Source organism: Gilliamella sp. wkB72, from assembly GCF_001693745.1.
Taxonomy (GTDB): domain Bacteria; phylum Pseudomonadota; class Gammaproteobacteria; order Enterobacterales; family Orbaceae; genus Gilliamella; species Gilliamella apicola_E.
In genome coordinates this window covers 115,343-173,013 of the sequence record NZ_LZEI01000011.1, presented here as the reverse complement: position 1 = coordinate 173,013, position 57,671 = coordinate 115,343, and the positions used below count along the sequence as shown (strand labels likewise).

The 57,671-nt window shown below is 36.6% G+C and carries 49 protein-coding genes and 1 riboswitch (2 of these 50 running past the window's edge); of the genes, 36 read left to right on the top strand and 13 right to left on the bottom strand.

From position 1 onward, the window contains the following. The 5 genes from prfA to A9G07_RS06635 form a co-directional block, all read left to right on the top strand. Window positions 1-303 carry the 3' end of a peptide chain release factor 1 gene (gene prfA / locus A9G07_RS06655; protein ID WP_065561918.1) on the top strand. 783 nt of this gene lie to the left of the window's left edge, so 303 of the gene's 1,086 nt are visible here — the last part of the coding sequence; the start codon falls outside the window, past its left edge; the stop codon is at window positions 301-303. Then, window positions 300-1,136 carry a peptide chain release factor N(5)-glutamine methyltransferase gene (gene prmC, locus A9G07_RS06650; protein WP_065561917.1) on the top strand — a complete coding sequence of 279 codons (837 nt, stop codon included), beginning with the start codon at window positions 300-302 and terminating at the stop codon, window positions 1,134-1,136. Before prfA ends, prmC begins: the two co-directional genes overlap by 4 nt. A gap of 17 nt (window positions 1,137-1,153) precedes the next feature. After that, window positions 1,154-2,008, top strand: coding sequence for a 3-deoxy-8-phosphooctulonate synthase (gene kdsA, locus A9G07_RS06645; protein ID WP_065561962.1), 855 nt, complete (start codon window positions 1,154-1,156; stop codon window positions 2,006-2,008). Between the two features lie 398 nt (window positions 2,009-2,406). After that, entirely contained in the window at window positions 2,407-3,822 is a 1,416-nt protein-coding gene (locus A9G07_RS06640) for an OprD family outer membrane porin (protein WP_065734548.1), read from the top strand. A 9-nt stretch (window positions 3,823-3,831) separates the two neighbouring features. Then, window positions 3,832-6,486, top strand: coding sequence for a beta-N-acetylhexosaminidase (locus A9G07_RS06635; protein ID WP_065734547.1), 2,655 nt, complete (start codon window positions 3,832-3,834; stop codon window positions 6,484-6,486). Window positions 6,487-6,563: 77 nt separating this feature from the next. Here the strand turns inward: A9G07_RS06635 and rraB are convergent, their stop codons facing one another. After that, window positions 6,564-6,950, bottom strand: coding sequence for a ribonuclease E inhibitor RraB (rraB, locus tag A9G07_RS06630; RefSeq protein WP_065734546.1), 387 nt, complete (start codon window positions 6,948-6,950; stop codon window positions 6,564-6,566). A 28-nt stretch (window positions 6,951-6,978) separates the two neighbouring features. On the opposite strand from rraB, the gene rnm reads away from it, so the two are divergent. The 4 genes from rnm to rluB all read left to right on the top strand — a co-directional run bounded on the left by rnm (window position 6,979) and on the right by rluB (window position 10,176). After that, on the top strand, window positions 6,979-7,851 hold the full coding sequence (gene rnm, locus A9G07_RS06625; RefSeq protein ID WP_218060026.1) for an RNase RNM: 873 nt from the start codon (window positions 6,979-6,981) through the stop codon (window positions 7,849-7,851). Window positions 7,852-7,917: 66 nt separating this feature from the next. Beyond that, window positions 7,918-8,538 carry an L-threonylcarbamoyladenylate synthase gene (locus tag A9G07_RS06620; RefSeq protein WP_065561914.1) on the top strand — a complete coding sequence of 207 codons (621 nt, stop codon included), beginning with the start codon at window positions 7,918-7,920 and terminating at the stop codon, window positions 8,536-8,538. A 30-nt stretch (window positions 8,539-8,568) separates the two neighbouring features. Beyond that, window positions 8,569-9,273: a DUF3592 domain-containing protein gene (locus tag A9G07_RS06615; RefSeq protein WP_081303366.1), complete on the top strand. Its 705-nt coding sequence runs from the start codon at window positions 8,569-8,571 to the stop codon at window positions 9,271-9,273. 42 nt (window positions 9,274-9,315) lie between these two features. Continuing rightward, on the top strand, window positions 9,316-10,176 hold the full coding sequence (gene rluB, locus A9G07_RS06610) for a 23S rRNA pseudouridine(2605) synthase RluB (RefSeq protein WP_065734545.1): 861 nt from the start codon (window positions 9,316-9,318) through the stop codon (window positions 10,174-10,176). A 295-nt stretch (window positions 10,177-10,471) separates the two neighbouring features. Here rluB and A9G07_RS06605 read toward each other — a convergent pair whose 3' ends face one another. Next, the gene (locus tag A9G07_RS06605; RefSeq protein ID WP_065734544.1) at window positions 10,472-11,488 is read right to left on the bottom strand and encodes an amidohydrolase family protein; all 1,017 of its coding nucleotides are present in this window, start codon (window positions 11,486-11,488) and stop codon (window positions 10,472-10,474) included. A gap of 1,289 nt (window positions 11,489-12,777) precedes the next feature. Between A9G07_RS06605 and A9G07_RS06600 the strand changes: the two genes are divergently transcribed. Then, window positions 12,778-14,124, top strand: a complete 1,347-nt coding sequence (locus tag A9G07_RS06600) for a hypothetical protein (RefSeq protein ID WP_065734543.1) — start codon at window positions 12,778-12,780, stop codon at window positions 14,122-14,124. Window positions 14,125-14,918: 794 nt separating this feature from the next. After that, a complete protein-coding gene (locus A9G07_RS06595) occupies window positions 14,919-16,286 on the top strand; it encodes a hypothetical protein (protein WP_141677485.1) in 1,368 nt (455 codons plus the stop codon). 402 nt (window positions 16,287-16,688) lie between these two features. Here the strand turns inward: A9G07_RS06595 and argS are convergent, their stop codons facing one another. Then, complete coding sequence (argS, locus tag A9G07_RS06590) at window positions 16,689-18,422, bottom strand: arginine--tRNA ligase (RefSeq protein WP_065734541.1); 1,734 nt, start codon at window positions 18,420-18,422, stop codon at window positions 16,689-16,691. A 518-nt stretch (window positions 18,423-18,940) separates the two neighbouring features. Then, window positions 18,941-19,049, top strand: a riboswitch (TPP riboswitch). Between the two features lie 40 nt (window positions 19,050-19,089). On the opposite strand from argS, the gene thiB reads away from it, so the two are divergent. The 6 genes from thiB (at window position 19,090) to dinB (ending at window position 27,682) form a co-directional block, all read left to right on the top strand. Continuing rightward, on the top strand, window positions 19,090-20,088 hold the full coding sequence (thiB, locus tag A9G07_RS06585; protein WP_065734540.1) for a thiamine ABC transporter substrate binding subunit: 999 nt from the start codon (window positions 19,090-19,092) through the stop codon (window positions 20,086-20,088). A gap of 13 nt (window positions 20,089-20,101) precedes the next feature. Beyond that, the gene (gene thiP / locus A9G07_RS06580; protein WP_065734539.1) at window positions 20,102-21,682 is read left to right on the top strand and encodes a thiamine/thiamine pyrophosphate ABC transporter permease; all 1,581 of its coding nucleotides are present in this window, start codon (window positions 20,102-20,104) and stop codon (window positions 21,680-21,682) included. Next, a complete protein-coding gene (thiQ, locus tag A9G07_RS06575) occupies window positions 21,660-22,361 on the top strand; it encodes a thiamine ABC transporter ATP-binding protein ThiQ (protein ID WP_065734538.1) in 702 nt (233 codons plus the stop codon). Before thiP ends, thiQ begins: the two co-directional genes overlap by 23 nt. A gap of 733 nt (window positions 22,362-23,094) precedes the next feature. Next, window positions 23,095-24,429, top strand: coding sequence for a hypothetical protein (locus A9G07_RS06570; protein ID WP_141677484.1), 1,335 nt, complete (start codon window positions 23,095-23,097; stop codon window positions 24,427-24,429). A 429-nt stretch (window positions 24,430-24,858) separates the two neighbouring features. Then, the gene (gene cptA, locus A9G07_RS06565; RefSeq protein ID WP_218060025.1) at window positions 24,859-26,553 is read left to right on the top strand and encodes a phosphoethanolamine transferase CptA; all 1,695 of its coding nucleotides are present in this window, start codon (window positions 24,859-24,861) and stop codon (window positions 26,551-26,553) included. 73 nt (window positions 26,554-26,626) lie between these two features. Next, window positions 26,627-27,682, top strand: coding sequence for a DNA polymerase IV (gene dinB, locus A9G07_RS06560; protein ID WP_065734535.1), 1,056 nt, complete (start codon window positions 26,627-26,629; stop codon window positions 27,680-27,682). Between the two features lie 81 nt (window positions 27,683-27,763). Here the strand turns inward: dinB and A9G07_RS06555 are convergent, their stop codons facing one another. Further along, a complete protein-coding gene (locus A9G07_RS06555) occupies window positions 27,764-29,200 on the bottom strand; it encodes a 6-phospho-beta-glucosidase (protein WP_065734534.1) in 1,437 nt (478 codons plus the stop codon). Window positions 29,201-29,213: 13 nt separating this feature from the next. Then, on the bottom strand, window positions 29,214-31,085 hold the full coding sequence (locus tag A9G07_RS06550) for a beta-glucoside-specific PTS transporter subunit IIABC (protein WP_065734533.1): 1,872 nt from the start codon (window positions 31,083-31,085) through the stop codon (window positions 29,214-29,216). Window positions 31,086-31,258: 173 nt separating this feature from the next. Here A9G07_RS06550 and A9G07_RS06545 point away from each other — a divergent pair, with 173 nt between their 5' ends. After that, window positions 31,259-31,963, top strand: coding sequence for a GntR family transcriptional regulator (locus A9G07_RS06545; protein ID WP_065734532.1), 705 nt, complete (start codon window positions 31,259-31,261; stop codon window positions 31,961-31,963). Window positions 31,964-32,032: 69 nt separating this feature from the next. Here A9G07_RS06545 and A9G07_RS06540 read toward each other — a convergent pair whose 3' ends face one another. From A9G07_RS06540 to rph, 3 genes are all read right to left on the bottom strand, one after another. Continuing rightward, a complete protein-coding gene (locus tag A9G07_RS06540) occupies window positions 32,033-33,145 on the bottom strand; it encodes an SIMPL domain-containing protein (RefSeq protein WP_065734531.1) in 1,113 nt (370 codons plus the stop codon). Between the two features lie 146 nt (window positions 33,146-33,291). Then, window positions 33,292-33,939 (bottom strand): orotate phosphoribosyltransferase, encoded by a 648-nt coding sequence (pyrE, locus tag A9G07_RS06535; RefSeq protein ID WP_065561745.1) that lies wholly within the window; start codon window positions 33,937-33,939, stop codon window positions 33,292-33,294. A 13-nt stretch (window positions 33,940-33,952) separates the two neighbouring features. After that, window positions 33,953-34,669 (bottom strand): ribonuclease PH, encoded by a 717-nt coding sequence (gene rph, locus A9G07_RS06530; protein WP_065561744.1) that lies wholly within the window; start codon window positions 34,667-34,669, stop codon window positions 33,953-33,955. Window positions 34,670-34,819: 150 nt separating this feature from the next. Here rph and A9G07_RS06525 point away from each other — a divergent pair, with 150 nt between their 5' ends. Both A9G07_RS06525 and A9G07_RS06520 read left to right on the top strand, forming a co-directional pair. Next, window positions 34,820-35,686 carry a YicC/YloC family endoribonuclease gene (locus A9G07_RS06525; protein WP_065734530.1) on the top strand — a complete coding sequence of 289 codons (867 nt, stop codon included), beginning with the start codon at window positions 34,820-34,822 and terminating at the stop codon, window positions 35,684-35,686. Window positions 35,687-36,077: 391 nt separating this feature from the next. Beyond that, window positions 36,078-36,971, top strand: coding sequence for a hypothetical protein (locus A9G07_RS06520; protein ID WP_065734529.1), 894 nt, complete (start codon window positions 36,078-36,080; stop codon window positions 36,969-36,971). A 55-nt stretch (window positions 36,972-37,026) separates the two neighbouring features. Here the strand turns inward: A9G07_RS06520 and A9G07_RS06515 are convergent, their stop codons facing one another. Then, window positions 37,027-38,415, bottom strand: coding sequence for an MATE family efflux transporter (locus tag A9G07_RS06515; RefSeq protein WP_065734528.1), 1,389 nt, complete (start codon window positions 38,413-38,415; stop codon window positions 37,027-37,029). 178 nt (window positions 38,416-38,593) lie between these two features. Here A9G07_RS06515 and yejK point away from each other — a divergent pair, with 178 nt between their 5' ends. From yejK to A9G07_RS06495, 4 genes are read left to right on the top strand one after another with little or no spacing between them, the layout of a single operon-like run. Next, window positions 38,594-39,592 carry a nucleoid-associated protein YejK gene (gene yejK / locus A9G07_RS06510; protein WP_065734527.1) on the top strand — a complete coding sequence of 333 codons (999 nt, stop codon included), beginning with the start codon at window positions 38,594-38,596 and terminating at the stop codon, window positions 39,590-39,592. 9 nt (window positions 39,593-39,601) lie between these two features. Further along, entirely contained in the window at window positions 39,602-40,444 is an 843-nt protein-coding gene (gene nfo, locus A9G07_RS06505; protein ID WP_065561737.1) for a deoxyribonuclease IV, read from the top strand. Next, window positions 40,441-41,445 carry a hypothetical protein gene (locus tag A9G07_RS06500; RefSeq protein WP_065734526.1) on the top strand — a complete coding sequence of 335 codons (1,005 nt, stop codon included), beginning with the start codon at window positions 40,441-40,443 and terminating at the stop codon, window positions 41,443-41,445. Before nfo ends, A9G07_RS06500 begins: the two co-directional genes overlap by 4 nt. Window positions 41,446-41,491: 46 nt before the next feature. Next, a complete protein-coding gene (locus A9G07_RS06495) occupies window positions 41,492-42,049 on the top strand; it encodes a hypothetical protein (RefSeq protein WP_065734525.1) in 558 nt (185 codons plus the stop codon). 26 nt (window positions 42,050-42,075) lie between these two features. Here A9G07_RS06495 and yccS read toward each other — a convergent pair whose 3' ends face one another. Then, window positions 42,076-44,166 carry a YccS family putative transporter gene (gene yccS, locus A9G07_RS06490; protein ID WP_218060024.1) on the bottom strand — a complete coding sequence of 697 codons (2,091 nt, stop codon included), beginning with the start codon at window positions 44,164-44,166 and terminating at the stop codon, window positions 42,076-42,078. 335 nt (window positions 44,167-44,501) lie between these two features. On the opposite strand from yccS, the gene A9G07_RS06485 reads away from it, so the two are divergent. From A9G07_RS06485 to hisM, 3 genes are read left to right on the top strand one after another with little or no spacing between them, the layout of a single operon-like run. Continuing rightward, complete coding sequence (locus A9G07_RS06485; RefSeq protein ID WP_065561733.1) at window positions 44,502-45,290, top strand: lysine/arginine/ornithine ABC transporter substrate-binding protein; 789 nt, start codon at window positions 44,502-44,504, stop codon at window positions 45,288-45,290. A gap of 5 nt (window positions 45,291-45,295) precedes the next feature. Beyond that, complete coding sequence (locus A9G07_RS06480; RefSeq protein WP_065734523.1) at window positions 45,296-45,979, top strand: ABC transporter permease; 684 nt, start codon at window positions 45,296-45,298, stop codon at window positions 45,977-45,979. A 12-nt stretch (window positions 45,980-45,991) separates the two neighbouring features. Further along, entirely contained in the window at window positions 45,992-46,711 is a 720-nt protein-coding gene (gene hisM / locus A9G07_RS06475) for a histidine ABC transporter permease HisM (RefSeq protein ID WP_065734522.1), read from the top strand. Window positions 46,712-46,790: 79 nt separating this feature from the next. Here the strand turns inward: hisM and A9G07_RS06470 are convergent, their stop codons facing one another. Together A9G07_RS06470 and lexA are read right to left on the bottom strand one after the other, a co-directional pair. Further along, entirely contained in the window at window positions 46,791-47,171 is a 381-nt protein-coding gene (locus A9G07_RS06470; protein ID WP_065734521.1) for a hypothetical protein, read from the bottom strand. A 51-nt stretch (window positions 47,172-47,222) separates the two neighbouring features. Beyond that, window positions 47,223-47,849 (bottom strand): transcriptional repressor LexA, encoded by a 627-nt coding sequence (lexA, locus tag A9G07_RS06465; RefSeq protein WP_065734520.1) that lies wholly within the window; start codon window positions 47,847-47,849, stop codon window positions 47,223-47,225. A gap of 323 nt (window positions 47,850-48,172) precedes the next feature. Between lexA and coaE the strand changes: the two genes are divergently transcribed. The 6 genes from coaE to A9G07_RS06435 all read left to right on the top strand — a co-directional run bounded on the left by coaE (window position 48,173) and on the right by A9G07_RS06435 (window position 53,939). Continuing rightward, window positions 48,173-48,787, top strand: coding sequence for a dephospho-CoA kinase (gene coaE, locus A9G07_RS06460; RefSeq protein ID WP_065734519.1), 615 nt, complete (start codon window positions 48,173-48,175; stop codon window positions 48,785-48,787). Beyond that, entirely contained in the window at window positions 48,780-49,517 is a 738-nt protein-coding gene (gene zapD, locus A9G07_RS06455; RefSeq protein WP_065734518.1) for a cell division protein ZapD, read from the top strand. Before coaE ends, zapD begins: the two co-directional genes overlap by 8 nt. A 25-nt stretch (window positions 49,518-49,542) precedes the next feature. Beyond that, complete coding sequence (yacG, locus tag A9G07_RS06450; protein WP_065734517.1) at window positions 49,543-49,755, top strand: DNA gyrase inhibitor YacG; 213 nt, start codon at window positions 49,543-49,545, stop codon at window positions 49,753-49,755. Beyond that, window positions 49,755-50,774, top strand: coding sequence for a tRNA (adenosine(37)-N6)-threonylcarbamoyltransferase complex transferase subunit TsaD (gene tsaD, locus A9G07_RS06445; protein WP_065734516.1), 1,020 nt, complete (start codon window positions 49,755-49,757; stop codon window positions 50,772-50,774). The genes yacG and tsaD overlap by 1 nt, the downstream gene beginning before the upstream one ends. Window positions 50,775-50,805: 31 nt before the next feature. Further along, entirely contained in the window at window positions 50,806-52,563 is a 1,758-nt protein-coding gene (gene ycaO / locus A9G07_RS06440; RefSeq protein ID WP_065734515.1) for a 30S ribosomal protein S12 methylthiotransferase accessory factor YcaO, read from the top strand. 422 nt (window positions 52,564-52,985) lie between these two features. Beyond that, window positions 52,986-53,939 carry a carbohydrate kinase family protein gene (locus A9G07_RS06435; protein WP_081303365.1) on the top strand — a complete coding sequence of 318 codons (954 nt, stop codon included), beginning with the start codon at window positions 52,986-52,988 and terminating at the stop codon, window positions 53,937-53,939. A gap of 203 nt (window positions 53,940-54,142) precedes the next feature. On the opposite strand, the gene A9G07_RS06430 is transcribed toward A9G07_RS06435, so the two are convergent. Beyond that, window positions 54,143-54,973: a shikimate 5-dehydrogenase gene (locus A9G07_RS06430; RefSeq protein ID WP_065561722.1), complete on the bottom strand. Its 831-nt coding sequence runs from the start codon at window positions 54,971-54,973 to the stop codon at window positions 54,143-54,145. Window positions 54,974-55,024: 51 nt separating this feature from the next. Between A9G07_RS06430 and A9G07_RS11890 the strand changes: the two genes are divergently transcribed. From A9G07_RS11890 to feoB, 3 genes are all read left to right on the top strand, one after another. Then, window positions 55,025-55,420, top strand: coding sequence for a nitrous oxide-stimulated promoter family protein (locus A9G07_RS11890; protein WP_218060023.1), 396 nt, complete (start codon window positions 55,025-55,027; stop codon window positions 55,418-55,420). Between the two features lie 148 nt (window positions 55,421-55,568). Beyond that, entirely contained in the window at window positions 55,569-55,847 is a 279-nt protein-coding gene (locus A9G07_RS06425; RefSeq protein ID WP_218060022.1) for a FeoA family protein, read from the top strand. Then, window positions 55,844-57,671: the 5' portion of a Fe(2+) transporter permease subunit FeoB gene (feoB, locus tag A9G07_RS06420; protein ID WP_065734512.1), read on the top strand. The gene runs 473 nt beyond the window's last position; the window shows 1,828 of its 2,301 coding nt (coding positions 1-1,828); its start codon is at window positions 55,844-55,846; its stop codon lies beyond the right edge, outside the window. Before A9G07_RS06425 ends, feoB begins: the two co-directional genes overlap by 4 nt.

The window sequence follows — 57,671 nt, the reverse complement described above, 5'->3', positions numbered from 1 at the left end:
TCACAACATAAAAACAAAGCGAAAGCGATGTCTGTATTAGTTGCACGTATTCAAGATGCCGAAGCGCGCAAACGTCAACAAGAAGAAGCATCAACCAGACGTAACTTATTAGGTTCGGGTGATCGTTCAGACCGTATCCGAACATATAACTATCCTCAAGGACGGGTTACTGACCACCGTATAAATCTTACCATTTATCGCTTAGATGAAGTGATGGAAGGTAAATTAGATATGCTAATTGAACCAATAGTACAAGAGTACCAAGCAGATCAGCTTGCAGCGTTATCGGAACAGGATGAATGACCTATTTAGAATGGCTTAAATTTGCGTCGCAAACCTTAACTGAAAGCGAAAGCCCAAAACGTGATGCAGAAATTTTATTGAGTTTTGTAACTCATAGAACACGCACTTTTTTAATGGCTTTTAGTGAAACATCATTAACTGACGATGAAGTCATTGCTTTAGATGCTTATTTAAAAAGACGTCAAGAAGGTGAGCCGATTGCCTACATAACAGGTGAAAAAGAATTTTGGTCATTAAAATTTAATGTCTCCAACTCGACATTAATCCCTCGCCCCGATACTGAAAAGCTTGTCGAACTTGGTTTAGAATATTTACCAAAAGTTCCTTGTGAAGTTCTGGATTTAGGGACAGGAACCGGAGCGATTGCAATCGCCATGGCAACTGAACGTCCTGATTGTTTATTTACCGCAATCGAAAAAAACAAAGATGCGTTAATATTAGCTCAAAAAAATGCCAAGCAAATCGATGTTAATAATGTTTACTTTTTACTGGGTGATTGGTATAAGCCGATAAAAAATCGTAAATTTTCTATGATTACCAGTAATCCCCCTTATATTGATCCAACCGATGTTCATCTATCGCAAGGCGACGTTCGTTATGAGCCTCGTAGCGCATTGGTTTCTGAAGATGATGGACTTGCTGATATTAAAGTCATAGTACAAGGCGCAACTAAACATTTAAATCAGTATGGTTGGCTGCTAATCGAGCATGGTTGGAAACAGGGGTTAGCGGTGCAAACTATTTTTAAACAACACGGATTTCAATTAGTCGAAACCTTCACCGATTACAGTGGCAATGACAGAGTCACACTTGGTCGTTGGTTTAAACCTTAACTAGGAATGAGTTTATGATTAAACAAAAAAAAGTAAAAGTAGGTAATATCACGGTAGCTAATGATTTACCGTTTGTATTATTTGGTGGTATGAATGTGCTTGAATCACGCGATTTAGCTATGAAAATTTGTGAACACTATGTGACAGTAACCGATAAACTGAATATTCCTTATATTTTCAAAGCCTCTTTTGATAAAGCTAATCGCTCATCAGTTCACTCTTATCGAGGACCTGGGTTAGAAGAGGGGATGAAAATCTTCCAAGAATTAAAACAGCAATTTGGTATAAAAATTATCACTGACGTTCATACCGAAGAGCAGTGCCAACCCGTTGCCGATGTCGTTGACGTTATTCAATTACCCGCTTTTTTGGCAAGACAAACAGACCTAGTTGTTGCAATGGCGAAAACTGGTGCTGTAATCAATGTCAAAAAACCACAATTTGTTAGCCCAGGACAAATGGGCAATATTGTCGAAAAATTTGAAGAAGCGGGTAATGACCAAGTTATCCTTTGTGATCGTGGTAGCTGCTTTGGTTATGACAACCTTGTTGTTGATATGCTTGGCTTTAACGTAATGAAAAAAGTTAGCAAAGGTTCGCCAGTGATTTTTGATGTCACTCATGCGCTACAATGTCGTGATCCAATGGGGGCTGCGTCAGGTGGTCGTCGTGGTCAAGTTACTGAATTAGCTCGTTCAGGTATGGCGGTAGGTATTGCTGGATTATTTTTAGAATCACATCCTGATCCAAGTCATGCAAAATGTGATGGTCCATCAGCATTACCGTTAGCAAAACTTGAACCATTCCTAAAACAGATGAAAGCCATTGATGAATTAGTAAAAAGTTTTGAAGAACTAGATACTGAAAACTAATTTAGCTATCAATCCCTAAGAGAAATGTTATACATTTCTCTTTTTTTACCTACTCCATCAAAATTATTCATTTTTTTGCTAATTCTGACCATCATTTCATGACTTAAAAGCCAGCAAAAATAGAGCTTAATTAATTTATTTCGTAAAAAAAGAACCAAAAATCATGCAAAAATAAGCTAAATTTACAACTTTTTGGTGATTTAGATCACGAATTTAGATGAATTAATTTGCGAACTAAAATATGTTTATGCATTATAAAAATGCATATTTGTCCAATCTCCACCTAAATATGTTTCGTAGTTTAGAAAGCAATTCAAAGTAATAACGAATTTAGTTTGGCTTATAGCATCCGATTAAAGCAATTTAGCGGTCAGTTATATAAATATGGGAATGAAATTATGAGTCTGGATAATGCACTTGGTTTACCCTATCGTTTTAATCTTTTTACTAAACTTTTTTTATCGATAACCATTTTAACTAGCATATGCCCCGCACAAGCTCAGTATGTTAGTGAATTTATTGATGATGCATCATTAACCGGTAACGTATTTTTTTGGAATCGTGATCGAGAAAGAAAAAATATTGAAGAACATAAATATGAAAAAAACCTCAGGCACTCATCATTCAACACAAATTTAGATTTTAGATCAGGCTATATTGCTGATCACCTTGGTATTGAACTGGGCGGATATGGTGCATGGGAAGTCAGTAACGGTGGCAATGGTCATCCTAATGAAATTGGTTTTAGTGGCGCACGCACCCGCTGGGGTGAGGATTGGAAAAAAGATGTCAGTGGTGTGAGCTTTTATAAAGCACAGGTCAATTTTAGGCAAGATGAATTATTTTGGCTAAAAGCCGGTTTTATTCAGCCATCTGGTCAAACACTATTAGCCCCTCACTGGAGTTTATTACCGGGTACTTATCGAGGTTTTGAATTAGGCACAACGCTCGATTTTGATCAAGCTGGTGCCTTATCGATGTCTTATATGTGGACAGATAAATATAAAGCGCCATGGTACAAACGCCTTTATGAATTTAAACAATGGGGAAAAGGGAAGAAGATTGATTATCTACACTCAGCCGGTTTGAAATATGACTTCAAAAATGATTTAGTGTTAGAAACCGCCTTTGGTCAAGCCAAAAATTACATGAATCAATATTTTGGTAAAGCATCTTATAAAACAGACATGTTTGATAATCCGTTAACCATGAGTTATCAATTTTATGGCGCCAAAGACCAGTCTCATAAAGGGGATAAGGTCTATGACGGCTTAGCATGGTTACAAGCGGCAACATTAGCTTACCAAGTTGGACCAGTTGGTCTACGCCTTGAAGGGGTAGCAATTAAGGCTGAAGGTAAACAAGGCTTCTTTTTACAACGTATGACGCCAGATTATGCTTCATCTAATGGACGACTAGATGTTTGGTGGAACTCACGATCGGACTTTAATGCTAATGGTGAAAAAGCCCTATTTGCTGAAGTGACTTACGACTTAGGGAATCTATCAACGTATCTAACAGGCTGGAGAACGGGCGCATCTTATGCTTTTGGTTGGGATGCAAAACCAAATTCAATAGCAAAAAATCAAAAGAATCGCTTAGTTGAATCAGCTTACAATTTTGATTTAGGCTACACTATTCAAGACACTTGGGCTAAGGACACCTCTTTCCAATTACATTACACCAAATATAATAACCATGAAAATCATATCAACAGTTGGGGTGGTGGATATGGCAACATTTTCCAAGATGAACGAGATATCAAGTTTATTGTCACAATACCTTTCACTGTGTTTCAAGCAAAGCAAAAATAGGGAAATATTATGAAAAAATCTAAAATATTGTTTACTTCAATCGTTTCTCTGCTAAGTTTTGGAGTAGCTTCTTCGGCTTACGCCTCTCAGAAAATTGTTGATGAAATAAGTTCAAAGCTTAGTGTCAAATATACTATTGTTGATAATCAAGCGGGTGAACATGGTGTTGATTGTGCAATTTTAGGTGCTGATTGGGCATCTTGTTTCAAAGCCACAATCTCGTTAAACAATGATGGCGAAGCTATCAACGACAAAGATTGGGCAATCTATTTTAGTAGTATCAGAATGATATTGGCGGTTGACAATGATCAATTCAAAATCACTCATCTTACCGGTGATCTTCATAAAATAGAGCCAACTGAAAAATTTACCGGATTTCCGGCTAAAGCTAGCATAGATATACCTATTATCGGTGAGTATTGGCAGTTAAGCGAATCGGATGTTATCCCTCGCTGGTATGTAACATCGACCGACGCCACACCTAAAGTGATCAGTAATACTGAATTGGATGATTTTGTTTCCCTAACTGGTGAACAGTGGAAACGCACGCCCGATGATCATAATATTTTAATGACGACGGTTAATCGATTTGAACGTAATGCCGATATTAAGCCACTTGATAAAAAGGCCATGCGTGGGCAAATTATTCCAACGCCGGTGAAACTTACCCTTGCTGAAAAAGATATACAGCTTGGTAAAAATGGCATTCATCTTCAATTAAAAGGACTTAATGACGCCAGCTTAGCCGTACTCAATCAACAATTTAACAATTTAAATATCCCATTAACGGATAAAGGTTATAAGATTGTAGCAAATATTGATGCGGCCAAATTTAAAAATGGCGTATCAGGTGCTTATCAACTGAATATTGGCGATAAGCAAGCGACTATAACTGCCTTTGATGAACGGGGGATTTTTTATGGTGTAGAATCGATCTTATCGTTGATTCCCGTTAACGAAAACCCAACCATTGCTATGCTAAAAGTCGAAGATTACCCACGCTTTGACTATCGTGGCATTATGTTAGACACCGGACGTAACTTTAAAACAAAGCAAGCGGTATTAAGATTACTCGATCAAATGGCGAGTTATAAATTAAACAAATTCCATTTTCACCTTAGTGATGATGAAGGATGGCGAATTGAGATCCCAGGTCTTCCGGAATTGACCGAGGTCGGTAGCAAGCGTTGTCATGATCTGAGCGAAAACAAATGTCTATTACCGCAATTAGGATCAGGGCCTAATAGTGATAATTTAGGTAGTGGCTACTTTAGTCGTGATGATTACATTGAAATTGTCAAATATGCTAAAGATCGCTTTATTGAGGTGATCCCTGAAATTGATATGCCAGCACATGCCAGAGCGGCAATTGTGTCTATGGAAGCACGTTATCAACGCCTAATGCAAGAAGGTAAACAAGCAGAAGCTAATGAGTTTCGTTTAGTTGATCCAAGTGATGATTCAAATACCACAACGGTACAATTTTACGATCGAAAAAGTTACCTAAATCCTTGCTTAGATTCATCTAAACGCTTTGTCGATAAAGTGATCACTGAAATTGCCAAAATGCATAACCAAGCAGGACAACCACTGACTGTTTGGCACTTTGGCGGTGATGAAGCCAAAAATATTCGTCTTGGTCCGGGATATCAAGATATCCACGCAAAAGAGGCGGGTAAAGGCTTAATCGATCAAAGCATTGAAGATCTACCATGGGCAAAATCCCAAGCCTGCCAAACATTGGTTAAACAAGGCACCATCAAAGATATAAAACATCTACCGAGTTATTTTGCTATTGAAGCCAGTAAAATAGTTAAAAATCATGGCATCAATCACATGCAAGCCTGGCAAGACGGCGTAAAATATGCTGAAAGTGCCAAAGACTTTGCTGTCGATAAAGTCACTGTTAACTTTTGGGACACACTTTACTGGGGTGGTTTTGACTCAGCGAGTGAATGGACCAACAAAGGTTATCAAATAGTGATATCGAATCCTGATTATGTTTATCTTGATTTTCCTTACGAAGTTAATACGTTAGAACCCGGTTATTATTGGGCTACTCGTTTTAATGATGAACGTAAAATATTTAGCTTCGCGCCAAATAACTTACCCCAAAATGCTGAAACATCCGTTGATCGTGATGGAAACCCATTCAATGCTAAAGGCACGTTAGATTGGTCTGGCAGTTACGGCTTATCCGCACAACTATGGAGCGAAATTGTTCGTACTGATAATCAGATGGAATATATGATATACCCAAGGTTAATAGCTGTCGCAGAACGAGCATGGCATCAAGCTGATTGGGAAATTGCTTACCAAAAAGATCGTGAATTTTCGAAAGGAACGACGCATTATGTCGATCAAAGCCAATTACTTAAAGATTGGACATTATTTGCTAATTTAGTGGGACAACGCGAATTATCCAAACTTGATTTAGCCAAAATTGCTTATCGCTTACCGACACCGGGGGCGAAAATTGAAAATGGTAAACTCATTGCTAATATCGTCTATCCGGGATTAGCCATTGAATATTCAACTAATCAAGGCGAAAGTTGGCAGCGTTATAAAGGACCCGTTGCCATTAACAATGTCGAACACGTATTGGTTCGTAGTGTCTCTCCAAATCAAAAAAGAACCAGTAGGGCAGTAGGCTTAAAAATGTAAAATATAATTCTTATCCGCTATTTTAGCGGATAAGAATAAATCCCAAAAAGTTGAAGGTTGATTAAGAAGGGGATTAATTAGTGCAAAGTTTCCACATCTTCAGCATCATCATCACTGCCATCCTCGAAGTAGGTTCCCCAACCGTCATAATTAACCCCGAATTGGTTTGCCAATGTAATCACCTGAGCAATTTGATTGTTAATTAACTCAGCATTTAACGGACTTTCAGCGATAATATCAAAACCAATAACAACATTGCCTTCATCATCAACATCCTCATCAGGATCGGTTGCTTCATAGCCTAATTTATAAGCTTCTACCGCCACTTTTTCGAGCTGATCGAAGTTTTGTGATGAGATATGGTGCTCAATAATATACATAGCATGTGGATCACTACCGTCTTCTAAAAGTTCCTGAATAATAGCAAGAGTGTCTTGCTGAGCAAGCTGAATTTGATCTTTCATAATATACCTTTTAGTGGTCGTGCAAATTGTGTGGTATATTACACGTTTAAAAATAATTTTCGAGAAAAAAGTGATTGTCGACTTACATTCGCACACAACTGCATCAGATGGCATCTTAACGCCAACTGAACTGGTTAAAAGAGCAGCAGATAATCAAATCAACATGCTAGCTATCACCGATCACGATACGATCAAAGGTTTGCCTGAAGCAAAAGAGACTATCGCGCGTGAAAACTTACCAGTAAAATTGATTCATGGTGTAGAGATATCGACGATATGGAAAAATAGCGAAATTCATATTGTTGGATTGAATGTCGATATTGAAAATTCGCAGTTGCTTGAATTGTTATTAGCCCAAGAAAAAGGCCGAATTGATCGAGCAATAAGCATTAGTGAAAAATTGGCTAAAGTCAATATTCACGACGCTTATCAACAAGCCCAACAATATTCGAAAGGTGATATCGTTTCTCGAGCCCATTTTGCTCGCTTTTTAGTGGCTAATGGTTATGTCAAAGATATGAAACGAGCATTTAAAAAATACCTAGGCAAAGGTGGTTATGCTTATGTTCCGGCCAATTGTTGCGGTATTGCTGATGCGATTAATGCCATTCATTCTGCTGGTGGACAAGCTGTATTAGCACACCCATCTCGTTATGATTTGACCCTAACTAAATTAAAATTATTAATTAGTGAATTTAAAACATTCGGCGGTGATGCGATTGAAGTTTCACAAAGCCGACAAACACAAGATGATTTACAAAAACTAGCCAAACTGGCTAATGAATTTGAGTTATTGGCTTCGCAAGGCTCTGATTTTCATGATTTGGTTAATTATCTTGATTTAGGTAAAACAACACCATTGCCGGGTAGCGTAACACCTATATGGCATGATTGGGTATAAATTAAACCGTGATGAAAAACCCCGTTCCTCACATTTTTTAACCAGCAATCAACAAAGAAGAATATTATGAGCCAAACATTTTATATTCACCCAGATAATCCACAAACAAGATTATTAGATCAAGTTGTCAAAATATTAAATGACGGCGGTGTGATAGCATTTCCGACTGATTCCGGTTATTCGCTAGGTTGTTTGCTTGATAACAAGTATGGTGTAGATCGCATTTGCCAAATTCGCAACCTTGATAAACATCATAACTTCACCTTAATGTGTCGTGATCTATCCGAACTCTCATCTTATGCGTTCGTTGATAACACCACTTTTCGGTTGCTAAAAAACAATACACCAGGAAAATACGTCTTCATCTTACCTGCAAGTAAAGAAGTGCCACGACGCTTAATGAACGAAAAACGCAAAACCATAGGACTGCGCATTCCCGATAATAAAATAGATTTAGCGCTTCTCGAATTACTTGGACAACCTTTAATGACTACCACGCTAATTTTACCTAACGAAAATGAAGCCCAGTCTGATCCTGAAGAGATAGAAGATAAAATCGGTCATCAACTTGATGCCATCGTTCATGGTGGTTATATCAGCGAACAACCAACCACAGTGATTGATCTAACTCACGATTATCCAGATATTATTCGGGAAGGAAGTGGTGATACTTCACCTTTTAAATAAAAAAAATTAAACATTTATATAGGGAAAGAAATGAAGAAAATAATGGCACTTATTTTAATTATAAGTATTGGATTAATGTCATTGGTACTCTATCTATCGATAAAACAGATCAATTTTATCAACTCTTCACTAAGTACTACCGGCACCGTTATTGACTTTGAAGAGTCGTATTCAAAAGATTCTAATGGCAATCGATCCGTATCTTATTACCCTATCTTTCAATTTGTTGATACTCAGGAACAAGTCAGAAAGGTTAAATCAAATGTTGGTAGTAATCCTCCAGCTTATCAGAAAGGCGATGTGGTTGATATTATCTATGATCCGCAAAACGCTGATCATGCTAAAATTAACGATACTTTCTCAATGTGGCTTGGAGAAATAATTTTAGGCATACTCGCAAGCCTACTATTTTTAACAAGTGGTGGTTATTTTTATTTTAAATCTAAAAAAAATAAACTAAAACGAGCATTGTTAGCAAGTGGCCGACAAATTGAAGCCAAGATAAATTCGATTGAAAAAAATACTGCATTAACTGTCCGAGGTCGCTCTCCTTACATCATTTATAGCCAGTGGCAAGACAGAACAGCACCCGATGAGATTCATCTTTTTAAAAGTGAAAACATTTGGTTTGATCCAAAACCTTTCATTAATCAAGAGACAATAACCGTCTATATTGATGAAGCAAACCCAAAACGTTATTATGTCGATATACGTTTTTTACCCAAGGTAAAATAAACCAACTTTAGATAAAGATACCTGTGAAGGTAGCGAGGCAAAATGAAAAAATTGAATTCTGAAAAATTACAAAAAGTATTAGCCAATTTAGGCAATGGTTCTCGTCGTGAGATTGAAGCCATGATCGTTGCTGGCAAAATTAGCGTTGACGGTAAAATAGCAACGCTAGGTGATCGCGTTGACGTCAATGCCAACCCTAAAATTCGCATCAACGGCCACTTAGTCCAGTTAAGAAGCAAAGAAAAAGAAGTCTGTCGCGTACTAGCTTACTATAAACCAGAAGGGGAGATCTGCTCTCGCCATGATCCGCAAGGTCGTGCAAACGTATTTGAACGATTACCACGAATAAAAAACGCACGCTGGATCAATATTGGTCGGCTTGATATTAATACCTCTGGATTATTACTCTTCACCACCGATGGCGAACTAGCTAACCGTCTTATGCACCCAAGGCATGAAATCGAACGGGAATATGCGGTACGAGTATTCGGCAATATTACCGACCAACAACTGAATCAACTTCGCAAAGGTGTACAGCTTGAAGATGGTCCAGCTGCATTTAACTCCATCAAACCACAAGGTGGGGATGGCTTAAATCAGTGGTTCAATGTGGTTATTACTGAAGGTCGCAACCGAGAAGTCCGTCGCATGTGGGAAGCCGTAGGTGTCCAAGTTAGCCGATTACTCCGAATTCGCTATGGAAATATCACCTTACCGAAAGGCTTATCTCGTGGCACATGGATGGAACTAGGCATAGACTCGGTTAATTACTTACGACAATTAGTTGGTTTACCAGAGGAAGTAAAAAGCTTTACCAGCAAATCAACCTCAGAAAAGCGCATTCCAAAACGGGTAAAACTGAATCCAAGAAGGAATAAACGCGTAAGCAAAACTCGCATTTAAAGTGCGATTAACCCTTAAATAAAATATTATTTAAGGGTTAAAAATCAACCCGCCAACCAATCTTAACTTCTTTCATCAAGATGATCCCATTTTATCAATAGACCCATGAACTAAAACAATTATACGCGTAATCTATCTTCAAATTTCTACAACTCTAATCAAAGCAGATTAAATAGTGAAAAGACGATACGTAAGTAAGCTAAAAATAAAGAGAAATGAAAACTATCGTCTATAAACAAAAAAATCCCACAAAAAGTGAGATTTTATAAAAATTTAAAATCAGATTTCTAGGCAATTATTCAAGCCCTAAAACCATTCGCCCATTTTTGGTTGCAACATTCACCACATTATCTAAATCAGTATAACGACAACCCGTCACGAGTAATTTAAGCTCTTCCCACATATTACCGGTTGAAAAAGGTAACATATAATCACTCACATTATCTGTACCGATCGCAACAGGAATACCGGCGGCAGCTAGTTCATCCACAGGTGTTAAAGAATTACGAGTAGGGCCATGTTCTTCACGACGAGGACTATCAATCCAAGCAAATGGACAAGCAATCACCATCATTTTTGCCTCTTTCATTTTTTGATAAAGTTTTTGGCGATATTCCAAACTATGCGCAGTAATCGAAATACTATGAATAGCGACCACCTTACCATGCATACCATGCTCAATAGTTTTATCGGTAAGTTGCTCAGTCTCGATCTCATCTGATGAATTAAATTGATCAACATGCACATGTACCATTTTGCCTAATGATTTACCTGTTTGCATCAACACATCTAAATGGACAAGCCCCATACCTTCACCATGATCACGCTCATCACGACGAGGCAAGCCACCGATAATATCCACTAAATCAGCCCCTTTATCAAACCAATAACGCGCCTCTTTATCAATAACCCCTTTAAGCGTTTGGTTCACTAATTTAATGGTAATATCTTTTTTATACGTCTCACGCGCCCGCAGAGCACCTCGAATCGCCCGTTCCTCAGCAATCGGATCAATATCAACAAACGACCCCATTGCTGACACACCTTGCTCAATCATCCGCTCAACTGCCATGCTAAAATGGCGATAATAATCATCTTCGCTCATAGCGGCTTTTACTTTATCCAGCGTATCCCATTTCTCAATCAACGTCTGTTTTTGATAGACATCAAAACTATCAACCGTAATGGTAAAAGCACGGTCTGCGTGCATATGTGAATTAACCCAACCACCATTTTGCTTAATTTTATTCATCAAATATGCTTTTAAACTTTGATCTCGACTCGTTGATAACAGGGTTTTACTATCGGTCATAATGGGCCTCTATAATTGAGTTACTTTTAAAATTAATTGGACAAAAAAAATCCCCCAAAAAGGAGGATCAAACTACTTTACATTCATTATTGTTTAGGACTGCAAAATTACAATTTGTCATAAATAGTTAACTTTAATCTTGAATAAATTGCAGAGAATTCTAATCATTTGAATGATAAGATCAAGCACTTTAAATTAAAAAATATTTAAACAAATGAAATGGTTAAAGTATTATTTTTGAGATTTTAACCCAACCAAATCACCATACAATAGTCTATAGTTTCTAAACAAATAACCCAAACTTAGCTAACTAATTATTTAATAATAACTAACGAGAGTCGAAAAAATGAGATTAACATTATCAATGTAAAAATAATTGAGGAGTCTATACCGTCACAATATTGTATTGACTGCAAATTTAATAATTTATCAGCACAAAACAATAAAAGGGTTAATTCCAAACTCAACACAGCGCGACCAAATTTAACGCCAATGTTTACTAATCAAGGTGATATTCAGAAAAATTAGTAAAATCTTTAGAAAATGCCAAGTCATAACAATAATAGACAATCATTAAACCCAGTGAACGCCTTCTACACAATATTCTTAATCCCAATAAATAATATCTAAAGACAGCATAAAAGCGTTGAAAACAGATAATCTTTTTAATAAAAAAGTTGAGGAGTGGGGTTTTTGATCTTCTAAATTCCATTTCAAAATTATTTAATGATCAACGTCATTGATTTTAAACTCAAAGATAAAATCTTCAGGATCAATAATCACATTCTTAAAGATTTGTAATTGAAATATCTTTAATTAAAACAACAATTAACCAAATATTATTTTGATCCTTTTTAGATCTTATTTACTAAAGTTAACGCAAATGAGCGAAAAAAAGTGTTGCATCGTGTTTTTCCAATCACTATACTTTTTACACGGTTTTAGTTACGAGGCTAAAACATAACTTAGAAGTGTAAAATTTTAAATAAATCAAAAAACTACTTGACAGGATTGTCGTACATGTTCTATAATTTTCAACAGGCAACAGGCAACAGGCAACTTGGCCAACCTATAATTTAAATTCGTCTAAGTTCAGCTCCCATCTTAAATTTTTTACTGACGTTTATTTTTCTGCGCAATCAAGTGAAATTCTGCGAATTTTCGCGCGATCGCTTCCGCGATCCTCTTTTCGATCGTTTTCCGGATCCATTTTCAGATCCTTTTCGCGATCCTTTTTCGGATCCTGTTTTCGATCCTTTTCTAAATTATCCCGGCAGATTGTTTTTTTCGTGGCTCTTTTCCTTCCTTTTTCGGGTCACGCATTGACATCACAGACAACAGCAAATCAGATACAGGGCACTCCTCCTTATCTGACTTTCGACGGTGGTCGTACACGTGCTGTCGATACTAACGGTCTGCTTGGGATTACACTATCTAACGGAGCTAATTACACGCCTTCTAACAATTCATCATCTACAACCCCAATCGTCTTGCCGGTTGAGGGTCAGAGTTTTGCTGATATTCGTATGTTCGTTCCTACTGATACAAATTCAGTCGCTTTGAGTTCTCTTATTGGTCCTCCTAATAATTATTGGGGTGATGATGATGGTGATGCTGACGTTACTGCTACAGGTTCTTTAAGTTTATCTATCGTCGATAAAAACAATCAATCAGTATCACGTAATTCCGTGCTAACAATTTGTAATGCACCTTATAAGGTTACGTTATCCAGTACTGACGGTACATTATCTACTCGTTACGGTTTTCCTAATCATAGTACTTTCAGTGCAAGTAGTGAGACTTATTACGTCAATCCTAAGGCTGAGTCGGTGGTTTGTTTTGCTAAGCCTAATTTAATGTATGGTAAGCGTGGTGATGATCCTACTTACCCATCTTTTGATTTTGCTGGTCCGTCTTCAATGTGGGACCCAGCTAAGGGTTTTATCCCTCAGTCAACTGACCCGTCACTTTACGGTAGAAATTTTCCTACAACTGGCGCTAATGGATTGTACTTTGATTTAGATATTGGTGGTCGTAGTCAGCCATTGTCTTGGTCTCCTGTTTCTCATGGAGGTATCACTGCTACTATGTCTAATTCTACTGCTACAAGCGTACGCGTTACTTTAACTGGTCCTTACGCTACCATATCCCAGCATAGTTCAGCCAATCCTGGTCGTATTTCTACTCCATCTTTGCCTCAAACCTTCGAGTTGGTCGGTCGTGACAGTCAAGGTACTCCTGTCGTCAAATATGGTTTTACTTTGAAGCAGTGGTTCGTCAACCGAGGTTATAAGGTGGACTATCATTATAATACTGTATCTTGGTGTAATAGTATTGGTTATCGAATGCCTAGCGTAAAGGATTTAACCAATGCATTTTGTCGTGATACAGATTTAGAATGTCAAGGCGCTGTCGGCGCCACCCCTTCTTCCTCTGATAATCATTACATGCGTCATATAGATGCTGGGCTTTTCACGGAGTGGGGTTATATGGAAGATTATTCAGGCGTTGGCTTCTACCGCTATTGGTACTGGGCTAGTGACCCGGTTGGTGGTTATATGGCTATCGTGAGCATACACCAAGGTAATGTGAGTTGGAACCACTACTACAACTACGGACTTTGCTCCTATCCTTAGTTTTTATTTCTTCGTCCTTAATCCTTAGACCGGGGGTGGGGGTGATAAAAAATAGTATTAGGTGATTAAAAGAAAGCTACGATTCAACATCGTTTAGCCATAAAAAAGCGATTTTGTGGCTTAGCGACGTTTGAATTACCCGCCTAGGCGGGTTTATTTTTGCGTTTTTATATCTCAAAAAAAGTTGAGGAGCGGGGTTTTTGAGGTTTTAAATTTCATTTAAAAAATTATTAAAATATCAAAATCACTAAATTTCTAATTCAAATCCCTAAAATAAAATTTTTAAGGATCAATCGCTCTAATTTTAAAGATTTGTAATTGAAATATATTTAATTAAAACAAAATTTAACCGGTTAACTTTCAGGTCCTTTTTAGATCCTGTTTACAAAAGTTAACGCAAATGAGCGAAAAAAAGTGTTGCATCGTGTTTTTCCAATCACTATACTTTTTACACGGTTTTAGCTACAAGGCTAAAATTTGACAGAAAAGTATAAAATTGTAAATTAATCAAAAAATTACTTGACAGGATAGTCTAAAATGCAATATAATTTTCAACAGCCAACAGCCAACAGCCAACCTGCCAAACCTATCTTTTAAATTCGTCTAAGTTCAACTCCTATCTTAAATTTTTAACTAAAACTTATTTTTCCACGCAATCAAGTGAAATTCTGCGAATTTTCGCGCGATCGCTTCCGCGATCCTCTTCTCGATCTTTTTTCCGGTCGTTTTCCGGATCCTCTTTCAGATCCTATTTTCGATCCTTTCCCAAATTATCCCGGCAGATTGTTTTTTTCGTGGCTTTTTTTCTTCCTTTTTCAGGTCACGCATTGACATCACAAACAACTAGAAATGCGATACAGGGTAGTGCACCTTATCTGACTTTCGACGGTGGTCGTACTCGTATTGTTGATACTAACGGTTTGCTTGGGATTACACTATCTGATGGTACACATTATACGCCTTCTACCAATTCATCATCTTCTTCAAGACCTATCGTCTTGCCGGTTGTGGGTCAGAGTTTTGCTGATATTAGTATGTTGGTTCCTACTGATACTAATTCAGTCGATTTAAGTTCTCTTATCGGTCCTCCTAATAATTATTGGGGGGATGATGATGGAGATTCTGGTGTTAGTGCTACTGGTCGTTTAAGTTTATCTATCGTCGATAAAAACGGTCAAACGGTATCACGTAATTCAGTGTTAACGACTTGTAATTCTCCTTACAAGGTTACGTTATCTAGTACTAACGGCACATTATCTACTCGTTACGGATTTCCTAATCGTAGTGATTTCCGTACTAGTAATGTGACTTATTATGTCAATCCTAAAGTTGCGCCTTTGGTTTGTTTTGCCAGACCTAATTTAAAATATGGTAAGCTTGGTGAAGCGTCTTGGGCACCATCTCACGATTTCCGAGGTCCGACTTGGATGTGGGACCCTGCTAAGGGTTTTCTCACACAAAAAACAGACCCTCGCTATTACGGTCAAAACTTTCCTACAACTGGTGCTAATGGATTGTACTTTGATTTAGATATTAGTGGTAGTAGTCAGCCATTGTCTTGGTCTCCAGTTTCTCTGGGTGGTATCACCGTCACAATGTCTAATTCTACTGCTACAAGCGTTCGTGTTACTTTAACTGGTCCTTACGCTACCAAATCCCAGCATAATTCAAACAGTCCTACTCCTATTTCTAAACCTACTTTGCCTCAGACTTTCGAGTTGGTCGGTCGTGATAGTCGAGGTAATGCTGTCGTTAAATATGGTTTTACTTTGAAGCAGTGGTTCGTCAACCGTGGTAATGTGACTGAGTCCAATTATTCTCCTGCTTTATCTTGGTGTAGTCGTATTGGTTATCGAGTACCTAAGGTAAAGGATTTAACTAATGCATCTTGTCGTGGTAGTCATTCAGGCACTAGGTGTCAGGGTTCAGTTGGTGCCACCCCTTCCTCACCTTATAATTATTACCAACGTAGAATTGGTTCAGGCTTTTTCACTGAGTGGGGTTATATGGAAGATTATTCAGGCGTTGGCTTTAAGCGCGCTTTTTACTGGACTAGTGACCCGCATGGTAGAGAGCAGTTTACCGTGAGCTCAAACGACGGTTTTGTGGAGTGGAACAGCGACACCAACTACTACATCTCTGGGCTTTGCGTCTATCCTTAGCTCTTATTTCTTCGTCCTTAATCCTTAGGCCGGGGGTGGGAGTGATAAAAAATAGTATTAAGCAATTAAAAGCAAGCTACGAGCCAACGTCGTTTAGCCATAAAAAGCGATTTTGTGGCTTAGCGATGTTTGAATTACCCGCGGGTTTATTTTTTTATTACAAAAAAAGTTGAGGAGCGGGGTTTTTGGGGTTCTAAATCCTACTTTTTAATATTGTTTTATATGAATAATCCAGCTTTAAGCTGTGGTGTTTAGTTGTGTTTTTATATCAAAAAGTTGAGGATTTTTTGGGGATGAATTTGGTTTTATAAAACTCCCCTCAATTTTAAATGCTGAAATTTTTAAGATGTTTTTAAGTGGCGATATACCACCGATATTGAACAATATCGGTGGCTGGTTTTGTTACATTTTTTCAACCGTTTTAATACCAAGCATATCTAAACCGGTTTTAAGGGTTTTTGCTGTTAAAGATGCCAGTTTTAGACGGCTATGTTTCAAGTCTTCATTTTCGGCTGCCAAAATTGGGCAGTGCTCATAGAAGCTAGAAAATAGGGTGGCGATATCATACAAATAGGCGCATAGCACATGCGGTGTGCCTTCTACAGCAACGGTTGAAACGGTTTCATCAAATTGAATTAATCGAATTGCTAATGTTCGCTCTTTGTCCGTGCCTAAATTGATATTACCAGTTAAGCTATCTTCGTTGATATTTGATTTTCTAAACACCGACAGTACGCGTGTATAGGCATATTGTAGATATGGTGCAGTATTGCCTTCAAATGACAACATGTTATCCCAATCAAAAACATAATCGGTGGTACGATTTTTGGATAGGTCGGCATATTTCACTGCGCCAATCGCTACTGCATCAATCACTTTGGCAAGTTCTGTTGGAGAAAGATCGGGATTTTTACTTTTAATGAGTGCTTCTGCACGCTCTGTAGCTTCGTCAAGCAGGTCGTTTAATTTTACGGTATCACCTGAGCGAGTCTTAAACGGCTTGCCGTCTTTACCTAACATCATTCCAAACATGTGGTGTTCAAGTTTTAAGGATTCTGGTACATATTTCGCTTTATGCACGATATCCCAAACTTGTTCTAGATGTTGGTGTTGACGTGAATCGGTATAATATAAAATACGTTCAGCATGAAGTGTTTCGTAACGATATTTTACACAGGCAATGTCGGTTGTTGCATAAAGATAGCCACCATCACGTTTTTGGATAATAACGCCCATTGGTTCGCCTTCTTTATTTTTATATTCATCTAGAAATACGACGATGGCACCGTCACTTTCAACCGCTAATTTTTTCTGTTTTAGATCGGCAACAATGCCTGGTAGCATACTGTTATAGATGCTTTCGCCCATTGTATCTTCAACCGATAAGGTGACATTAAGGCGTTTATATGTGGCAATGTTTTGTGTCATGGTGATATCCACCAGTTTTCGCCACATTTCACGGCAATATTGATCACCACCTTGAAGTTTTACGACATAATTACGGGCTTTTTCGGCAAAGGCTTCGTCTTCGTCGTAATGTTTTTTTGCTGCGCGATAGAACGATTCTAAATCTGAAAGTTCCATATCGTTGGCATGTTCGTTTTCCATTTTTTCAAGATAGGCGATTAACATCCCAAATTGGGTTCCCCAATCACCAACATGGTTGGCACGGATAACATTATGACCAAGAAAGCTTAATACTCGGACACTAGCATCACCAATAATAGTTGAGCGTAAATGGCCGACGTGCATCTCTTTTGCTACGTTTGGTGCAGAGTAATCAACCACAATAGTTTGTGGTTTGGCTGGTAAAGTAATATTCAGTTTATCACTATTTAGCGCGACTTCGTTTTGTTCAGCAATCCAACTATCTTTTAAAAAGATATTAATAAAACCAGGACCGGCGATCTCGATTTTATCGGCAATATCATCAATATCAAGATGTTGTAAAACTTTTTCAGCTAATGCTCGTGGTGGCATTCCCAATTTTTTAGCGGTAGACATGATACCATTTGCTTGGTAATCACCAAATTGGGCTTTAGCTGATTGCTTGATTAAAGCGTCGCAGTTTTTATCAGCACCCGCCATAATCATTGCTTGAGAAACACGTTGTGTTAATAGTTGTTGAATATTCACACTGAACCTAATCGATTAAAATAAAATGCCCAATATAATACTGATAAATTGATAAATTGTCACTGTGGGATTAGTTAAGGACAAGTAAATAGCTGATTCTTTGATAAACGAAAATTTTTTTATTTAGATGTAATCTATCAACTCAATTATAAAATAGATAAAAAAATAAAGAGAAAACAGGTGCCGAAATTTATTTAACTACCTGATTATCAATATCCTTTTGCTCTTTTCAACTTCGGTGTTTGCTCAAGGTCATCTGCAAGAAATCAGATTCACAATTGACAAAATAGTATGATAATTATGGTGAAAATATCCTTTTGGATGAATATGCAAAACTCACTCCCCCCCTTAAATAAGCAAGAAATCGATTTTCTGATTACAAATGGGGCTAAGCGGGAATTTTATAAAGCTATCAGTTTGATCAAGCGCAGTTACTCTCTTCCAAAATCATAGATAAGTTTGCAGGCAACCGTTGAAGGTAACTATTTACAATTATACCTTCAGCCTCTAAACTAATATCGTTCTCAACGGGGTGCCCTAGTGGGCTGAGAGTGTCAGATTGACTGACATAACTCGTCGAACCTGAACTGGATAATGCCAGCGGAGGGATTTGAGTTATTATATCTGCTCAAACCTTTTGTCTTTTACCTATTTCTTTGGAGGCAAAATGTTTTGTAAAAACTTTTTACTACCTGTTATTTTTCTATTTTCTCTTTTTAGCCCATTAGCCAATGCAGAACTGCCTACTTTGACGGTTTATAGCTATAATTCATTTATGTCACAGTGGGGACCTGGCGAGGCAATCAAAAAAGGGTTTGAAGCCCAATGCAATTGCCAACTTGAGGTTGTGACATTAGGTGATGGTGTGTCGGTTTTAAATCGTATTCGCCTTGAAGGCGATAAAACGAATGCGGATGTTATTTTAGGGTTAGATAACAACCTATTAGAGCAAGCCAAACAAGCGAATATTCTTATTCCTCATCAAATCGCTAAACCCGACAATCTTAACACCAATTGGTGGGATGATAGTTTTATGCCTTATGATTTTGGTTATTTTGCTTTTATCTACAATAATAACAAAGTCAAAAATCCACCTCATTCTTTACATGAACTGGTTGAAAACAAAGCCGGTTGGAAAATCATCTACCAAGATCCAAGAACCAGTACACCAGGACTCGGTTTACTATTTTGGGTAAAAAAAGTTTATGGAGATAAAGCAGCAGAAGCGTGGCAACAAATCGCTAAAAACACGGTGACAGTCACCAAAGGTTGGAGCGAAGCTTATGGTATGTTTTTAAAAGGCGAAGCGGATTTTGTCCTTAGTTACAGTACATCGCCAGTGGCACATATCATTAATGAAAACGAGCATCACTACGAAGCAGCTATTTTTGATGAAGGGCACTATCGTCAAGTTGAAGTAGCCGGAATTATTAAATACAGTCAAGAAATTGACCTAGCGCGCCAATTTTTACGTTATTTGCTGACACCTGAAGTCCAACACCAATTTGCTGAGAAAAATGTGATGTATCCGATTATCAAAACGGATCTACCTAATGCCTTTGCGCAAATTAATTCGGTCAATAAATCGTTAGAATTTGAGCCAGCAGAGATTGAAAAACATCAAAAAGCTTGGATTCGAGAATGGCAATCGGCAATTAGTAAATAGATCCGTATCGCCAATGTTGAAATTTAAATCGTTATTACCCGGAATGAGTGCAGCGAGCTTAATACTCATCATTTTAAGCTCGGCACTTATTGCTATTTGGCGATTTGCCTTAGAGTCAGGAAATTTGACGATTTATCTTGATAGTTATGTGCTTCATATTGTTTGGATCACTTTTTATCAAGCTTTGTTATCGACAATACTTTCGCTGGCATCAGCAATATTAATGGCTAAGGCGCTCTCCTTTATTGATTTTAAAGGTAAAAAGTTACTGATAAAAATAATGCCAATTACCTTTATTTTACCCGCTTTGGTGGTTGTGACAGGGTTGTTGTCGGTATATGGGCAACAAGGTTTACTGGCTTACATTTGCCAAGTACTGCATATCCCATTTTCATTTCCTATTTATGGCTTGCAAGGTATTTTGTTGGCTCATGTTTTTTTGAATTTTCCTTATGCTTGTGTGCTCTTTTACAAAACATTAAACAGTGTTGCTATAGAACAAAGACAGTTAGCGGCACAACTTAATTTTTCAACATTTACCTATTTTAAATTACTTGAATGGCCGTTACTTCGTAGACAAATATTGCCTATGGCAGCACTTATTTTTATGCTCTGTTTTTCGAGTTTTGCCATTGTGCTTGCATTGGGTGGTGGTCCAAAATATACCACGCTGGAAGTGGCTATTTATCAAGCGGTGCGAGACTTTGATCTACTACAAGCCGCATTACTATCTTGTGTGCAGTTGGTTTGCTGTATTGCTTTTATTAGCTTGATGCAGAAAATAAATAGCAATGATAGAAAGCTGAGTGTTAAATTTAGTCACTCCAACTATCAATTACCGATAACCAATTGGTTAAAAATGATTAGTATGATAATTATCGTAATAGGGGGATTATTTATATTGTCCCCGATGATTACTATACTTTTTCAAGGTTTCTATTTTTTTCAAATCTCATTACTCACATCGATGTTGCAACAAGCCTTACTCTATTCAATCCTTATTGCTATAGGTTCGGCTATGATAGCGATCTTTCTTGGATTGCTTTTGCTATGGACCAATTGCCGACTATTGATTAACCAACAACGTCAATTAAGTAATCGGCTTATGATGGTTGCCTCCTTGATATTAGCTATACCAAACATGGTATTAGCATCGGGATTGTTTTTATTGTTATTCGGTTTTAGTCATAACACTGTTTTTATCTGCTTATTAATTATGGTTTGTAATGGGTTAATGGCGCTACCTTTCATCCTTAAAAATTTAGCTACGCCAATGTATGATATTACGGCACGCTATTGGCAATTAACCCAAACCCTTAATATCAATGGTTTAACGCACTTTTATTTGGTCGATTTTAAGGGGTTAAAAAGCCTTATGTTGATGAGTTTTGCCCTTGCTGCCATATTGTCATTGGGCGATTTTGGGGTAATAGCTCTGTTTGGCGGGCAGTCGGTGACCACGTTACCTTATTATTTATATCAACAGATATCGCATTATCATTATCAAGAAAGTATCGTGACAGCGGCGATGTTATTACTTTTATCTTTTAGTTTATTGGTTGTGATGGATTATGATCGAACTTCAAAAAATTGAATATCAATATGACAACTTCAACATGCACTTTACGCTAAATATTGCTGCTAAAGAGCGGGTTGTTATTGTCGGCCCAAGTGGTGCGGGCAAAAGCACCTTACTTAGCTTAATTGCGGGGTTCATCTTTCCTAAATCAGGACAAATCATCTTAAATAACCAAAATGTCACAACAACGTTACCCGGTAAACGCCCGGTATCGATGCTATTTCAACAAAATAACTTATTTAGCCATCTAACGGTTGAACAAAATATTGCTTTAGGCATCAAGCCGACATTAAAACTGAGTCGAGCTGAACAAACGACTATTAATGATATTCTGGTTCGTGTCGGGCTGGAAGGCTTTAACCATCGCTATCCCGAACAGCTATCAGGTGGCCAACGGCAACGCGTGGCACTGGCTCGCTGTCTTATACAACATCGTCCTATATTATTATTAGATGAGCCATTTTCTGCCCTTGACCAGGCTCTGCGCTTTGAAATGTTGGCATTGGTGAATCAGGTTTGTAGTGAATTTAATCTGACCTTAATGATGGTATCGCATTATTTGGATGAGTCACTTAGCCATTTTTCTCGCTGTGTGGTTATTGAAAATGGAAACGTCATTTTTAATGCAGAACCAAAACAGCTAGCTGAAAATCAAGTGATAGCTAAATTGTTAGGGATAAGTTATTATTCATAATTAGTGTCCTCAGTAAAAAAAGTTGAGGAACGGGGTTTTTGGGGTCTAAATTCTGTTTTGAAATATTGCCTCAAATAAGTAATTCCGCTTTAAACTATGGCCTTTTTAGTGGCCGTTTTTTCCATCAAAAAAGTTGAGGAGCGGGGTTTTTGAGGTTTTAAATTTCACTTAAAAACTTTTAAATGATCACAATCACGATTTTAAACACTAAAATATAATTCTTGAGGATCAATTGCTCTAATTTTAAAGATTTGTAACTGCGATATATTAAATTAAAACAATAATTAAATAATTATAACCCAGATCTTTTTTAGAACCTATTTACAAAAGTTAACGTAAATGAGCGAAAAAAAGTGTTGCATCGTGTTTTTCCAATCACTATACTTTTTACACGGTTTTAGCTAATAGGCTAAAATTTGATAGAAAAGTATAAAATTGTAAATTAATCAAAAAATTACTTGACAAGGTAGTCTAAAATGCATTATAATTTTCAACAGGCAACAGGCAACAGGCAACCTGGCCAACCTATCTTTTAGATTCGTCTAAGTTCAACTCTCAACTTAAATTTTTCACTAAAACTTGTTTTTCCACGCAATCAAGTGAAATTCTGCGAATTTTCGCGCGATCGCTTCCGCGATCCTCTTCTCGATCTTTTTTCCGATCGTTTTCCGGATCCCCTTTCAGATCCTGTTTTCGATCCTTTCCCAAATTATCCCGGCAGATTGTTTTTTTCGTGGCTTTTTTTCTTCCTTTTTCCAGTCATGCATTGACATCACAGACAACTAGGAATGCGATACAGGGTAGTGCACCTTATCTGACTTTCGATGGTGGTCGTACTCGTGTGGTTGATGCTAACGGTCTGCTTGGGATTACGTTATCTGATGGTACGCAATATATGCCATCAACCAATCTTTCATATATGACCCCAATCTCCTTGCCGGTTGCGGGTCAGAGTTTTGCTGATATAAGTATGTTGGTCCCAACTAATACTAATTCAGTCGATTTAAGTACACTTATCGGTCCTCCTAATAATTATTGGGGTGATGATGATGGTGATAGTGACGTTACTGCCACAGGTTCTTTGAGTTTATCTATCGTCGATAAAAGCGGTCAAACGGTATCACGCAGTACAGTGCCGGAGATTTGTAAGGCTCCTTATAGGGTTACGTTATCAAGTACTAACGGTACATTATCCACACGTTATGGGGTTCCTAATCATAGTGATTTCCGTGCTAGTTATGTGACTTATTATGTTAATCCTAAGGCTTCGCCTGTGGTTTGTTTGGCCACTCCTAGTGTGAGTTGGGGTTCAGATAATTATGCAGGCCCAGCTTCGATGTGGGTCCCTGGTAATGGTTTTATCCCTCAGTCAACTGACCCGTCACTTTACGGCCAAAACTTTCCTACAACTGGTGCTAATGGACTGTACTTTGATTTACTCATTAGTGGTGTAAGTCAGCCATTGTCTTGGTCTCCTGTTTCTCATGGAGGTATCACAGTCACAATGTCTCGTCCTACTGCTACAAGCGTTCATGTTACTTTAACTGGTCCTTACGCTACTCAATCCCAGAAGGATTCATCCAGTCCTATTCCTATTTCTAAACCTACTTTGCCTCAGACATTCGAGTTGGTCGGTCGTGATACTAATGGTGCTCCAGTCGTCAAATATGGTTTTACTTTGAAGCAGTGGTTCGTCAACCGAGGTTCTGTGCAGAAAAATTATTCTAATACATTATCTTGGTGTAATAGTCTTGGTTATCGCCTTCCTAAGGTAAAGGATTTAACCAATGCATCTTGTCCGCCTGGCTCCTATTATGATTCTAGGTGTCGTGGTTCAGTCGGGGCCACCCCTTCCTCGCCTTATAATCTTTACACGCGTCATATAGGTTCTGGCTTTTTCTCGGAGTGGGGCGCAATGGATTATTATTCAGGCGCTGGCTTCAACAGCGGTTGGCACTGGACTAGTGAACCGTTTGGTAGTAAACAGTTTAACGTGGACTCAGACTACGGTTACGTGAATGGGGACTACACCTACAACTACGACTACGGACTTTGCTCCCATCCTTAGTTTTTATTCCTTCGTTCTTAATCCTTAGGGCGGGGGTGGGAGTGATAAAAAATAGTATTAAGTGATTAAAAGTAAGCTGACTCAACGAGTCAACGTCGTTTAGCTATAAAAAGCGATTTTGTGGCTAAGCGACGTTTGAATTACCCGCCTCGTCGGGTTTATTTTTGAAGTGTTTTATCGCAAAAAAAGTTGAGGAGTGGGGTTTTTGGGGGGTAAAATTCTGCAATGTTATCTAAAATAAACAATTCGGCCTTAAACTGTGGCTTTTTTAGTAGCCATTTTTTTGCATCAAAAAAAGTTGAGGAGCGGGGTTTTTGAATCCTTTTCATCATAATCAATAAATAATCTTTATTAGTTCCATCTTAAGGTTTTGTTAATCTGTTTTTGTTAGTTTAGTTGCACTTTTATTTGTAATTATTGGAGCAAAATTTGGATAGAAATTTTAGTTGGCGCTCGTTGGTTTATGCTATTTTGTATTTCTGTTACTTTTCTTGTGCATTACAACTTTATATTGCATTGTCAGGACATGCTAATTTTATTGGGCTTCGTGACTCGATAATTTATAGTATGATTTGGCTGGTGCCTATTCTCTTTTTTCCTAATATTACCAAAAAATTTGCTACCATTTATGGCATTATTGTCGGTGGGTTGTCACTAATTTCTATTGGTTATTTTACGATATATCGACAGGAGTTTTCGCAGAGTGTTTTTTTTGTGATGGCAGAGTCGAATTATAATGAGTCACATGAATTTATTTCCCAGTACCTTAGTATTAAACTCGTCGCCGTGCTGTTGATTTATATTTTGGTTGGGGTGTTTTTGTGGTTTAAGGTTAAACCGGTTTATGTAAAAAATATGACTAAATGGTTAGTGTCGATAATCATTGTGGTTTATGCGTTGATGCCTTTGTTTATTAGTGTGGCGATTAAGAAGACTTCGTTTGAGCGCGCTACCCAGCATCTGTTAAGTCGGATGGAAACGACGGTTCCATGGCAATTGCTCAGTAGTTATATTGCTTATCGTTCTCAGCTTTCTAATATGGACAAAATCTTGAATCATCTCGAAACCTTGCCTAAATTCGAAAATTTAACTGATGCCAATGGAAATACTCCAAGAACGTTAGTGCTGGTGATTGGTGAGTCAACTACTCGTAGCCGTATGGGCATTTATGGTTATGATCGTGATACGACGCCGTTAATCGAGCAATTTAAAAAAGATAACCCTGATTTTCTTGCTTTTAATGATGTTGTTTCATCAAGACCTTATACGATTGAGATTTTGCAACAAGCCCTAACTTTGGCCGATGAGAAACATCCTGATTTATATCTTTCTAAGCCATCATTAATTCATTTGATGAAACAGGCCGGCTATAAGACTTTTTGGATTACCAATCAACAAACGATGACCAAGCGCAATACGATGTTGACGATGTTCTCTAAGCAAGCTGATGAGCAGTTTTATATGAATAATGATCGTAATCAGAGCTCCAGACAATATGATTCGTCGGTTTTTGAGCCGTTTAAGAATGTGCTAAATTATCCTGCTGAAAAGAAATTTATTGTTATTCATCTGCTCGGTACCCATATGAAATATGAGCTGCGCTATCCGGAGGGTGAGGAGTATCAGCGTTTTAAAGATAAGACTGGCGTAAATTTTAATTTGGATAACGATAAGTTAAAAGTTTATAACAGTTATGATAATGCGGTCGCGTTTAATGATTTTGTTACCACTGAGCTGTTTAAGCTATTTAAGAATAGTGATCCAAATGGTTTTATTTTGTATTTTTCCGATCATGGTGAGGAAGTTTATCAAACGGCTCCGCATGATGTTTTAGGGCGTAATGAGAAGGCGCCAACTAGGGCTATGTATACGGTTCCTTTTATGCTTTGGCAATCGCCAAAGTGGCTTGTGAGTCATCCTAATAATCATTTTGAGTCTTATGTGAATCGAAAATTTAGTACTCAGGATTTGATTCATACTTGGTCTGATTTGGCTGGGTTAAGCTTCGATGATTATCAACCCGAAAAAAGTATTGTGAATGAAAAATTTGCACAGCCAACTCGATGGATTGGTGATCCTCATGGTAAGGAGGGGTTAACCGATTTCGATCAGCTCGCTAAATAGTGATTTACAGATAAAGTAAAGGTATGGTATTGTATATTTATACAGTTATTTTCTATATACTAATACCTTCATTATGCGAAAAATTATTCATGTCGATATGGATTGTTTTTATGCAGCTGTCGAAATGCGAGATAATCCACGTTATCGCAATGTGCCGATCGCCGTAGGTGGCGATCCACGTAAGCGTGGTGTGGTGGCAACTGCGAATTATATTGCTCGTCAATATGGTGTGCATAGTGCAATGTCAATGGCACAGGCAATTAAGCTGTGCCCTAATATTAAGGTCATTCCTGGTCGTCATGCCGTCTATAAAGAGGTTTCTAATCAAATCCATCAAATATTTAAGCGTTATACTCAAGCCATTGAGACGCTTTCGCTTGATGAGGCTTATTTGGATGTGACAGATTGTAAGCTCTGTCATGGTTCTGCTACGTTAATCGCCCAAGATATTCGACAAGCAATCTATAACGAGCTTGAATTAACCGCGTCAGCAGGTGTGGCTCCACTTAAGTTTTTAGCTAAAATCGCATCTGATATGAATAAGCCAAATGGGCAATATGTGATTACACCCGATCAGGTTGAAGGATTTATTGAGCAACTTCCACTGAAGAAGATCCCCGGTGTGGGTAAAGTGACCGAGAAGAAGCTAGCAGAGTTGGGGCTTTATACCTGTAAAGATGTGGTTAATTATGATTTGACTAAGTTACTTAATCAGTTTGGTAAGTTTGGACGTATTTTATATGAACGTTGCCAAGGGATTGATGAACGCGAAGTCTGTAATGATAGGCAACGCAAGTCAGTTGGGGTAGAGCGCACGTTGGTTGATGATATTCACAGTTGGGATGAGTGTTTAGCGCAATTTGATCCGCTATTTGAGGAGTTGGAGAAGCGTTTAAGCAAAGTTCGCTCGGATCTCTCTATTGCTCGCCAAGGTGTGAAATTTAAGTTTGATGATTTTCAGCTTACAACTCAAGAGCATGTTTGGTCTAAGTTGGATAAAGCTGATTTGATTGAACAAGCTCATAAAGTTTGGCTAGAAAGGCGCAATGATCGGGGTGTTAGGTTAATTGGTTTTCATGTGACTTTGATTGATCCACAAGTTGAAAAGCAACTTATTTTTAAGTTTTGATTGATGATGTTTTGATTAGATGAGATGGGTTAAAGGATCTGATTTTAATTCGCAAATCAGATCCTTTATATTATTAAATGATTATTTTAAGTTTTGACCATTGGTCTTAATCACATTTTTATACCATTCGAATGACTCTTTTTTATAGCGTTTCATGCTTCCGTTACCTTCGTTGTCACGATCAACATAAATCACGCCATAACGTTTTTTCATTTCGCCAGTGGTGAATGAAACGACGTCGATAATCCCCCAAGCGGTATAACCAATCACATCAACACCGTCGTAATCCATCGCTTTTTGCATCGCTTTAATATGCGCGCCGAGGTATTCGATTCGTGGCTTATCGTGAATTTGGTTGTCGTGCTCAAGTTCATCAATCGCGCCAAAACCATTTTCAACAATAAATAGTGGTAGTTGATAACGATCGTATAAGCGATTAAGTGTGTAACGTAATCCTTCTGGGTCGATCGGCCAACCCCAGTCACTGCTTTTAATGTATGGATTTTCAACTGCATTTGGTAATGCACCATTGACGATGTTGTCACGGTTGTCGTTTTTAACATCCGCTTTTACGACCGTTGACATGTAGTAACTAAAGCCGATGTAATCAACCGTACCTTGTTTTAAACAAGCTAAGTCTTCCTCTGTAATATCAAGTTTGTAGCCTTCGCGTTCAAACTCTTTTAATGCGTATGATGGATAATATCCACGAACATGTACATCAGGGAAGAAGAAGCGTTGATGCATAGCAATTTCTGATGCCATCATGTCTTCAGGGTTACATGAGTATGGGTAAATTGGCACGTGAGAAATCATACAACCAATTTCAAAGTTAGGGTTGATTTTTTTACCAGCAATAACCGCTTTAGCACTGGCTAATAATTCGTAATGCGCAACTTGGTAAAGCACTTCTTGTGGATTTTCACCAGGTTTAACTTGTACACCTGAGTTGGTCCAGAAGAAGATTGGGTTACTGGTGTCCATTTGGTTGTTGATTTCGTTAAAAGTCATCCAATATTTAACTTTGTTTTTATAACGTTCAAAACAACTTATAGCAAAACGTTCAAAAAACTCTACGGTTTTACGATTACGAAAACCACCATATTGACGAGCAATGTGTAATGGAATTTCAAAATGTGAAAGGGTAATAACCGGTTCAATTCCATTTGCAATGAGTTCATCAAATACGTCATCGTAAAATTGTAGGCCTGCTTCATTTGGCTCTAGCTCATCGCCTTTAGGAAAAATTCGTGTCCAAGCAATTGAGGTACGAAGGCATTTTAATCCAAGTTCAGCAAATAATTTGATGTCTTCTTTATAATGATGATAGAAATCAATTGCTGTATGATTTGGGTAAAATTTGCCTGCTTCGATATCTTGAGTGATTTGTCTTGCAACACCATGTGCGCCAGCGGTCATGACATCAACCACGCTTGGTCCTTTGCCCCCTTCATTCCAGCCGCCTTCGAATTGGTGAGCGGCTAATGCACCGCCCCATAAAAATGGTTTTTTAGTCATTTTTGATTCCTTGTTATTGCTTAATTTCGAATATGATATCGTCAAGATTTACGTCTTTATTTTCAGTTAATGTGATCAATTGGTATTGATCTGTATTAACAATAATAATTGGTGTTATTAGTGGATAACCCGCTTGTTTGACCGCTTGTGGATCAAAGCTGATTAGCAAATCACCTTTTTTAACTTGTTGACCCATACTGATGTGATAACTAAATTCGTTATTAGTTAAATTAACGGTATCTATTCCAACGTGAATTAATAATTCGACGCCGTTATCTAGGACTAAGCCGATAGCATGTTTTGAACTTTCAAATACCGCACTAACTACGCCATCAAATGGTGCATAAACATGGTTATCTGTTGGTTCGATAGCAATACCTTCACCCATTAATTTTTGTGCAAAAGCGGGATCTGGCACTTCGCTTAGTGGTAATGCTTTACCGATCATTGGGCTAGTAATGTTAACTTTATCAAGAACGACTTTTGGAGTGTCGTTTTCAATTTTTTCATCACTTTGTGCTTTTTCATTAGTACCAAAAATTTGTATCAAAATAACTGGCCCAAATAGTGCTATTGCTGAACCTAGTGCTACGCCGATGATTGATCCATAATGTTCTGGATTAATTGCATTAACAATAGTTAGTGGTCCAGGTAATGCTGCATAGGTGTAGTAGTAAGGCGTAAAGATACCAGCGACCATCCCACCAATTGCAGCACATATACAACCATAAATAAATGGTGTTTTAAAGCGTAAGTTAACCCCATAAATAGCCGGCTCTGTGATACCAAATAGACCCGTAATAAATGCAGAGATTGATACACCTTTCATCTCTTTTGAGCGAGTTTTGATATAGAATCCTAATGCTGCACCGACTTGACCAATTACCGCAATAGTTTGGTAGGCTTGGAAAGAGTCTTTACCATATTGGTTAATGTTTTCGATAATAACTGGTGTAATCCCCCAATGCACACCAAATATAACCAGAACTTGCCAAAATGCCCCGATAATCGCACCCGCGACCCATGGCGCAAGGTTTACAATCCAGTTGTATCCGCTTGCAAGGTAGTGCGCTGCACCAGCTGTAATAGGTCCAATTACTAATAAGGTTAATGGAACCATAATCACTAAGCAGATTAATGGCATGACTAATGGTTTAATAATGCTGTGTAAGCGAGGTTCTAAGAAACGCTCTAAATAAGAGAGTAACCATACTAAAAATAGTGGTGGTAATACGGTTGACATATAGGTGGTTTCAGATAACGGTAAACCAAATAAGTCAAATGCTCCCCCATTTTTTATTGATGTTGCAATTTCTGCCCATGTTGGTGATAGTAGCGCTGCACAACATGCTACTGCAATATAGATGTTGCAACGGAAATGTTGCGATGCAGTAATGGCAATAAAGATAGGTAAAAAGGTAAATGGCGCCCAAGAGATAAAGCTAAATACTTGGCAAGTGCCAGTTTGTTCGAATTCTGGATAGGCAAGCTTAATTAAAATTAAGATCCCTTGTAATATACCTGCTCCCGCTAAAACATAAACGAAGGGAGCAAAAACAGCTGACATTGTGGCGATAACACGATTTAACATACTACTTTTGCTATTTACATCAACTTTATTGTTTCCACTCATTAATTGCGTAAATGCATTATAGACTTTGTCTACATTTGTGCCGATAACAACTTGAATTTGTCCACCTTTTTCAACCACGGTGATAACACCCGGCAAACTGGCGATTTTCTCTTTCGCTTCCGCTGGGGTGGTTTGAGTAACGACACGCAAACGAGTTGCACAACGCGCGACAGAAACAATATTATTTTCGCCGCCTAACTCATTTAATATATCAACTGCTAATTTATTATAATCTCTAATTTTAGATGACATCAATTAAGCTCCTTTTAACAGGTAAGAGAGCATATATTATCCTTAAATTAAAAATTGTTAATGACCAATTTTATTGTTTGTGATATAGATCGCGTTTTCAAGCTATTTTAATTTATTTATTTCACTATGAGTATAAAATGTGAGTCATTTATACCAATTCCAAAGAACGATTAATGTTAAAATACCAAGATGTGGCAAAGAAAATTCAACAGTCGATTTATCAACAAAATCTGCCAAAAGATACGCAATTGCCTAATATCGAGGGGTTAATTCAACAATATCAAGTTAGTCGTACCACCATTATCAAAGCACTTAATCGCCTTGAAAGGCACGGTGTGATCTATCAAATTCAAGGCAGTGGTATTTTTGTTAGGCAACCCAAAAAACGGGGTTATCTGAATTTTTTAGAGAGTCATGGTTTTAGTGTTGACCTAAATGATTTACCAGGCGCTTCACAAGTATTTAATGTTGACGTTATTCAGCCTAATGCCAAAGTAAAAGAGAACTTACAGTGTGAAGATGGTGAAGAAGTCTATTATATAAAACGATTACGTTTGGTTGAAGGCAAGGTTTATGGTTTTGAGCAATCTTATTATCGTAAAAAGATCATCTCTTACCTTAATCGGGAAATTGCCGAAAACTCAATTTTTAGTTACGTTAAAGAGATTTGTAAAATCAATATTGGTTTTTCTGATAAATATTTCAAAGCGATAAAATTAGATGAGGAGATCGCCCCTTATTTAGGATTAAAACCTGGTGATCCCGCTTTATGTGTTGAAGAGATTTTTTATACTACAGCAGGCGAACCTTTCGATTTTTCAAGAATTATCTATCATTACGACAATGCAAAATTCTATGTACAAAGTCATTCAAAATAGTCGAAGGTATTTCATTTAGTTAATAAAATAAATTACTAACTAAATGAAATTTTATCAATTTAACAGCTACTACTTTTGTTCAACTTTTTTAAGTGTTTCGAATGTACCTGATAAAGTTAATGTGACTTCATATTCTGGTGGGGTATTGATATCTACATCCATAGGATCATCGGCACTCCTATCCATAGCTAGATAACGTTTTTCACTTTTGGCGTTGCTATATGATGAATATGTTCTATCAAAATCTCTTGAGTCGAGTGATAGTGTAATTGGTGCGCCTAGAACATACTGTTTATCCAATAATCGTTCAACTTTAGCGCTCAATTTGTTTAGTAAAAGGGTTTCATGCTCGTTTAGCGCAGCTTGAATTGCTTCAGGCGAAACACTATAAGAGATGTTATTGTTGACTTGCATCTTTAATTCTTGCGCTTTAGCAATAATTTTACCAATAAGATCTAATTTATTTATTTTTATTTTTAGTGTGTTATTGACGAAATAGTGTTTTTCTTCAATTTCTTTAGCCTCCATTTCGCGTACCATATATTTTTTAATTGATACGTTCGTTAAGCCTATCTTTTTTAATTCGTTAGCGATATTGTTAAAGTCTTTGTACAGATCATCCTTTGCTCTACTTTCTCTATTACTGGTTGTAGCAATGGAGAATTCATAGTAGTTAGTCAAATTTTTATCGTCAATCTGATAAATGTTGTTTATACCATATTTATCAAGTATTTTATTAAGCTTGATGAAGCTATCATTATTATCAATCGTTAATACAACATTAAGAATAGCTGCATAAGTGGTATTGTTTTTACTATCTGGTTTCGTAACAGTTCTAACACTGTTTTTGTAGTCGGTGGTAACTAAATTATCGTCGGTAATATTAAGTGTATTTAAATAAGTTTTTAACTTCTTCATTGTTTCGACATTAAGATTAGAAGCTTCCGTTGATGTCTCACCCTCTGTTTCTAAGGTTACATAAAATTCAACTGTATCGGGTTTTAATTTAATGTTATCCGTGATTTTGGAGGAGATTTCTCCAACAGGGATAAGGTTATTTCCATATTTTAATTGCTGTAGTTCTAAATAATTATTGCTAACGTTTAACGCATTATTTTGGGCGTGAGATGGAAAGACGGCACTTATATTCATTAATAGGATTAATAAGAAGGTTTTTTTCATTTTATTTCCTTTATTCAGTCTAGTGAAATGGGCTAGTAAAGTAGGTTCAATGTAGAAAGATAAGATGATTATAATTAATCTAATTGGAAAGTTGTAAAAAAATTGTAAAACTTTATGAATATAAAAAAGCGTCTTACGACGCTTTATTATTTTATTCCATATTCAGCACGATAGGCTTCGACTTGGGTGACTTGGTCTTTTCGTGATGGATCTTGGTAGAGGTATTGGATCAAATCATCTAAAGTAATAATTGAAATTACATCACAATGATAAGTCTGTTTGATTTCTTGAATAGCAGATAAATCACCTCGGCCTTTTTCTTGACGATCTAAGCAAATCAATACGCCAGCAAGTTTAGATTGATTGTCTTCCAAAATTCGCATTGATTCACGAATTGCTGTACCAGCGGTAATTACATCATCAACTAACATAACGCGTTGTTGATATATTGAACTACCTACTAGATTACCACCTTCACCATGGTCTTTCGCTTCCTTTCGGTTAAAGCAGTAAGGAACATCAACATTGTGGTGTTCAGATAGGGCAACCACTGTTGATGAAACGATTGGAATGCCTTTGTAGGCTGGACCAAAGATAACATCATATTGTAAATCTGCATCGATCAATGCAGCGGCATAAAAACGACCTAATAACGCTAAATCTTTACCGGTATTAAATAGTCCTGCATTAAAAAAGTAAGGGCTTTTTCGACCTGATTTTAAAGTAAACTCGCCAAATTTTAATGCTTGCCTATCTAAAGCAAATTCTATAAATTCACTTTTATATGATTTCATCGATCCTCTCCAATTAATCTTTTAAAGCTTGTTTTTGTGCTTCTGTAATAGTTTTTATGCCATTTTTTGCTAGTTCTAATAGGGTTAATAATTCTTCATGACTAAATGGTTCACCCTCGGCAGTGCCTTGAACTTCTATGATACGACCATCATCTGTCATAACGACATTCATATCGGTTTCAGCATTAGAATCTTCAATGTATTCTAAGTCGCATAAGGCTTCACCGTTTACAATGCCTACCGATACGGCAGCCACTAAAGATTTAATTGGATTTTCTTTGATTTTGCCATTAGAAATTAATGTGTTTATTGCATCAACAAGTGCAACACAAGCTCCGGTAATCGATGCAGTTCTTGTGCCACCATCGGCTTGAATAACGTCACAATCTAAGGTAATGGTGTACTCACCTAATAATTCAAGGTCAACCATCGCACGCAGTGAACGGGCAATTAGGCGTTGGATTTCCATTGTTCGGCCAGTTTGTTTGCCTTTTGCAGCTTCTCGTTGTGTTCTTGAATTTGTTGCGCGAGGTAACATGCCATATTCAGCAGTGATCCAACCTTGATTTTGACCTTTTAAAAAGCGGGGTACAGATTCATCAATTGTTGCATTACAAAGTACTTTGGTTTCACCAAATTCGACTAATACAGAACCTTCTGCATGCTTAGTGTAATGACGGGTTATTTTGATTGGGCGGACTTGTTCCGCAGATCGACCAGACGGGCGCATGCAATTCTCCAGCAGTTTATTTTATCTTCGAATTAATTTTTTAGGGGGACATCAACAAGAAAGCGTCGATGTTTAGCCTAAGCTAAGGGCACATTATACAGAATTTGTGATACAATGCACACTAAGTTTTTATAAATTTAGGAACCTATTATGATTTCTAGTATGACCGCGTATGCGAGAAAAGAGTTGAACCAATCATGGGGTAATGCGTCTTGGGAGTTGCGTTCGGTCAATCAACGCTACTTAGAAACCTATATTCGATTACCCGAACAGTTTCGCTCACTTGAGCCGATCGTTCGTGAGCGTCTTCGTGCTCGATTAACTCGCGGAAAGATTGAATGTAACTTACGCTTCGAACTTGATCCCGCTACTCAGAACCAAGAGTTATCATTAAATATTGAGCTAGCTAAACAGATATTAAATGCAGGTGATTGGATTAAACGTGAATACCAAACCGGTCCAATCAATCCGCTTGATGTGTTACGTTGGCCAGGAGTGATGTCGAGTAAAGAACAAAATTTAGATGCAATTTCGCAAGAAATTTTAGCTTTACTTGAAAAGACAATCGATGAATTTATCACTGTTCGTGAACGTGAAGGTAAAGCCTTAAGCGAATTAATTACTCAACGCTTAGACGCAATAACTCTCGAAGTTAATAAAATTCGAGATTGGATGCCACAAATCTTAGATTGGCAGAAAGAGCGTTTAAAAAGCAAACTAGACGAAGCCAATATTGAACTAGATAGCTCACGTCTTGAACAAGAAATTGTGATGGTTGCACAAAAAATTGATGTGGCTGAAGAGTTAGATCGATTAATGACTCATGTCAAAGAAACTTATGCAATCTTAAAGAAAAACGAAGCAGTAGGGCGCCGACTTGATTTTATGATGCAAGAATTTAATCGTGAATCAAATACCATCGCTTCAAAATCAATTAATGCGGATGTAACTGCAAGTGCGATTGAACTTAAAGTATTGATTGAGCAGATTCGAGAGCAAGTACAAAATATCGAGTAATTTAATGAGCAAGTATCTTGTCATCGCCAAAGTCCTTCACTCAATATAGTCTTAAATGTTTATATCGATTAACAGACTGATTTATTATTTACTCTAAAAAACAATCAATGTAGATTAAATTAACAATAGGGGCGCAATGCCCCTTTTTTATATCAAGATATTATGAATTGCTTTTTCAAAGATTATTTTTAATTAAAAAGAAAAATCTTTACTTTTATCTAGTCTAATAAACTTTACTTTTCATAGAGCAAGTTTAAAATGCACCAGTCAAATTAATAACTCAGTCCTAGTTATTGGAAAAAATAACAAAAATTGACAATTATCATTTAAACATAGCTAGAAGTTTTTTTATTAGTATTATAATTTTTAAGGAATAATAAGGAATAAAACAATGAGCTCTACAGTTAGTCATTATCAGTTGTCACAAAAATTTAATCCGCTTTTAACCATTATCTTTACTTTAATAGGTATTTTTGTCGCAATTGCTTTGGGCATTATCTATTCAATCATCTCTTATTATTCTCCGTTTGTCATAATTGATATTGGTTTAGTCGTTGTAATGGGATTGACGTTAGCCTATCTTGCTTCATTTCTTGCAAAAGCAGCAAAAGTAAGAAATACCATGGTTAATTTTTTTATGGCATTCTTTATCTGTTTATTTGCTTACTACTCAAGTGTATGTGGATTTGAAGTAGGCCTTTTTTCGGGTGATTTTACAGATTATATTGAACTGTTTTTTTCACCATTCACTGTCGTTGACATCATGTTTGATGAAATTCTTCCATACCGTGAAATATCCATCACCAGAAAATCGAATACAAGTCACATTTCTGGTTTAATGTTGGGTGTTGTTTATTTAATTGAATTACTTGTTTTCTTCTATCCATTAATCGTTTCATTTCATATTGACGATTATTATTGTGAAGATTGCCAAGCATGGTACAAAAAATATCAATTCTTTTCATTAAGTAATGAAAGCCTAGAAACTAAACTTTCTGCCAATTTAACTGGTAGTTATGCCGATGCATTATCGCAAACAACTTTTTATACTGATACAAAAGGAATAGTTAACCAAGTCGATCAATCAGCAGGAAATATCGATGTATTAGAATATCAATATTGCCAATGCCCAAAATGTCGTCAGAAAAGCATTCTTACCATAGAGAAGAAATTATTGAAAAAAGACAAAAAAGAGTATGAATTAAAAGGTGTTAGTGATGGATTTATAGTCCAAGATGCCTATATCGATAACAAAACCGATGCATTATTTGAAAAAGAAATATAAATTGGTAAAAAAGATAAATGAATAAGAAAGATAAAAGGGACTGATGTCCCTTTTTTTAAGGGTGATTTTTAGGATAGTGTCGATTTTTAATTGATTTAAAGTACCAATATAACGCAGCATAAGCGATCCCCGTCGATAACAAATCAGCAGTTGGTGATGCTGCCCATACACCATCTAAATCAAAGAATAATGGAAGAATATAAAGTGTTGGTAACAAGATTAAAATTTGTCTTGAAAGGCTCAACAAAATAGAAATTTTTGCCATACCAATACATTGGAAGAAACTGGTAGTTACCATTTGGAACCCAACAAATGCAAAAGAAAATGTAGTATAACGTAGTGCAATTGCAGATATTGCTACTAAATCAACATCAGAACTAAATGCTCTAACCAGCACATCAGGAATAAAACAACCTAATATAAAACCAACGCTAGTAATGACGGTGGCAATTTTAACCGCATAAATAAACGTTTCCTTAACCCGAGCATAATTTTTGGAACCGTAGTTATAACCAATAATCGGTTGCATACCTTGGTTTACGCCAATAACAATCATAATAATCAGTGTAATTAATCGGTTAGCGTTAGAATAGCCGGCAATTGCATCATCACTTGAAACATGCGATATTGGTGCATAATGGGTTAACTGCCAGTTGATAAATACCACAACAACCGACGCCGCCACCTGCATGGCAAACGGTGACATACCAATCGATAAAATAGATTTAACATAAGTAAAATCGAGCTTAAAGTTGCGACGATATAATTTAATATTGCTGTTTTTGCTGATAAAGTGTTGCATTACAAACAAAAAGCTAATAAACATCGATAGCGTAGTTGCAAACGCTGCACCGCGCATTCCCCAACCTAAAGCAATAATGAAAATTGGTGCGAGAATAATATTAGCAATCACACTGATAAACATCGTTACCATGGCTTTGAAAGGATAACCACTGGCGCGCATCATGTTGTTGTAATTAAATGTTAGTGTGATAAAAATACTACCCGGTAAAAATACCTCTAAAAATTCCCGTGCATAAATATGATTAGTGGGGCTTGAACCGATAAAGTGTAAAACCGGATCAATAAAATAAAGTAATAATGCTAAAGTAATACCGCTAAGCACAGCAGTTAACATAAACGATGTGCCTGCTACTCTTTCGGCTTTATCAATCTCGCCTCGACCCAAAAATATCGAAATACGGCTTGCCGAACCAATACCGACCAACATACCAATGCCGGCAGCAAGATTCATCACAGGCAAAATAATACCAGCGCCACTTAACGCTTCGCGACCGATCCAATGACCAATAAAAATTCCATCAATAATATTGTAAAGCGTATTTACTGTTGTCCCAATAATTGATGGTAGCGCATATTGCCAAAATATTAGGCTAATTTTTTTATGTTTAAAATCATCATAAATATCGCGTGAGTTTGTCATTTTTATTCACATTGAAAAAAAGTTAAAGTTGCTAAGAATTTTAGAATATACGTAAAAGTATAAAATTGACTTGAATAATCATAACTAGTTTAACAGAGATAAAAATTGATGATAGCACTTTTTTAGTGCTTTGATAAAATAGTCGATTATCAAATCGTCTAGCGTAATAGGAATTTTCATGAGTGTACAAATAGAAAACGTTGTTTTACATAAATTAATAAGAAAAAGCGATACGGAAATCGAATTACAACTTCGTGACTCACTACTGAACAATGAACAAGCGGTAACCAACTTGATTGAAGATATAAACCGCGTTTATAACAACAAAAGTAAAGCTTATGGACTATTTAATAGTGAAAGCCTTTTTGAACAGTCGCTTAAAGAATTACGTTTAGGTAATCAAGACTTCCTTAATTTTAGTCAAGAATCTACCAAACAATTACGTAATGAACTGGCCAAATATCCATTTGCTGAAGGTGGCACCGTTATTTTTTGTCATTATCGATATCTAGCTGTTGAGTACCTTATTATTGCTGTATTAAATAGCTGTTTAAGTATGTTAGTCAACGAACAACTCAATATATCAGAAACCCAGTATTTAGATATTGACCATGCTGACATCATTGCTCGTATAGATATAACCGAATGGGAAACGGCTCCTGACTCAAAACGTTACCTAACTTTCCTAAAAGGACGAGTAGGGCGTAAGGTTTCTGACTTCTTTATGGATTATTTAGGTGCGAGTGAAGGATTAGATGCCAAAGCGCAAAATAAAACACTTGTTAAAGCGGTTGATGACTATTGCCAAGAAATGCAATTTGACAACAAGAATAATGCCCGTGAAAATGTTTATAATTATTGCCAAGCGCAATTACAAGCAGGTGAAGAGATTGAACTGAAAAATCTTGCTAACGAATTGCCAGCGACTGACGAGAATAATTTTATGGAATTTGTCAAAAATAGTGAATATGATCTGGAGGACACTTTCCCCGTTGATCGTAGTGCACTACGCCAACTTAAAAAATTCTCTGGTAGCGGAGGTGGATTAACCTTAAGCTTTGATTCTGATCTATTAGGCGAACGAATCAAATGGGACCCGCAAACTGACTCACTTGTGATTAAAGGTGTTCCACCTAATTTACGTGACCAACTTCAACGAAACAGTGGCTCAAACTAGGAAAAAATTATGAAATATATTGGTGCTCATGTGAGTGCTTCTGGTGGTGTCGATAATGCTCCAATTAATGCTTATCAAATTGGTGCAACGGCTTTTGCTTTATTTACTAAAAATCAACGCCAGTGGCATGCAAAACCGCTTGAATCAGCAGTGATTGATAGTTTCAAAAAACGCTGTGAACGATATGGATTTACTAGTAAACAAATCCTACCGCATGATAGTTACCTTATCAATTTAGGTAGCCCTGATAGTGAGCAACTCGATAAATCCCGAACTGCTTTTTTAGACGAAATGCAACGCTGTGAACAGCTAGGGTTAACTTTACTCAACTTTCATCCTGGTAGTCATCTACAAAAAATTTCGGTGGATGAGTGTTTGGCGCGTATTTCCGAATCGATAAATATCACTTTAGATAAAACTAAAAATGTTGTCGCAGTGATAGAAAACACCGCAGGGCAAGGGTCTAATCTTGGTTATAAATTTGAACATCTTGCACAAATCATCGATAAGATAGAAGATAAAAGTCGTGTTGGTGTCTGTATTGATACCTGTCATGCGTTTGCTGCCGGTTATGACTTACGTACTGAAAAAGCCTGTAAAGAGACCTTTGACGAATTTGAAAAAATTGTTGGCTTTAAATACTTACGAGGTATGCACTTAAACGATGCTAAAAGTGAATTGGCAAGCCATGTTGATCGTCATGATAGCTTAGGCAAAGGAACCATCGGCGAAACGGCATTTAAATTTATCATGCAAGACTCGCGAATCGATGAAATCCCTCTCATCCTCGAAACTGTCGATCCGGATCTTTGGAAACAAGAAATAGCGTGGTTAAAAGAGCAGGAAAAATGAAAATAATAAAAATAAAGTTATTAATATTATTATTACTGAGTTGTTTTGTAAATGCTAACGAGGAAATACAAAATCATTCAGATAACACTATAAAAGACTTAGATATTTTTATCGTTGAGAAAAAAGACAACCCCATTTTCTATTTTACTTCAGTATCAGAAAGAATTAATTTTAACTCATATGATGAAAATGGAAATACTCGAATCGTTCCACACTTAATTCCAGATGAAATAGGTAATTATAAGAAAGATAGCTATAAATTAACAAAAATCTATCGACAACGTTTTTTGAAAGAAGCTGGAATATCTGAAGACGATAATTTCTATCTTTATGATTACGAACATAATCGACTAATTACTTACCCTATTCGCAAATTAGAAGCTTTTGCAATCATAAATATTTATAGTATCGGTAAAGCACCACATCATGATGAGAAGAGTTATCAATTTGGTTTTAAACTGAACCTTAAGCAATTACCCAACTTAAACCCTAAAAATACATTTGTTTATATCGGTAAGGAAAGTCCGTTTGCTATGCAACAACTAACGCGAATAGACTGGCAAAAAATTGAGAATCAAGATTTTCCAAACGTCTCGAAAAATAACGATATACCTGTTCAAAATAGCATTACTCAAAGCTATTTAGCTCAATTAAATGAATTAAATTACTATCTTCAAGATGAAATAATTAAGCATGACAACTTTACTGGGACCTATCATAGGAAATTGGTAATAGCTGATAATGAAAAAAACATTTTTACTTATTTTGAATATTCCCATACTGAAAGTTCAAGGATTGGAAGTCTAACTGACAAAGATTTTAATGAAATGAATAAAGACAAATGGACTGGCAAATTGTTTAAAAATCAACCTTTAGTGGCATTTGGATTTGAATCAATGATATTTCCGTATTCATATATTTATTATATTGATCCAATATATAAATTTAAACGTTTAGATATAAAATCTGATTATCGACAGGAAGATCATAGCTCAAGATAAAATTCAGATTAATTTTGTGGATATGTACTTAAGGAGTAGGTAAACAATGAAAAAAATACTAATTGTATCTATTATTTCTTTAATAAGCTTTGGTGCTTATTCTCAAACATCAGTGCATCCAAAAACAGTGAATCATTCACCATCAACTGAAAAAGTAAATCTTCATCAACTAACGTTTATTGATTATATAAAAGATAAAAAGCGATTTGCATTCGTTTCTGTGACAGATGATTTACTTGCTCATGGCGATAAATCAATTGAGGCTTTCTTTTTGATACCAGATGAAGAACGAACTCACTCAGATCCTGTCAATGCGCAATATTCAAAACCCTATTATTCAATTGACGGCAGATACCACGACATTTTTCTTGGCAAAATAGGTTTACCAAATTCGTCAATATTTATTTATGACAAAGCCACTAAGCAATCAGTATCATTTGATATTAAAGATCTCAATATATCAGCGGTGATTAAACCGAATCAAAACCAAGGTCCATATTTCGAATCAGATTATTTATATGGTTTTGAAATTGATGCAGATAAAGTTAACAACTTCGAACAACCCTTAGTCTACATTGGTGAACAAAACCCATTTATTCAATAACGAAGTTAAATTAATAAGCATGCTGGTCAATTAGTTTTTTCTTCAATTGAGGTAATTAAATCGATGATTTCCGGAAGAATATCCAAAATCAAAGCTAACTGTTGCATGACCAGCAAATCATTATCTTTATCATCATCGGACACAATCTCAAGATGATCATCCACCATTTTCTTTAAAGGAAGATATTCAGAGTCGATCTTCTTATTGCTCAAAATGGTAATAATATAAAGCGAAACATCATCAAATAGTTCAAGCGTGTGGGGCGAGATGTTTTTATCACGATGCGCTCCTAAGGTTGACAAGTAACTGATAAATGTATGATTAAGTGTTAATAATCGGAAACCTTGTTCAATCAGATCGGGTTTTACATGAGGCTCTTTGGTCATTAAGCTGATAAGTGAAGATAAATCGGCGTTACTATCATGTGCAGCTCGCCGTGCAACACGGTATTTAGGATCATTGGTTTTACCTGATACGTATTGACTACCAATTAGCGCCAAATAGTGACTATCATCATGGCAGACTCGATCAAGTAATTTAGGTAAGTTTCTAAACTTCCAATCAGGCCAGATAAAACTGACCGCAAACCATGCAATAAAGCATCCAATTAACGTTGCTATAATACGTGATATTGCCACCGAAATACTACTTTCACCGATCAAGCTAAAACTAAAAAATACTAATAAAGTAATGAAAGCAGTCGCATAGGCATATTGCGAATTCTTAAATAGAAAAAACAACCAGCCGGTCAAAATAATCAACACTAATTGTGCTTCAATACTTGGAAATAAATAGGTTAACGGAATCCCAATGATGATCCCTAAAATTGTCCCGATTACTCGCAATTTTAAGCGGTATTTAGTGGTGGAATAGTTAGGTTGGCAAACAAATAAACTGGTTAAAATAATCCAATAGCCATGTGAAAGATGAGAGAAGAAAATCACCATATAACCCACAAAAAGTACTAGACTCATACGAATAGCATGGCGAAATAATGATGATTTCAAAGTTAAATTTTGCTTAATTCGTGAAAATATATCATGAAAGCGAGTTAGTTCCTCATCAATCAACTGATTATCTTCTTGTATTTTAGATAAGTGTTGCTCGGTATCAATATTGGCCAATAATAAATCAATGGCTTGCAAATTTTGATAGAGATTTTGCAACGATTTAATAAATAACATATTGGCATTAGGATGCTGTTGATATTGGACGATTGCCTCTTCTAAATAAGCAAAATAACGAGCAAACAGCGGATCATGGTGATAAGTTTGATTTAATTTAATCGATACCGCTAATTTGGCACAAGCTTTAGCTTGTAAATTCAAAATTCTTGCAAAACGAAATAACAGATCGCTATGCTTAAAGTGTTCACTGAGCGCTTGATAATCACCATGAGACGAACTTGCTCGTTCGTGAATATCTTGGGCAACAAAATAATAACTAAGCATCTTTCTAATATAAGATTGTCCACGAAAGCCTTTTAAACGATTAAATAGCGAACGCTTGGTATCATTAAACGCATTAATCACTTGAGTGTTGCATTCTGTCAATTCAAGCGTTTGTCGTCTAAAGCCATCAGTTTCATCAGGATCAAACATCGCTGCTTTGGCATCAAGATAAAGTGATAATTTCAAGAAGCAATTTGCTAATGTCTGCTGAGTTGTACGAATCGGTTGTACTATAGATTCAATTAATGAAACAATGTTATACCAAAGTGCACCCAATAGTAGAAAGCAAGGCAGAGTATAGTTATCATCAAACAGATTGTGGCCCAGCATGGTATACGCAGCAATCAATAACGAACCAAAAGCAATCACGCCATATCGTTGTCCAAGCGTACCAAGCATAATAAACATAAACGTCGAGCTAACTAATCCAACAATAAATAACAAAGGAAAATTAAACAACAACTCGACCGAAAACGTTGCAATCGCAAAACACACTAACGTAAGTAAAATATTAATACAGCGACTGAGCAACCGGGTGTCAATCTCTGTCAGGCCTGCAGCAACCACGCCTAAAGTGAGTGGAATCACCAACGAAACTGAACCAAAATACCAAGGCACGAGCGTAGAGCCAGTTAAACTAACCAGCATACGAATACTAAATAGCAAATTACTGCTATAAAAAACTTTACGCAAAGATAAGATAAAAGAATGCACGTTATTTAGTGTTTGAAATGAGTTAACATCATAATGCAAAGCATACTATATAATTAGCGAAAGTAAATTTATTAATATCAAATCAGACTTAAAAGTATTGGATGGTATACTTTTTAAACCAAAAAAAGTTGAGGAACGGGGTTTTTGAAGCCTAAAAATTCGCCTTTTAACAATGTTAATTATAACTTTTACTCAATTTTCACCCGCATGTTGATAATTTTTTTTATTATTAATTCATTTGATAACACGCTATATTATGCGTTCAAAAAATTTTACAGGATTAAATCATGAAGCGTCTATTTAAAATTGCCTCGGTAGCGATGTTGTTAAGTTGTGCTTGGACAATTCAAGCCAAAGTGCCTGAATCGATTAAAATTGGGTCGGATACATCCTACGCGCCGTTTGATTTTATTGATAAAAATGGTGAAATCAGTGGCTTTAATATCGAAATCACCAAAGCACTTTGTGAAAAAGCCAAGATCAAATGTGAGTTTCAAACTACTGATTTTGATGCGTTAATTCCCTCCTTATTGTCACGCAAAATCGACATGATATCCTCTTCATTGATGATGACGGAAAAACGTAAAAAACAGATAGCTTTTTCCGACGAAATTTTTATTACTAATTCTCGCTTAATCGCAAAAAAAGGCTCTGATTTGTTACCAACCATTGAGTCATTAAAAGGTAAGCGGGTTGGCGTTGAGCAGGGGACTTCTCAAGAGCATTTTGCTAATGATAAGTGGCGCCCAAATGGTGTAGTGATTGTGCCATATCAAAATCAGTTACAAGTGTTTTCGGATCTGGCAGCGGGTCGTTTAGATGCGGCATTGCAAGATGAGGTTACTGGTAGCTACGCCTTTTTAAAACAGCCTCAAGGTAAAGACTTTGCGTTCGCTGGTGATGTACTTAGTGATAAAGGCTATTTTGATGTTGGTGTTGGGCTAGGATTCCGTAAAAAGGATGATGAGCTTCGTGAAGCGTTTAATCAGGCACTTGTTGAAATTTTAAATGATGGCACCTATAAGAAAATCAATGATAAGTATTTTGATTTTAGCGTTTATGGCAATAAAAAATAAATTATATGCAAGGCTATAGTTCATTAATATTACAAGGTGCACTAGTTACAATTGAATTAGCGATTTGTTCGCTAATTCTTGCCATAATGATGGGGGTAGTTTGTGCTCTTGGCAAATTATCTCAAAAGCCTATTTTGCAACTACTTTGTCAGGCTTATACCTCATTAATTCGCGGTGTGCCTGATTTAGTTTTGATGATGCTGATCTTTTTCGGTTTGCAATTTTTGTTAAACAGCATTACTGATTTTTTTGAAGCTGATATGATCGAAATCAATCCTTTTGTGGCAGGTATTATCACCTTAGGATTTATCTACGGTGCTTATTTTACCGAAACCTTCCGCGGTGCTTTTCAATCGGTTCCCAAAACATTAATTGATGCTGCTACTGCATTAGGCTTAAATAAGCGTCAAGTTTTTATCTATGTGCGATTCCCATTGATGATGCGTTATGCTCTTCCCGGAGTTGCTAATAATTGGTTAGTCATTTTAAAAGCCACGGCACTTGTATCATTATTAGGATTGTTCGATCTAGTAAAAGCAACCAAAACCGCTGGCGAGGCAACCTATCAACCGCTATTTTTTGCCTTACTAGCCGGAGCGTTTTATCTATTTTTTACTTCTATCTCTAATGTTGTTTTATGGTGGCTTGAGAAACATTATTCCGCCGGTGTCACTAAAGCAAAATTATAATCGAGCCATATTATGTTAGAAATCATTCAAGATTACTGGAAAGCTCTATTATGGTCGGATGGCTACCATATTACAGGTCTGGCAATGACGCTTTGGATCTTGATTTTGTCTGTGTCATTGGGTGGGATTTTAGCATTAGTGTTAGCGGTGGGGCGAAATGCTAACCATGTCTTCATTAAATGGCCGATTTGTTTGTTTACTTATGTTTTTCGTGGTACGCCACTTTATGTGCAGTTATTGATTATCTATACCGGCATATATACATTGAGTTTTGTTAGCGAACATAAGTATTTAAGTGACTTTTTCCAAAGTGGATTAAATTGTACTATTTTAGCTTTTACACTCAATACTTGCGCGTACACTACTGAGGTTTTTGCTGGTGCGATTCGTAATGTACCAAGTGGTGAAATTCAGGCTGCTACCGCACTTGGCTTTAATCGCTGGCAACTGTATCGCTATATTATTTTACCAAGAGCTTTTCGAATTGCATTGCCTGCTTATAGCAATGAAGTGATTTTTATGTTGCACTCAACCGCATTAGCTTTTACTGTGACGGTTCAAGATGTGATGAAGATTGCCCGTGATATTTATGCTGAAACCTATCAACCTTTTCATGCCTTTGGGATTGCAGCGGTGATCTATTTGTGTGTGAGTTTTATTCTGATTTTTGGCTTTAAACAACTTGAAAAACATTGCTTAGCTTACATGCGGGTTAATGAAAAAGTGGTATAAATAAAGTCAATCAAATAGAATTTTACCAAATAAAAAAACAGGCAACGTTTTGCATTGCCTGTTTTTAGAATCAACCAATTTAATTGATGATTAAATCATCAGCAGGCACTCCGTCACCATGACTATCACCACCATCTTTGGCGCCAGGCAGTGCTCGGGTGCGGTCAATTGGTAAAAAGTTACCGTTTGAAGTTTCGATCTGGCACTCACTCCAAAAAATAGAATATTTGGTGTTAGCGTGCATACTTTCACCACGGAAATAACATTTTGCAGCGCTGTATAAATCATTTCGACAAATGAGTGCTATTAGTAACCAAACACAAACTACGGCAATCGAAATCCATTTTAAATTGTGCCACAAAAAAGACCAAAAACCTTGTTTACGAATACGACAGTAAGCGAAGACTAATAATATAACGCCAACAAATCCTAAAAATTCATATACCCAAAATAACCACATATTGTTATCTCCTAAGCAACAATTATTGGATATTTTATACTAACTTTAAGATTACATCCATGAACCATTACGAATAATACCAACTGCGATACCTTCAATGGCAAAATTTTGTTGCTCTAAATCAACATCGATTGGCGCAAATTCAGGATTTTCCGCTAGAAGTTTTACATGTCTTCCTTTTTGCGATAATCGTTTTACGGTGACCTCATCATCAATGCGAGCAACAACCACTTGGCCGTTTTTTACATCTTGAGTTTTGTGAACGGCAAGTAAATCACCATCTAAAATACCAATATCCTTCATTGACATGCCTTGTACTCTTAATAAAAAGTCAGCTTGTGGTTTGAATAATGCTGGTGACATTTGATAATGGCTTTCGATATGTTCTTGTGCCAAAATTGGTGAGCCAGCGGCTACTTTACCAATTAAAGGGATGCCTTCAAAGTCGGATGCGTCATCAGGTTGTTCAAGTAATAAACGAATTCCACGAGATGAGCCAGCTATCATCTCAATCGCCCCTTTTTTAGCTAATGCTTTTAAATGTTCTTCAGCTGCATTGGCGGATCGAAATCCTAATTTTTGGGCAATTTCAGCTCGAGTCGGTGGCATACCGGTTGTTTGGATGTTTTCTTTAATTAAATCATAAATTTGTTGTTGGCGTTCGGTTAATGGTCTCATGGTTTATTCCTGTTTTTATATACAGATACATGTGATTATATACAGCTATACGAACAAAACAACTGTTTTATCTAATTTTTTTGATATTGGACATTAAAAAATACACAAAAAGTATTATTTTTGATCTAAATCACAAAATATGGCGGCATTTTTTCATCAAAATGCGTTATTGATGATATTCTGACAGAGATGATCTAAATGTTTTATGTAGGACCTTTTGCGGGCAATTATTAAAATTATTTTAGGGATAGATGCGATATATTCTGTTGCCCAGTTGTATGATATAATCCCTTAATATAGTCATTTTAGTTGGAATTTGATTTATGTCTTATATTGTTGCCCTTAGTGGAGGCATTGCAAGTGGTAAAAGTACCATAGCCCATCTATTTGCTCAATTAGGCGTTCCAATTATTGATGCTGACATTATTGCTCGCCAAGTGGTTGAAGTAGGTACGCCTGCTTTGGAGCAAATTACTAAACATTTTAGCCAAGAAATCTTGTTAGAAAATGGTGAATTAGACCGTAGCCAATTAAGAGAGATCATTTTTAACAATGATCATGAACGGTTATGGTTAAATAATTTATTGCACCCGATTATTGCACAAGAGACGCAAAAACAGTTTGCTCAGCAAACCAAACCTTATGTGATATGGGTGGTGCCTTTATTAATTGAGAACAATTTACACCAGCTGGCTGATCGCGTTTTGATGATTGATATTCCAGAAGCGTTACAATTAGAACGCCTGATTAATCGAGATAGAATTAGTGAGTCATTGGCAAAAAAAATGATTGCAACACAGGTTTGTTTGACCGATCGTTTAGCCTTTGCCGATGATATTATTGTGAATGATGGTGATTTAGAGTCACTGAAAATTCAAGTAGATAACTTGCATAAGCAATATCTACATAACTTAAAAGTTAAGAATAGCTATGAATAACATAATTTTCGAACATCCATTAAATGAAAGAATGCGTACTTGGTTACGTATTGAGTTTTTACTTAAACAATTACATTTACATCGCCATTTCTCACAAAATAATGCATTATTGTTTTTTCATGCATTATCAGAGTTATTAGAAATCGTTGAGCGTAATGATGTTAAAGGCGATTTAATTAAAGAGATCGAAGCTCAAAAACAGAAAATACTATCTTGGATTGAACTTGATGGTGTAGACAAAGAGTTACTTGGCGATATGCTTAAAAAATATGATCTTTTTTTAACAAAGTTTAATTCGAGTTTACGCTTAGGACAAGCTTTGAAAGATGACCGTTTTATTACGGCAATTCGTCAGCGTTTGATGATCCCAGGTGGATGTTGTAGTTTTGATTTACCATCATTTCATTTATGGTTAAATCAAACACAAGAAAAACGCAATTCACAAGTTGATGAGTGGTTAAAACATATTGCGGTACTTGATGAGCCTTTGAAAGCTTGTTTACAATTTATTCGACAATTAGGCGAATTTAGTCTTTTCACTTGTACCAACAACTTCTTCCAAGAAACCAATGGTGATGTGAGTTTGATTCGAATTCGTGTTGCTTTGGATAAAAATGTTTATCCTCAAGTATCCGGTCACATGTCTCGTTATAGTATTCGTTTTTTACCCCTTTATGCTGGCGATAATAACAATATTGATGCAATCGAATTTGAACTTGCATGTTGTTAGTCAAATAGAATTTAAGAGCGTTTAAATGAATAAAAATACCATTGTAAAATGTCCTACCTGCCAAAAAGATGTTGAATGGTCTGAAAAAAGTCCATATCGTCCATTTTGTAGTAAACGTTGCCAATTGATTGATTTAGGTGATTGGGCCACAGAAGAACATCGCATCGCTGATAAAGAACTTTCTGAACAAGATCTTTGGAGTGAAGACGAAATTTCTGATCTGATGAGTAAACATTAATGAAGATTTTAGGCATTGAAACCTCGTGCGATGAGACGGGGATTGCTATTTATGATGACAAGCAAGGTCTTATCGCCAATCAACTCTATTCACAAATCAAATTACATGCTGATTATGGTGGCGTCGTACCTGAGCTCGCTTCGCGCGATCATATTCGTAAGACGGTACCGCTCATTCAAGCTGCATTGAAAGAAGCAAATTTAAAACCCAGTGATATTGACGGCGTGGCTTATACCGCTGGGCCTGGGTTAATTGGTGCATTAATGGTTGGTGCTTCTATCGGTCGCTCGCTTGCTTATGCTTGGAATGTGCCTGCGGTTGCGGTGCACCATATGGAAGGCCATTTACTCGCGCCTATGTTAGAAGATAACCCGCCCGAGTTTCCTTTTGTTGCTTTGCTCGTTTCCGGTGGTCATACTCAATTAATTAAAGTTACTGGTGTTGGCGAATATGAGTTACTTGGCGAATCGATTGATGATGCTGCAGGTGAAGCGTTCGATAAAACAGCAAAATTATTAGGATTGGATTATCCTGGTGGCGCTAAATTATCTAAACTTGCTGAGCAAGGCGATGCGTCACGTTTTCATTTTCCAAGACCGATGACAGATAGACCGGGTTTAGATTTTAGTTTTTCCGGTCTAAAAACGGCCGCAGCAAATACTATTCATCAACAAGGGCAAGACCTTGACGAGCAAAGCAAAGCTGATATTGCTAGAGCATTTGAAGATGCATTAGTCGATACGTTGTTAATTAAATCACGTCGAGCTTTAGATCTCACCGGTTTTAATCGTTTAGTTATCGCTGGTGGTGTTAGCGCCAATAAAACGTTACGCCGTAAATTAGCTCAACTAATGGCTGAGCGAAAAGGGCAGGTATATTATCCGAGATTAGAATTTTGTACAGATAATGGTGCGATGATTGCTTATGCAGGTATGATCCATCTTAAATCCTCACAATTTGCTGATCTGGCAATAGAAGTCAAACCAAGATGGCCATTAAGTGAACTTAATGACAAATAAATTGTTCAAGCTATATTAAAAAGGTTTTTTAATGAAAACATTTATCCCCGGTAAAGATGCAGCACTTGAAGATTCGATTAACTATTTTCAGCAACAATTGGAAAAATTTGACTTAGTTGTTAAAGAAGCATCTTGGCTTAATCCTGTACCTAACGTATGGTCGGTACATATTCAAAATACTAAATGTCCACTCTGTTTTGCCAACGGTAAAGGCGCCAGCAAAAAAGCGGCATTAGCTTCTGCACTTGGTGAGTATTTTGAAAGGCTTTCAACCAATTACTTTTTTTCTGATTTTTATTTAGGTGAAAAAGCTGCCAATAGTGAATTTGTTCATTATCCAACTGAAAAATGGTTTACGATACCGAAAGATAATAGCTTACCTAAAGGATTATTATCGCCAAAATTACTCAAGTTTTATGATCCGGATCATGAATTAACTGCTACCGATTTAATTGATTTACAGTCAAGTAATGGTGAACGTGGGATTTGTGCTTTACCGTTTGTACAACAATCCGATGGTCAAACCATCTATGTACCGGTTAACTTAATAGCTAATTTATATGCTTCTAATGGAATGTCAGCAGGCAATACTCCAAACGAAGCACGAGTACAAGGTCTGTCAGAAATATTCGAACGTTACACTAAAAATAGAATTATTACTGAGGCAATCAGTTTGCCAACCATACCTGTCGAAGTACTCAATCGTTATCCAGCAGTATTAGCTGCAATCGACGCTCTAGAAAACGAAGGCTTCCCGATTTACTGCTTTGATGGCTCATTAGGTGGCGAATTCCCCGTTATTTGTGTTGTTTTATTTAATCCTCAAAATGGTACTTGTTATGCCTCTTTCGGTGCGCACCCTAATTTTGGTGTGGCTCTTGAGCGAACTGTTACCGAACTCTTACAAGGCCGAAGTCTTAAAGATTTGGATGTGTTTTCACCACCAAGTTTTGATAATGATGATGTTGCCGATTTAAGCAACTTAGAAACGCATTTTATCGATTCAAGTGGTTTAATCTCGTGGGATCTGTTTAATGAAAAATCGGATTATGAATTTGTAGATTGGGATTTTTCAGGATCGACAGAGCAAGAATTTGCCAATTTAATGGCAATTTTTAATCGTCATCAAATTGAAGTCCTGATCATGGATTACCAACATCTTGGGGTTTATGCTTGCCGTATTTTAGCTGTCGGCATGTCAGAAATCTATCCACCTGAAGATCTATTGATCGCAAACAATAATATGGCGATCCATTTACGCGAATTGATCTTATCGCTTCCTCATCAAAAGCGAACAGCAAAAGAGTTGCTGGCAATTATTGAACAGTTTGATGATGAAGGTTTAGATGATTTTGCTCGTGTTCGTGAACTGCTTGGCATTGCAACAGGTAAAGATAATGCATGGCTGACTTTACGAATTGGTGAATTAAAAGCTATGCTGGCATTAGCCGCTGGTGATTTACCACAAGCAAAATTGTGGATCGATTGGACGGTTGAAATGAATGAATCCATCTTTACGTCTGAACGTAACCATGCTTATCGTTGTTTGCAAACCTTAGTGAATTTTATTATTGAACGAGGCGAAAACCAGTTTAGTGATTACCAAAATGCATTCAATAAAATGTATGGAAAAACTTGCGTTGACGAAATGTGGCAATATGCAACAGGCAAAAAACAGTTTTTTGGCCTCGCTGATTTGATTAGCAATGAGCATAATCATCCAATGGATCAATTTGTGATGCATCAAAAACTTTTAGAGGTCTACAACAAATTAAAACAGACCATGTAAAATTGCTGTTTTTTAAGATAAATCATTATTTAAAGAGAAAGCATTCATCATCAGTGATAAACCTAAACCGTCTTTGCTGATGATTTTATGTACATTTGAATTTGATATTTAGTGATAAAAGGACTATATTTGAGACTTATGTCACAAAATTCAAGTTTTATGCTTACTAAACTTAAAAAATTCACTTAGCATAAAATGAATCCTTAAACGGGTTGTTCTATAATAATATATTATAGTTTTATATGATAAAGCCTTTTTGAGGCATCGTTTTTCTAAAAGCAATAAGTAGATTCCCTTATTGCTTTTCATTTTCTCTCTAGCAGTTTGAACGCTGGCATAATTATTTAAATCAAGTCGAACAAAGTTAAGTCAAAAATTTTCAATTTTTAGTTTTTTTAAATTAATCCATTTATTGAGGCTAAATGATGACAATTCTTACCATAGGTTTTGCTTGTTTAGATCTAGTTTGTTTTACTTCACCTAATTTAGAAAAAAACGGTGTTATACCGCCAGATAATATAGTCCGTTGTGGAGGTGGTTCTTGTGCTAATACGGCTTATTTGCTCGCACTTTGGGGCGAAGCTATTTATCACATTAGTCATTTAAATAATGATTCCTATGGTAATCAGATTGTTTCTGAACTTACTGATGCAGGCGTGAATACTGAGCAATTTATTTTTTCAGAAAACATGATCACCCCATTAGAAGCAATCACCATTGATAAACAAACCGGAATGCAAACCATTATATCGCACCGATTAACCACGCCACCAAAATTAACTGATGATGAAAAAAATAAACTCAATCACTTTATGCAAACCATTCGTGGCTACAATATTGTTATTTTAGTGGATGGATATGAAGCCGAATTAAGTGAATATATCATCAAGAATTTACCTAAAACGAAAGTTATTATGAGTATAGATAGTCTGTCTGATTCGAGTCTGTACCTAGCTCAACATGCAGATTATGTCATTGTAACTGAACAATTTGCGTGTGCATTTTTAAAAATAAAATCCTTTAGTGATAAGAAAACAATTAAAGACGCATTTAAAAAATTGCGTAGTTTAACTCGCGGTAAAGTCATCATCCGCATGGGTGAAAAGGGGAGTGCATATCTTGATCGTCAAGAAGTCATCATTATTCCCGGTTTTAAAAATCAATCGATTGATAAGATGACCGAAAGTGATATTTTTCAGGGCGCTTTTGCTTACGGCATTAGTTATGATTGGCCATTAGAAAAGACCCTATTATTTGCAAATCTATCAGTTGCTGCTGTTAACCAGCAAAAAAGAGGGCGAAGCGCTATGCCAAACTTGGTTGATATTAATCGAGTAGGTAAAACGTTTAGTAAGCATTTTACTCCCTATTTTTAATTAATGATGTTTTATAGAAGGTTTGCAAACATCAAAAACCCCGCTCCTCAACTTTTTTTGGAGTAAAAAAGGGGACTTCGAGTTTTTCTATTAAACAGATTTTAGGTAAGTTTGGACGTTTTAACCTGTATTTCATTAAGGAATAAACGTCCGAATCAAGAGATTTTTTAGAGTGTGCTTTACAAATTATGTTATCAATGAGATTAACCTTGTCTGGCAAACTCAGCAGCTTGATTGATGAGTTCATCGCTAGGCGTAACACCGGTGTACAAAATAAATTGTTCAACGGCTTGTAACACAACAACATCTGCACCGGTAATCACAGTTTTATTTAATTTTTTTGCATAATTAATTAGTGGTGTTTCAATTGGTAGGGCGACCACATCAAATACAATATCGGCATGATTAATCAGGGCTTCACTGAATGCTAGTTGATCTGCTTCAACGCCACCTTGCATACCAATAGGGGTCACATTAATAATTAATTTTGCTTGTTCTGGCGTAATGGTTGATTCATCCTTAACCCATTTATAATTGTAACGCTCAGCTAAAGCTTCGCCTTTAATCTGATTTCGGGCACATACAATCCCATGTTTAAAACCAGCATCATAAAAAGCGCCAATTACCGCATTAGCCATGCCTCCACTGCCTTTTAAAACAAATGGCGTGTTGTTGTTAATATGATTGGCCTTAATTAGTTTTTCTACAGCAATATAGTCGGTGTTATACGCTTTTAAATAGTGGTCGGTATTAACGATCGTATTCACTGCTTGAATGGATTGTACTGATACATCTAATTCATCAATAAATTCAATACAAGCTTGCTTATAAGGCATCGAAATTGCACAACCACGAATAGATAATGCTTTAATACCATAAATTGCATCTTTCAAATTATTGGTGGTGAAGGCTTTATAGATATAATTTAGATCCAATTTTTCGTATAAATAATTATGAAAGCGAGTACCAAAATTACTTGGTCTAGCTGAAAGTGACATACAAACAGTAGTATCTTTGTTGATAATTCTTGCCATTAACCAAAATCCTTGTGATCATACTAATTAATTTAGTATTCTAGCATCTTTTTGACCGATATATATTTAATTATGGTTGCAAACAACACTGGCCCCAAAATAAATCAGGAAAAAAACACAGTAAAAGTGATGATATATCTTTATTGTCACCAAAAACACCACACCTCAAAAAACCAGTTATGCGATGAGTGTAATGATTTATTACAGTACGCTATGCAACGATTGACTATGTGCCGATTTGGCGAGTCTAAAACTACCTGCGAACTCTGTTTAAAACATTGTTACCGTAAAGACTACAAACAGCGAATAAAAGAAGTCATGCGTTATTCTGGTCCAAGAATGATGATTTATCACCCTATAATGGCTATCAAGCATCTTAATAAAAACTTAAAAACGATTTTGAAGAGATTTGTAAAAAAGCGCTTTTCTAATGCCAAAAAAAGTTGAGGAGCGGGGTTTTTGAGCCTTGAATTATCAACTTTTGTCAGGGTTATCTTCTAATTTGCCTATAAATTCAATGTTTTCACTTATTTTAGATGTTCTTTGCGATTTGTTCGCAGTTAAACACTAAAAATGCGAATGATTATCTTTTAAAATGTCGCCATTTATTGAAATACAACCGTATTTGATAGGAAGTATGATATTTACGCTTGAACACCTTTCTATAGGGCATGAGGCTGTTGTTAAACGTCTGTTACCTGACTCTTTACCTTTTCGTCGCAAACTTTTAGCTATGGGGATGACGCCTGGATGTAAATTGAAGGTATTGCGAATCGCACCACTAGGCGATCCGATTGAAATAAGTCTTCGAGGTTTTTTACTCTGTTTGCGTCGACGTGAAGCAGCAGCCATCGAAGTTGAGGTAGTTGCATGAAAATTGCGTTAATTGGTAATCCCAATTGTGGTAAAACCACCTTATTTAATTTGTTAACAGGCTCAAAGCAGCGTGTTGGTAATTGGCCTGGTGTGACGGTTGAGCATAAGTCAGGCTCATTTGATTATCAAAATACACAGTATGATGTTGTTGATTTGCCTGGAACTTATTCCATTGAGTCAGATTCAACCGCTCAAGATGAATTTATTACACGTCAGTTTTTGTTAACAGACAAAGATAGTTTGATTGTTAATGTTATTGATGCAACCAATTTGCAACGTAGCTTGTATTTAACTTTTCAGCTAATTGATATGCAAGTGCCGATGATAATTGTGCTTAATATGGTTGATGCACTTACAGCGATGGGGGAAAAGTTAAATATCGCTAAACTTGCGAAACTATTAGGTTGCCCAGTTGTGGCTATTTCATCTACGCAGAAAATGGGATTAACACAGTTTTACCAGCAGATACAAATTAGCACTCTAGATCTGAAAATAGCAAAACCGACAATAGATACCTTAAATTGGGATTCAAAAGTGATCTTTAATCGCTATTTGGATGAATTACCCGTGACGAGCAAAATCCATCAATTTAACCGGTGGCAATTAATAGAAGCATTGCTTAATGGTTCTGATCCCTCATTTGATTTAGTTGAAAATGAGAAGTTAGAGATTTGTCGTCGTTTGGTATCGATTAATTTTGATTATCAAGTTGATGTAGCCTTAGCCTCTATACGTTACGATACGATTGATATGGTTTGCAAAATGGTGGTCGATAAACCTCGTGAGGCCAGCTTAAATCTTACTGAAAAATTGGATAAACTAGCTTTAGGACGTTTTACTGGGATTCCCTTCTTTTTGTTTGCAATGTATGCCATGTTTTTGGTTGCGATTAATTTTGGTTCGGTTTTTGTTGATTTTTTTGAAGGTATTTTTAGTACGATTTTTGTTGATGGCTTTAATTACCTTTTAAATATGCTACATGCGCCAACTTGGTTAACGGTTATTTTAGCTGACGGGCTTGGTAATGGGATTACGACTGTATCAACATTTATTCCAGTTATTGCGGCGATGTTTTTTGTTTTATCTTTTTTGGAAGATTCAGGTTATTTAGCTCGAGCTGCGATGATTGTAGATCGTTTTATGCGATGTATCGGACTACCCGGTAAAGCCTTTGTACCAATGTTAATGGGATTTGGTTGTGGCGTGCCAGCTATTATGGGGACAAGAACATTAGACAGCCCACGTGATCGTCTCTTATCTATTTGTCTAATTCCTTTTATGTCTTGTAGTGCACGTTTGCCAGTTTATGCATTGTTTGCTGTGATATTCTTTCCTAATTATGCATCGGTTGTGGTTTTTATGTTGTATTTACTTGGTATTTTTGTGGCGATGCTGACCGGTTTTGTCTTAAAAAATACTTTGCTACAAGGCGAATTAACACCATTTATTATGGAAATGCCGGTCTATCGTATTCCGACTTTACGCAGTATGTTGCGAATAACTTGCCAACGGCTAAAAAGCTTTGTTTTACGTGCAGGTAAAGCAATTGTAGTGATGGTGACAGTACTTAGCATATTAAACTCATGGGGTGTTGATGGTTCGTTTGGGCATGAAAATTCAAATGACTCTATGCTATCTGTTATTGGCCAAAAAGTAACGCCGGCTTTTACACCAATGGGGATTGATAAACAAAATTGGCCAGCTACCGTGGGTATTTTTACCGGAATTTTTGCCAAAGAATCAGTGGTTGCAACTTTAAATTCACTCTATTCAATGGATCATCATGAGCAAGAAGAGTTTTCATTTTATGGTGGAATTAAGT

Excerpts from the sequence above, each read along its gene's own strand:
- A9G07_RS06550 (WP_065734533.1), bottom strand. The coding sequence starts at position 31,085 with ATGTCATCTAAAATTAGAGATTATAATAAATTAGCAGTTGATATATTA.
- tsaD (WP_065734516.1), top strand. The coding sequence starts at position 49,755 with ATGAAGATTTTAGGCATTGAAACCTCGTGCGATGAGACGGGGATTGCT.
- A9G07_RS06500 (WP_065734526.1), top strand. The coding sequence starts at position 40,441 with ATGAAAATAATAAAAATAAAGTTATTAATATTATTATTACTGAGTTGT.
- A9G07_RS06425 (WP_218060022.1), top strand. The coding sequence starts at position 55,569 with ATGTCGCCATTTATTGAAATACAACCGTATTTGATAGGAAGTATGATA.
- A9G07_RS06545 (WP_065734532.1), top strand. The coding sequence starts at position 31,259 with ATGTTAAAATACCAAGATGTGGCAAAGAAAATTCAACAGTCGATTTAT.
- A9G07_RS06540 (WP_065734531.1), bottom strand. The coding sequence starts at position 33,145 with ATGAAAAAAACCTTCTTATTAATCCTATTAATGAATATAAGTGCCGTC.
- A9G07_RS06515 (WP_065734528.1), bottom strand. The coding sequence starts at position 38,415 with ATGACAAACTCACGCGATATTTATGATGATTTTAAACATAAAAAAATT.
- yejK (WP_065734527.1), top strand. The coding sequence starts at position 38,594 with ATGAGTGTACAAATAGAAAACGTTGTTTTACATAAATTAATAAGAAAA.
- ycaO (WP_065734515.1), top strand. The coding sequence starts at position 50,806 with ATGAAAACATTTATCCCCGGTAAAGATGCAGCACTTGAAGATTCGATT.
- rph (WP_065561744.1), bottom strand. The coding sequence starts at position 34,669 with ATGCGCCCGTCTGGTCGATCTGCGGAACAAGTCCGCCCAATCAAAATA.
- rraB (WP_065734546.1), bottom strand. The coding sequence starts at position 6,950 with ATGAAAGATCAAATTCAGCTTGCTCAGCAAGACACTCTTGCTATTATT.
- dinB (WP_065734535.1), top strand. The coding sequence starts at position 26,627 with ATGCGAAAAATTATTCATGTCGATATGGATTGTTTTTATGCAGCTGTC.
- A9G07_RS06605 (WP_065734544.1), bottom strand. The coding sequence starts at position 11,488 with ATGACCGATAGTAAAACCCTGTTATCAACGAGTCGAGATCAAAGTTTA.
- A9G07_RS06640 (WP_065734548.1), top strand. The coding sequence starts at position 2,407 with ATGAGTCTGGATAATGCACTTGGTTTACCCTATCGTTTTAATCTTTTT.
- A9G07_RS06470 (WP_065734521.1), bottom strand. The coding sequence starts at position 47,171 with ATGTGGTTATTTTGGGTATATGAATTTTTAGGATTTGTTGGCGTTATA.
- A9G07_RS06635 (WP_065734547.1), top strand. The coding sequence starts at position 3,832 with ATGAAAAAATCTAAAATATTGTTTACTTCAATCGTTTCTCTGCTAAGT.
- A9G07_RS06620 (WP_065561914.1), top strand. The coding sequence starts at position 7,918 with ATGAGCCAAACATTTTATATTCACCCAGATAATCCACAAACAAGATTA.
- hisM (WP_065734522.1), top strand. The coding sequence starts at position 45,992 with ATGTTAGAAATCATTCAAGATTACTGGAAAGCTCTATTATGGTCGGAT.
- yacG (WP_065734517.1), top strand. The coding sequence starts at position 49,543 with ATGAATAAAAATACCATTGTAAAATGTCCTACCTGCCAAAAAGATGTT.
- A9G07_RS06555 (WP_065734534.1), bottom strand. The coding sequence starts at position 29,200 with ATGACTAAAAAACCATTTTTATGGGGCGGTGCATTAGCCGCTCACCAA.
- A9G07_RS06615 (WP_081303366.1), top strand. The coding sequence starts at position 8,569 with ATGAAGAAAATAATGGCACTTATTTTAATTATAAGTATTGGATTAATG.
- thiP (WP_065734539.1), top strand. The coding sequence starts at position 20,102 with ATGTTGAAATTTAAATCGTTATTACCCGGAATGAGTGCAGCGAGCTTA.
- A9G07_RS06430 (WP_065561722.1), bottom strand. The coding sequence starts at position 54,973 with ATGGCAAGAATTATCAACAAAGATACTACTGTTTGTATGTCACTTTCA.
- pyrE (WP_065561745.1), bottom strand. The coding sequence starts at position 33,939 with ATGAAATCATATAAAAGTGAATTTATAGAATTTGCTTTAGATAGGCAA.
- A9G07_RS06435 (WP_081303365.1), top strand. The coding sequence starts at position 52,986 with ATGATGACAATTCTTACCATAGGTTTTGCTTGTTTAGATCTAGTTTGT.
- nfo (WP_065561737.1), top strand. The coding sequence starts at position 39,602 with ATGAAATATATTGGTGCTCATGTGAGTGCTTCTGGTGGTGTCGATAAT.
- A9G07_RS06520 (WP_065734529.1), top strand. The coding sequence starts at position 36,078 with ATGAGCTCTACAGTTAGTCATTATCAGTTGTCACAAAAATTTAATCCG.
- prmC (WP_065561917.1), top strand. The coding sequence starts at position 300 with ATGACCTATTTAGAATGGCTTAAATTTGCGTCGCAAACCTTAACTGAA.
- A9G07_RS06485 (WP_065561733.1), top strand. The coding sequence starts at position 44,502 with ATGAAGCGTCTATTTAAAATTGCCTCGGTAGCGATGTTGTTAAGTTGT.
- rluB (WP_065734545.1), top strand. The coding sequence starts at position 9,316 with ATGAAAAAATTGAATTCTGAAAAATTACAAAAAGTATTAGCCAATTTA.
- coaE (WP_065734519.1), top strand. The coding sequence starts at position 48,173 with ATGTCTTATATTGTTGCCCTTAGTGGAGGCATTGCAAGTGGTAAAAGT.
- A9G07_RS06495 (WP_065734525.1), top strand. The coding sequence starts at position 41,492 with ATGAAAAAAATACTAATTGTATCTATTATTTCTTTAATAAGCTTTGGT.
- zapD (WP_065734518.1), top strand. The coding sequence starts at position 48,780 with ATGAATAACATAATTTTCGAACATCCATTAAATGAAAGAATGCGTACT.
- A9G07_RS06480 (WP_065734523.1), top strand. The coding sequence starts at position 45,296 with ATGCAAGGCTATAGTTCATTAATATTACAAGGTGCACTAGTTACAATT.
- thiQ (WP_065734538.1), top strand. The coding sequence starts at position 21,660 with ATGATCGAACTTCAAAAAATTGAATATCAATATGACAACTTCAACATG.
- A9G07_RS06525 (WP_065734530.1), top strand. The coding sequence starts at position 34,820 with ATGATTTCTAGTATGACCGCGTATGCGAGAAAAGAGTTGAACCAATCA.
- thiB (WP_065734540.1), top strand. The coding sequence starts at position 19,090 with ATGTTTTGTAAAAACTTTTTACTACCTGTTATTTTTCTATTTTCTCTT.
- lexA (WP_065734520.1), bottom strand. The coding sequence starts at position 47,849 with ATGAGACCATTAACCGAACGCCAACAACAAATTTATGATTTAATTAAA.